Genomic DNA, 55,602 nt, shown 5'->3' with positions numbered 1-55,602 from the left:
GATCGACGGGCTGGAGCACGTACGGAACTTCTTCGGCTGACGGACGAGGCGACGAGGACGCAGTGAAGCTGGATTCGATGTACCAGGAACTGATCCTGGACCACTACAAGCACCCGCACGGGCGTGGCCTGCGCGACGGCGACGCCGAGGTGCACCACGTCAACCCGACCTGCGGTGACGAGATCACGCTGCGCGTGAAGTACGACGGTGAGACGCTGACAGATGTCAGCTACGAGGGCCAGGGCTGCTCCATCAGCCAGGCCAGCGCCTCCGTACTGAACGAGCTGCTCGTGGGCAAGGAACTGGCCGAGGCGCAGAAGATCCAGGCCGTGTTCCTGGAGATGATGCAGTCCAAGGGCAAGATTGAGCCCGACGAGGCCATGGAGGAGGTGCTGGAGGACGCGGTCGCGTTCGTCGGCGTCTCCAAGTACCCGGCGCGTGTGAAGTGCGCTCTGCTGAGCTGGATGGCGTGGAAGGACGCGACGGCCCAGGCTCTGGGCGACGCGGAGAGGAAGACGGCATGACCGAGAACGCGGCGCCCGAGGCGTCGACCAAGCCGGCCACCGAGGAAGAGGTCCGCGAGGCCCTCTACGACGTGGTCGACCCCGAGCTGGGCATCGACGTCGTCAACCTGGGCCTGATCTACGGCATCCACATCGACGACGCGAACATCGCCACCCTCGACATGACCCTGACCTCGGCGGCCTGCCCGCTGACGGACGTCATCGAGGACCAGGCGAAGTCGGCGACGGACGGCATCGTCAACGAACTCCGGATCAACTGGGTCTGGATGCCGCCGTGGGGCCCGGACAAGATCACGGACGACGGTCGTGAGCAGCTCCGCGCGCTCGGCTTCAACGTCTGATTCACCCCCGCTCGCCCAGGAGGGCCCCCGGCACGCGCGTGCCGGGGGCCCTCCTGCTTGCCCGCCGGCTGCCTCCCCGGCCCAGAACCTCTCGACGGCCGTCACGACGTGGCGCGGCATACGGCAGGACCCCCCGGGACCGTCCGTTTCGCCGCCGGGACCGCCTGTCCCGCCGCGCTGCTGATCGCCGGGCCGACCACGCCCGCACAGGCCGTGACGTACGGGCGCAGACGATCGCACTGTCCGCGTCCTACCCCTTCCGGGGCCGTCCGGGCGACCGGGGACCCGGTCGTGGACGTCACCGTCGGCCGGAGCGGGGCCGATGCCTCGCCCTGACGGTCAGCGCCTCGGCGTCGAGCAAGGCCTCGGAGGGCCCGGACGAAGGCCCGGTTGCCGGCGGTACCTGTGACGGGGGCGAGGGCGGCCGCCCCGCGCGACCGCGGTAACCAGCAGCAGCCCGCCGAGCTGACCGAGGAGCAGGGCGCGGCGCAGGGCCCCTAGGGCCCCGCCGAGGATGCCGGGTGGCCGGCGGGCGCAGCGGTATCGCACCCGGCCGGGGGGCGTACGGGCCCCTCGGTTGTGTACGGGCGTACGCATCGATGTGTACCCTCGTACACATGCCCTATGTCCTGCTCGCCGCCGCCATCGCCGCCGAGGTCGCCGGCACCACCGCCATGAAGTACAGCGACGGCTTCACGAAGCTGTGGCCCTCGCTCGGCACCCTGCTGGGATACGCCATCGCCTTCACCCTGCTCGCGCAGACGCTGAAATCCATGTCGGTCGGCACGGCCTACGCGATATGGGCCGGCGTCGGCACCGCCGCGATCGCCGCGATCGGCATGGTGTTCATGGGGGAGGCCGCCACCGCCGCGAAGATCGCCGGGATCACCCTCGTGATCGGCGGTGTGGTCCTGCTGAACCTCGGCGGGGCGCACTGATGCCGCAGAGCGTGCGGCGCTACGACCCCGATCGGCGGCAGCGGATCATCGACGCCGCGATCCGCGTGGTGGGCACCAAGGGCATCGCCGGACTGAGCCACCGCAGCGCGGCCGCGGAGGCCGACGTACCGCTGGGCTCGACGACGTACCACTTCAAAACGCTGGACGACCTGCTGGTGGCGGCGCTGCGGCAGGCCAACGAGGGCTTCGCCCGTGCGGTGGCGGCCGCGCCGGTGCTCGCCGACCCGGACGCCGACCTCGCCGGTGCGCTGGCCCGCCTCCTGGGCGAGTTCCTGGCGGCGGACCGGGGCTGGGTGGAGCTGGAGTACGAGCTCTACCTCGCGGCGCTGCGACGCCCGGCCCTGCGGCCGGTGGCCGCCGAGTGGTGCGAGGCCGCGTGCCGGGCGCTGACTCCGCGGACCGACCCGGTGACGGCGCGGGCGCTGGTCGCCGCGATGGACGGCATCAGCCTGCAGGTCCTGCTGACGGACGCCGAGTACGACGAGCCGTACGCGCGCGAGGTGCTGGCCCGCCTCCTGCGACCCGCCTAGGTCGTGTTGTCAAAGTCCCGCCTGGCCGGCCCCGCCCTTCGGGCGGCCGACGCTGCTTTGACGACACTCCCTAAGAACCGTCCCGAATCCCCGGTGGTTCAGCACGCGGCGTCAGACGCGGTGCATCGCAAGGCGGAGGAGCGTGCTGATACTGGGCGTATCCGGGCGTTCCGACAACGCGGCGAGGTGCCGTGGCTGTCGTCGTGCGGCCGCCGGGGATCACGGGACAGCCCTCAGGGGGTGTCCCCTGCGGAGCGGACCGCTGTCAGGGCCGCCTGCACGCTCGCCTCGATGTCGCGGATCGGATAGATCACCTCGCGCACCGTGCGGTCGCGGTCGACGACCAGGGTCAGCCGCTTGATCCGGCTCACCCCCGCCGCGCGGAACGTCGGCAGGCGCAGGGCGGCCGTCAGTGCCAGGTCGGCGTCCGAGAGGAGCGGGAAGCGCAGCCGTTCCTGCTCCGCGAACTCCCGCTGCTCGTCCGGGCGCTGCGTCGACACCCCGTGCACGGTGGCGCCGGCCGCGGTGAACTCCGCGAGCTGGTCGCGGTACGTGCACGACTCGAACGTACAGCCCTTGGCGCCCGGGATCCCGGCCCAGCCGGGCGGGTAGGACTCGGCCCGCGCGTACGCGCCCGGGAAGAAGTACAGGACCGTGAACGGTGTGTCCGCCACCGGGTCTCCGACCCCGCCGAAACGGTCCGGCAGCAGCAGCGGCGGCACCCGCGTGCCGTGCAGCGAGTGCACCCGTTCCGCCTCGCGCGATGCCTCGTCGGTCGTCGCCGTCATCTCTCCCTCTCCCAGGACCCAGGTGTCGCCCCAGTCCTGGAGGGCCACCAGGACCGGCAGCAGCCCCCGCCCGCGCGGAGTCAGCCGGTACTCGTGCCGCACCGGACGTTCCTGGTACGGCTCGCGCGACAGCACCCCGGCCTCCACGAGCAGCTTCAGCCGCTCCGTGAGCACCTTGCGGGACACCCCCAGCTCGCGCTGGAGCTCGTCGAAGCGGTGCAGGCCGCGCGCGGTGTCGCGCACGATCAGCAGCGTCCACCAGTCGCCCACCACGTCGAGGGCCTGGGCGATGGCGCAGTCCGCGTCGCCGAGGTGTGTGCGCTGGGCCATGGGAACTCCTTTGTCCGTTGACCCAAGGCTGTCATGCTGACATAGTCCGTTCCCAAAAGGAACTCACTGATCGGATGCGGGGGACACGGGTGTGCTGCAGGGGTTCAAGGACATACCGAGGGTCGTGTGGCTGCTGGCTGCGGGGGTGTTCGTCAACGCCGTCGTCGCCTTCACCTTCGTTTTCGTCTTCCTCTACCTGACCGGCCCGCGCGGCCTCGGCGCCGCCGAGGCCGGCCTCGTCAGCGGAATCGGCGGCGTCGGCCTGGTCGCGGGCAACTTCAGCGGAGGCTGGTTCGGGGACCGCTTCGGCCACCGCCGGGTGCTCCTGGCCGCCGCCACCTTGGGTGGACTGGCCCTAGCGGCCTTCCCGCTGCTGCCCACGCCGCTCCTCTTCGTAGCCATGCCGGTGGCCCAGTACGCCTCCGGCGTGATCCGGGCCGCCAATTCCGCGCTGGTCGCGGTCACCGTCCCGGAGGGGTGCCGCCGCCAGGCCTTCGCCCTCGTACGGTGCGCCTCCAACGGCGGATTCACCCTCGGCCCGCCGCTGGGCGCCCTGATCGCGGCCGGGCTCTCGTACGACTGGCTCTTCGTCGCCGACGGCGTCGGAACCCTCTTCTTCGCCTTCTGGACCGCCCGCGTCGTCCCGGCCCGCGGCGCACCCCGCAAGACCTCCGCGGCCCCGGACGGGGGTCGGGGCCGCGGACTCGCCGCCGAACTGCGGGCCCGGCCCGCCCTGCTGGTGCTGCTCGGGGCGATCCTGGTGACCGACGTCGTCTACCGCCAGCAGTACTCCGCCTTCCCCGTCTTCCTCGCCGACCACGGTCTGGACGTGCGAACCTTCGGGCTCGTCATCGCCCTCAACGGCGGCGTCATCCTGCTGCTGGAGCTCCCGGTCGCCGTCGCGCTGCGCGAACGGCCGGCGCTGCCGGTGATCGCCGCCGGGATCGTGCTGGTCGGGGCCGGGTACGGGGCGCTGCTGTTCGGGGCGGGGATCGCGAGCGCCGTGGTGATGATGGTGCTGCTGAGCCTCGGGGAGATCCTGTACAAGACCACCGCCACCGCCTACGTCGCCGACGAGGCGCCCGAGCACGCCGTCGGACGGTTCCAGAGCGTGTACGCGGGCATCTCGGTCAGCGGGGTCGTCATCGGGCCGCCCCTGGGGGGTGCGCTGTACTCGGCCGCGCCCGGCCTGCTGTGGCCGCTGTGCGCCGGGCTCGCGGTGGCGGCGGGCGGGGCGGTGGTGTGGGCTTCGGCGCGGCAGCGGCGACACGCGCCCCGACCGGCACATGAGACCGGTTCGCAACCTCAGGCCGTCGCCGGTTAGGTTTCGGGCATGACTGCTACGCGTACCACCGGCGCCGTCGCCGCCGGACTTGCCACCATCACCGCCGACGGCACCGTCCTCGACACCTGGTTCCCCGCCCCCGAGCTGGTCGCCGAGCCCGGCCCGGCCGGCACCGAGCGCCTCACCGCCGAGCAGGCCGTGGAGCTCCTCGGCGCCGCCGCGGCCAAGGCGATCCGCACGGACGCGGTCCGCGGCGTCGAGGTCGTAGCCGTCCGCACGGTCATCGCCTCCCTGGAGGACAAGCCGCTGGACGCGCACGACGCGTACCTGCGCCTGCACCTGCTCAGCCACCGCCTGGTCAAGCCGCACGGCCAGAACCTCGACGGTGTCTTCGGCCTGCTGGCCAACGTCGCCTGGACCTCGCTGGGCCCGGTCGCCGTCGACCAGGTCGAGACCGTCCGCCTCAATGCCCGTGCCGAGGGCCTGCACCTTCAGGTCACCTCGATCGACAAGTTCCCGCGGATGACGGACTACGTCGCCCCCAAGGGCGTGCGCATCGCCGATGCGGACCGCGTCCGCCTCGGCGCGCACCTCGCCGAGGGGACCACCGTCATGCACGAGGGCTTCGTCAACTTCAACGCCGGCACCCTCGGCACCTCCATGGTCGAGGGCCGCATCTCCGCGGGCGTCGTCGTCGGCGACGGCTCCGACATCGGCGGCGGCGCCTCCACGATGGGCACCCTCTCCGGCGGTGGCAAGCAGATCATCTCGATCGGCGAGCGCACGCTGGTCGGCGCCGAGGCGGGCGTGGGCATCGCCCTCGGCAACGAGTGCGTCGTCGAGGCCGGCCTCTACGTCACCGCCGGCACCCGAGTCACCCTGCCGGACGGCCAGGTCGTCAAGGCCCTGGAGCTCTCCGGCGCCGACAACATCCTCTTCCGCCGCAACTCGGTCACGGGCACCGTCGAGGCCCGGCCGTACAAGGCCAACTGGGGCGGCCTGAACGAGGTCCTCCACAGCCACAACTGACGGCCGTACACGTCTGCGAGCGCCCTCCCGGACCCACCGTCCGGGAGGGCGCTCGATATTGCCGGCCGACGGGCACCGGCGCCGGGGGGCTCATGTCGGGGGGCCGGGCGGTCGGCGCTCAGTCGCAGCGCTCGACGGCGTTCGGCTGCAGCCGCAGTTCCTGGACCTGGTAGCAGTCCGAGTAGACGGTGGCGATGACCGCGCCGCACGTGCACACCAGGTTGGGGCCCCATTCGCCGTCCATCCCGCAGCAGTACCCGCGGCGCATCGCGACGTCCGGGTGTGCCTCCAGGCCGATGCCGTCACCGGGGCCGAGCACGATGGTGCCGCTCGGGCCGGACTCCATGAGCAGCCCGGACGAACCGTCCAGGACATACGGGGGGCCGGACGGCTCGGGGTCGACCGCGAAGGTCCCGGGAGCCATCCGCACGATCGGTTCGTCGGTATGGCCGTTCACGTCCGTCGCGGACGCCTTCGGCCGGTACCACTCGTCGTCCCTGTCCGGGTCCGGCAGGGACCGCTCGGTGATGGGCGCAGTCACCGCGCGGTGGCAGGCCCGGCACTGGAAGACCGTCATCGGGGACTCGTGCGTCGGCAGGTGCTAGTGCAGGGGGATCGTGCTAGTGCAGGGGGATCGTGCGGATCAGGCCGGCGAAGGCCTGCTCCTCCGCCTCGGTCAGCTGCACCGACTCCATCGGGTGCCCGGCGGAGCTGCGCTGCGCCGGGATCATCGGCAGCGCCTCGGAGGCGACGGGCTCCGGCTGCCGGAAGCGGCTGCCCCACAGCATGTGGCCCAGGCCGGCCACCCAGACGAGCGCTGCCACGAGCAGGACGGCGAGGCCGATTTCCTGGGCGAGGGAGATCGAGGGGAACACCAGGATCCTCCAGGGGAGCGGGCGGTGCGGGCGGTCCGGGCGGTGCGAGCCGGGCTGGGCCGGGCCGGGCCGGGACAAGATCGGGCGTGCAGACACTCAACACCACAACCGGTCGATTCGGTGGAGATGTGGCGAGCGTCACGCCAGGGCCGAAAGGCCTCATCTCGCCCGGGACGGCCTCCACACGGCCGGCCGAGGGACAGCTCGAAGCCCTCGGGGCTGGGCGCGAAGGCCCAGCCGCTCGTAGAAGCGGTGGGCCGCCGTGCGCCGCTTGTTGCCGGTGAGCCGGACCAAGCCGCAACCGCGCCCGCGGGCCCGCTTCGCGGTCTGCCGCATCAGCTCCGCCGACCCCTCCGAGCACGGCGGGCAGGTCCCGGCGGGTGGCGGGGCGGAAGAGCATGGCGGGATCGTGGCAGGGGCCCGGCCGGGCCGGCGGCCGGGCCCCTGCTGCTCCTGGCCCCGGTGTTACGGGCGGAAGCGCAGCACCTGCGGGTCGTGGTCGCTGTTCTGGGCGGCGAACTCCGCGTTGATGTGCACGCTGTCGTACGTGAACTTCTTGATCGCCGGGCTGGTCAGGATCTGGTCCAGCACCTGCGCGTTGCCCTGGTAGACGTACGAGTACCGCTCGGCCTTCGGCAGCGACTTGATCGCCGGGTACAGCGCCCCGCCGTCCGCCAGAGCGTCCGTGGTCGCCGAGAACTCGAAGTCGTTGATGTCACCGAGGACGACGACGTTGGCGTTCTTGTCCTCCGCCAGGATCTGCTTCACGAAGCCGTTCACGGCCTGCGCCTGGAGCAGCCGCTTGGTCTCCGAGGAGCGCAGCGGCGGCTGGTGGTGCGAGGTCAGGCCCTCGTCGCCGCCCTTCGAGCCGAAGTGGTTGGCGATCACGAAGACCGTCTTGCCGCGGAAGGTGAACTCGCCGGCGAGCGGCTTGCGGCTGTCGGCCCACGCCGGGTTCGCGGGATCCACGCGGCCGGGGGAGTGGGTCAGGTGGGTCTTGCCGTTCTCCGTGACGACGCCGGTCGCCGTCACCGCGTCGCCCGGGGCGCGCTCGGTGAAGGAGACCCGCGCCGGGTTGAAGAGGAACACCTGGCGGATGTTGCCGCCGGGCTCGCCGCCGTCCTTCTTGTCCTCCGGGTTGACGGTCCGCCACTGGTAGGCCGGGCCGCCCGCCGCCGCGATGGCCGTGGTGAACTTCGTGAGCGTCTGCTCGGCCGAGACGGTGCCGTCGTTCTTGGCGCCGTTGTCGTCCTGGATCTCCTCCAGGGCGAGGACGTCGGGGGAGGCCAGGTTCTCGACGACCGCCTTCGCCAGCGCGTCGAACTTCTCCTGGGGGTCGGTGGGGTCGAGGTTCTCGACGTTGTACGTGGCCACCGCGAGCTCCTGCTCGGCCTGCGGCTTGGTCTTCTCGGGGGCGAGGGTGCCCGCCTTGACGGTGCCGAGGGTGCGGGCCACCAGCGTGTAGCCGCCGAACTGGTTGAAGTCCAGCGGGCCCTCGGTGGTACCGGTCAGCTTGTCGCCGACGTTGGCCACCGGGAAGGGCTGCTGCGCGAGGGGCGCGAGCTGCTGGATCTGGAGGCGGCCGGTGTTCTGGGACTCGTAGGAGCCGTAGACGGTGCCGCCGCGCTTGGCGGCGTTCTCCCAGCCCTTGACCGTGACCCACAGCTCCGCATACGGGTCGGTGGCGCCGACGACGCGCGAGGTGCCGATCTTGACGTTCATGCCCTCGAGTGACTCGTAGTGGTCCAGGGCGTAGCGCGACGGCTCCAGGGCCAGGCCGTTGATGCTGCCGCCGGCGGCCGGGTCGCCGGCCGGGGTGTACTCGGCGGGCACCGTGTACTCGTTGATCGCGGCGGCCTCGGGCAGCGCGTTGCCGGAGGAGACCACGGTGACCGTCGGCTTGGAGATCTGGGTCACCGACTGGTTGCCGGAGTTCACGCCGCCGGGGATGTACTCGCCGACCGTGCCGGAGACCTTGACCGCGTCGCCGACGGCGACGGTCGGCACCGAGTTGCTGAAGACGAAGACGCCCTCGCTGGTCGCGGCGTTGTCGTCGGCGTCGGGGTCCTGGATCCAGAAACCGCGCGAGCCGTAGGCCCGCACGCCCGTCACGATGCCCTCGACATCGGCGACCTGCTTGCCGTTGAGCGGGGATATCCGGGTGGTGCCCTGGATGTCGTGGATGCGTACCGGGTCGGCGGACGCCGCGCCCTCGGCCGCGTCGGCGGAGCCCGCGAGCAGGCCGGTGGCCAGCGCGGAGGCGACGAGGGCCGCGACGGCGGCGGAGCGGGGATGCGAGGAGCGCATGGTCAGGAAACTCCGGTGTGGGAGAGGGGTAAGGAGAGGCTGCGAACAGCGGGATCTGCGGGGGGTTGGTCAGCCCCCGAACGTCTACGCGCGTCAATTTCCTGTGTTGCCAGCAAAGTTGTCAAGCCCTCCAGGGGAGACGGCGGCTGACTGTGGGATGAACCAAAGCCGATGACCCGTCGGGGGCGCCCGATATGCGTCTACGCTGGGTCGCCGTAAGACGGCCATGGCTGTCATCTGCGCCACATCCGCCATGCCCGCACTGCCCCGTCATGTCGGCCATGTCACCGGTTTTCGGGCGTGTATGACGGTCCGGCCGCCCGGCCGGACCGTCACGGTCCGCCCGTCACCACCGCGTCCGCGAGGAGAGCCGCCCCATGTCCGCTGAGTCGCACCCCACACTGCCGCCGGTACGGCTGCACTCCGATGCGGAGCTGGCACGCGGCGCCCTGGGCGCCCCGCTGTTCGCGCGCGCCGTACGTCTGGCCCGCTGGGCCGGCCCCGGAACCCGCGTCGGCGTCGGCGGTGAACTGGCGGCCGAGCAGCTGCCCGACGCCGCCGCCCACCTCGGCCTCGACGCCGGCGACGAGGACGCCCCCGGGCAGGCGAGCCAGGCCTGGCGGGTGGCCGTGGACACCGGGCTGGTGGACGTGACCGAGCCCGAGGAGGACACGGACGGGGACGCCGAGGGCGCCCCCGGGGCCGGAGAGGAGCCGTACGGCACGGCCGCGCCCGGCGAGGACCTGGCACTGGTGACGGGCGGAACGCCCGGCGACGTGCTCGACCTGTGGCGGGCGGCCCTGGAGGCGGTGCTCGCCGACGCGGCGGTGCCCGACCTGGAGGACCTGGTCGACGCGCTGGACGCCGGCGGGGAGATCGACTTCGACCGGTTGGACTGGAACCCGGGCCGCGAGGCGGACGTGCTCGATGGGGTCCTGGCCAACCTCTACCTGCTCACCGTCTCCGGGACCGGCGGCGTCGACCGACCGATTCCGCTTCCGGTGCTGGCCGCTTCACTGGTGGCGCCCGAGACTATGGGTGAGCCCAGCGACGCCGTGCTGGAGCAGGTCTCGGACGCGATGATGCGCCTCGACGACCAGTTCCGGCAGCTGGAGCCGATCGGACTGGTGGAGTTCCGGCCCGTCGACGAGGAGCTCATGGCGCAGGCGGACGAGGACGGCCCGCGCGCCGGGCGCGAGGACGACGACGCGGACGTCTCCCGCTACGGCATGGTCCGCCTGACCCCGCTCGGCCTCTACGGCATCCGCGCCCGGATGCTGGAAGCGGGAGTTGACGCCCCTGCCGTCGGGGAACTGGCCGGCAAGGGCGCCGACGCACTCCTCGACGCAGTCGCCTCCTACCCCGAGCACGCCGCGCAGGCCGAGATCGAGCAGTGGCTGGCGGGCCGCGACCTGCTCGCCGCCGTCGCCGAGCTTCTCGCCGCCGCCCGCGGGGACGACGAGGGCGGCCCGCTGCGACGGCTGCGCTGCCAGCAGGCCCTCGCGCTGGCCGGGCCGGAGGCCGAGCCGGCGGTCCGCTCGGTGCTGCACGAGGCGGAGCTCGGCGGGCTCGCCCGGGTCTGGCTGGCGGAGCACGGGGTGGCCGACGTACCGCCGCCCGCCCCGGAGATGGTGTTCTGGCTGACCGTCGACACGATCGCGGCGCAGCTCGCCGCGGACGGCGAGACCGAGGAGCTGCCCCTCCTGATGGAGACCCTGACCGCGCATCACGCGGGGTTCTTCGACCAGGTGTGGCGCGTCGAGCACCCGTCGACGGCCCAGGTCCTGGAGGCGATGGGCCGGCTGCACCCGGACCGGAAGACGGCCAAGGAGGCCCGCAAGGCCGCATTCAAGGCGCGCTCCCGCAGGCCCTGAGCCGGGCCCGCCCGCCGGGTCGGCGACAATGCGCCGTTCATGGGCCGGAGTTGGCCATTGACGCCCACCGGCAAGGGGCCGGTTCTCTTCGTGGGTAATTCAGCCGCCGTTCATGTGCGGGCGGGAGCGTGTGCGCCGACGACCGCACGACAGGCGCACCACTCCCCACCCCAGGAGACCCGATGCCGATGCCGCTCAGCCGTAGAGACTTCACCGCCCGTACCGTCATCGCCGGCGCGGGAGTCGCGCTCACCGGGACGGTCGGCGCCCTCGCCACCGCTCCGGGCGCGCTCGCGGCCGAGGAGGGCACGGGCCGCGACGAGCACGGGCGGCCCTGTGAGCCCGGCTACGGCCCGCTCGTCCCCGACCCGGCCGGCATCCTCGCCCTCCCCGCCGGCTTCCGCTACCGCGTGATCACGCACAGCGGCGTCACGACGCTGGAGTCCGGTGAGACGACCCCGTCCCACCACGACGGGACCGCGGCCTTCGAGGGCCACCGCGGCGTCACCCTCCTCGTCAACAACCACGAACTCAAGGGCAAGCGGGCGAACTGGGCCCGCCCCGTCCCGCTCACCGAGGGCCTCGTCTACGACCCGGCCGCTGCCGGCGGATGCACGGTCGTCGAGGTCCGGCGCGGCGGCGAGGTCGCCGAATGGGTGGGCATCTCGGGTACGTCGACCAACTGCGCGGGCGGCGCCACCCCCTGGGACACCTGGCTGACCTGCGAGGAGAACTCCGACCTCGCCGGGAAGAACGGCATGACCAAGGACCACGGCTACGTCTTCGAGGTCGACCCGCACGACCGCCGCGCCAACCGCGACCCGCGCCCGGTCAAGGCCTTCGGCCGCTACGACCACGAGGCCGTGGTCATCGACCCGCGGCAGGGCCACGCGTACCTGACCGAGGACGCCTCCGGCCCCAACGGGCTGCTCTACCGCTGGACCCCGCCCCGCGGCTTCCGGCACGGGCGCGGCAGGCTCCGTACGCTCGCCGCCGACGCGGGCGTGCTCCAGGCCGCCAAGTGCATCGACAGCTCGGGCCGGTTCGTCGACGACCTCTCGCGAGCCACGAGGACCGGCACCGTCTACGGCGTCGACTGGGTGGACGTGCCGGACCGCGACGCGCGGACCGTACCGACGCGCAAGCAGTTCGCGGACAACGCGGTGACGCGCGGACGCAAGCTCGAGGGCATGTGGTGGGCCGACGGCGGCGCGTACTTCGTGTCCTCCTACGCCCGTGAGGAGAGCCCGGGCGCGGCGCACGACGGCCAGGTCTGGTTCTTCGACCCCAAGCGGCGCACGATCCGGCTGACCGTCCTCATCGGCGTGAACGCGGACCCGTCGGTGGACGGCGGCTACGACGGCCCCGACAACATCACCGTGTCGCCGTACGGGGGCCTGGTCATCGCGGAGGACGGCTCGGGGTTGCAGCACCTCTTCGGTGCGACCGAATCCGGCCGCACCTACCCGCTGGCGCGCAACGAGCTGAACATCGGGACGCCGGAGGAGCCCGAGTACGCGGAGTTCACAGGCGTCTGCTTCTCGCCGGACGGGCGGACCCTGTACGCGAACATCCAGGACCCGGGGATCATGCTGGCCATCACCGGGCCGTGGCGGCGCGCACACTGACGCCCCGCCCGGCCGGGATCGCGGGCCTCACTGGGCCGGGGAAACCTCCGCGCGGGAGGCCTCGGCCCACTCGGCGAGCAGGAACTCATACGCCTCGGAAGGCCACTCGCCGTCCACCCGGGTCTCCACGAGGTGCCGTATCGCCTCGTTCGCCTCGGCGGCGGACGGGCGGGCGGGCCCCGCGGGCGTGAGTGTCTCGTGCATGCTTCCAAGGCTACGGGCGGGCACTGACAGCCACCCACGGATTACGCGTGGCATCCATCACCCGCGATCCGCTCCGGTGGCCGCCCGTGCCCGCCCACCTGCTCAGAGTGCCTGGGCGGCGGGCTTGACCATGCCGCGCACTGTGCGCGACTTCACAAACTCACCCATGGCCGTCATCTCCCACTCGCCGGAGAACTGACGGATCAGCTTCGCCATCATCACACCCGTCTGCGGCTCGGCACCGGTGAGGTCGAAGCGCACCAGCTCCTCGCCGCTCGCCGCGTCGATCAGACGGCAGTAGGCCTTGGCCACATCGGTGAACTTCTGCCCGGAGAAGGAGTTGACCGTGAAGACCAGGCCGGTGGCGTCGGCGGGAAGCCGGCCGAGGTCGACGACGATCACCTCGTCGTCGCCCGCGCCCTCACCCGTGAGGTTGTCCCCGGAGTGCTTGATGGCGCCGTTCAGGATGGACAGCTTGCCGAAGTAGCAGCTGTCGATGTGGTTGCGCTGCGGGCCGTAGGCGATGACGGACGCGTCGAGGTCGATGTCCCGGCCGGCGAAGGCGGGCTCCCAGCCCAGGCCCATCTTGACCTGGGAGAGCAGCGGGCGGCCGCCCTTGACCAGCGAGACGGTCTGGTTCTTCTGGAGGCTGACCCGGCCCTTGTCCAGGTTGATCTTGCCTGCGGCGGGCGGTGCGGCGGGGGCGGCCGGGGGCGCGGCGGGCGCGGGAGCGGGGGCCGGGGTGACCGGGGCGGGGGCGCCGGCGCCGGCGGTCAGCCAGGGGGAGGGCTGGTGGGTGACCGGCGGGGCGGGCGCAGCGGGGGGCGCCGCGGGCGCCGCGGGGGCGGGCGGGGCGACGGCGGCGGGAGGCGGTTCCTCGTCCACGCTGACCCCGAAATCGGTGGCGATGCCCGCGAGGCCGTTCGCGTACCCCTGGCCGACCGCCCGGACCTTCCACGCGCCGCCGCGCAGATAGATCTCCACGACGACGAGCGCGGTCTCGGTGGCCAGCTGCGGCGGGGTGAACGAGGCGATCACCGTGCCGCCGTCGGCGTCGCGCACGGTGGCGGTGGGCTCGATGCCCTGGAACGTCTGCCCGGCGGCGTCCGGACTGGCCGTGACCACGATCCGCTCGATGCCCGGGGGCACCGCGGAGGTGTCCACGGTGACCGAGTCCGGCGCCGCGCCCCCACCGGAACGGTAGGTGACACCGGGCCCGCTGGGCTGGTTGAAGAAGATGAAGTCGGCGTCGGAGCGCACCTTGCCGTCCGCCGTGAGCAGCAGCGCGGACACGTCGAGCCGCACCGGCGCAGCCACGTCCACCGTCACGCGGACGGCATTGAGCGGCAGGTTGGATCCAGGGGTCATAGCGGTCATGCCCGGAGAACGACCGGAGGTGCTTTGCCGTTCCCTTACCCTCGGGCGATATTTCCGCGCCGGGTGCGGATCGGGCCGCGGCTTGCCGGGTGTCAGGGGCGGAGGTCGAGACGGAAGACCGCTGCCGCACCCCGGGCCGCCACGCCGATGGTGAACCAGTCGTCCATCATGTCCGACCCCAGGACGAACACGACGAGGCCGAAGACGAAGGCGAGCAGGCCGCACACGCCGAGCGCGATGCCGAGCGCCGTGCGGACGGTGCGCGTGAGCCGGCGGCGCAGGACGCGCGTCGGCGGGCACGGCGCCGACGGGTGCGCCGGTGGCGGTCGGCACTCCCGCCGCGCCCCACGAGGCAGCGGCCGCCGTCCTGGGTCAGGACGGCGGCCGCTCGGGTCGCGCGGTGGCGTGGGTGCAGGACCGGATGCGGCGGAGTGCTCCGCTCAGTCGCCCGTCACGCGGCGGGGGAGGTTCAGGGGGTTGGCCTCGCGGAGTTCGGGCGGGAGGAGGGCGTCCGGGACCGACTGGTAGGCCACCGGACGCAGCCAGCGTTCGATCGCCGTGCCGCCCACCGAGGTGGAGTGCGAGGTCGCGGCCGGATACGGGCCGCCGTGGTGCTGGGCCGGGGCCACCGCGACCCCGGTCGGCCAGCCGTTGACCACGATCCGGCCCGCCAGCCCCGTGACCTGTCCGATCAGTTCGGCGGCCGGGCCCGGCGCACCCTCGGTCTCGGCGGCGGACAGCTGGAGGGTGGCGCTCAGGTTCCCGCCGAGCCGCCCGAGGACCGCGCCCGCCTCGCCCTGGCCGGCGTACCGGACGACGACGGTGACCGGGCCGAAGCACTCCTCCAGGAGGAGGTCGTGTCCCTCGCCCGCGAGGAGGTCCTCGGCCCGCACGGTCAGATAGCCCGCACCCACCGTGTGGTCGCCGCCGGACCCCGGAGTGACGGGGGCCTCGACGCCGGGCAGCGCGGCCCGCTGGCGCACCCCGGCGACGAAGTTCTCCCGCATCCGGTGATCGAGCAGCACCCCGGGCTCGGTCTCGCCGAGCGCCTTGGTCAGCTCGCCGGCGAGCCGGTCGCCGTCCGCGCCGTCGGGCACCAGGACGAGGCCGGGCTTCACGCAGAACTGGCCGACGCCGAGGGTGACCGAGGCCGCGAGGCCGGCGCCGATCTCCTCGGCGCGCTCGGCGGCCGCGGCCGGGGTGACCACGACGGGGTTGAGGGAGCCCAGTTCGCCGTGGAAGGGGATGGGCACGGGCCGCGCGGCGGCGGCGTCGAACAGCGCCCGTCCGCCCCGGATGGAACCGGTGAACCCGGCGGCGGCGACCAGCGGGTGGCGGATCAGCTCCAGGCCGGCGTCGAACCCGTGGACCACGGCCACCACTTCGGGCGGGAGCCCGTTCGCGACGGCCGCCCGGCGCAGCAGCGAGGCGCACAGCTCGGAGGTGGCGGGGTGGTCGGGGTGCGCCTTGACCACCACCGGGCAGCCCGCGGCCAGCGCGCTCGCGGTGTCCCCGCCGGGGACGGAGAAAGCGAGCGGGAAGTTGGAGGCGGCATAGACCGCGACCACGCCGAGCGGGACCTTGTAGCGGCGCAGCTCCGGGCGCGGCGGGCTGAGGGAGGGGTCGGCGCGGTCGATCCGGACGTCGAGGTAGGACCCCTCGTCGACGGCGTCGGCGAAGGCGCGCAGCTGGCCGGTGGTGCGGGCCAGTTCGCCGGTGAGCCGGCCCGGGCCGAGCGCGGTCTCGGCGTCGGCGGCCTCGATGACGTGGGGCGCGGCCTCGTCGAGGAGTGCGGCGGCGGTGCGCAGGAAGGCCGCGCGGACGGCGGCGTCCGCGAGCGGGCCGCGGGCGGCATGGGCGGCCCGTACGGCTTCGTCCACCTCGCGGGACGTGGCCTCCACCGCAACCTGCTCGCGCTGCTTCCCGGTGCGGGGGTCCACACTCCAGACTGGTGTCGTTGTCATGGCCCACTGCCTCCTGGATCGTTCAGTATTCTGAACGCGGTTCCGGTGGATGAATGATCACATCTGCTGCGGACTCTATTTCCGGGGTCCTCCGCGTGACAAGAGGCGACCAGAGGGGAAGCAGGCGTATGACGACGACCGAGTCGGGGATCCCTGCCCAGGCGGCGCCGGTCAAATCGGCGGTCCGGACCGTCCTGCTGCTGGAGCACTTCGCGGCCCGGCCGGGGCTGCACAGCCTGGCCGACATCCAAAGCGACCTCTCCCTGCCCAAGTCCAGCCTCTACATGCTGCTGCGCACGCTGGTGAACCTGGGCTGGGTGGAGACGGACGCGACGGGCACGCGGTACGGCATCGGCGTACGGGCCCTGCTGGTCGGCAGTTCGTACATCGACGGGGACGAGGTGGTCGCCGCGGCCCGGCCCACCCTGGACCGGCTCTCCGACGACACGACGGAAACCATCCACCTGGCCCGACTCGACGGGACGAGCGTGGTGTACCTCGCCACCCGGCAGTCCCAGCACTACCTGCGGCCCTTCACCCGGGTCGGGCGGCGGCTGCCCGTGCACTCGACGGCGCTCGGCAAGGCGCTGCTCGCCACCCACTCGGACGCGGAGGTACGGGCGCTGCTGCCGCGGCGGCTGGAGGCGGTCACCGAGCACACCATCACCGACCGGGAGCACCTCATCGAGGAGCTGGAGCTGGTGCGGGAGCAGGGGTACGCGGTGGACCGGGAGGAGAACACCCTCGGGCTGCGCTGCTTCGGGGTGGCCGTGCCGTACCGGACGCCCGCCCGGGACGCGGTGAGCTGCTCGGTGCCGGTGGCCCGGCTGACGCCGGGGCACGAGCAGGTCATCAAGGCCGCGCTGTTCGAGGCGCGCGACCGGCTGTCGGTGGTGACGCGCCGCATGTGACGGTGCGTGGGACGGCGCGCGTGACGCCGTGGGCGGCGGGTGCGTGTGACACCCGGGGCCGGTGGTTCCTCCCCCGCACGGGGGAGGCGGTTCCCCTTTGCGGGGGAGGTGGCGGGCCGTCGTACACGGGACCGTTGGGGCATGACCACACGAGCCGTTCACACGACGCAGGCACCGCAGTCCTCCGCTCCCCCGCCGGGGGCCGGGAGGCACATCCTCACGGCGGTGGCCCTGGCGGCCACGGTGCCGTACCTGGCGCTGAAAGCCGCCTGGCTGTCCGGCAGCCGGATCGGGATACCGGACGGCAGCGTGCTGCTGGAAGCCGGCCTGTTCCTCACGGTGGCCAATGCCGTCACGCTGGCCATGGACGCGTGCGTGATCCTGCTCGTCCTGGTGCTCACCAGACCCTGGGGGCTGAGAACGCCCGCCTGGACACTGGCCGTTCCGGTGTTCACGGCCACGGGCCTGCTGACCCCGATCCTCCTCGGGTTCCCGGGCCAGCTGCTCGTCCGGGCCCTGGGCTTCGGGACCGCCCCGGAGGCGGCGGCCGCGCAGCAGCCCTTCCTGGACTCCTGGGTCTTCATCGTCGTCTACACGGGATTCACCGTCCAAGGACTCGCGCTGGCAGCACTGTTCGTGCCCTACGCGCGCAAGCGCTGGGGCCGGCGGTGGCAGGGCGTGCTGGGAGAGCGGCTGCCGTCGCCCACGGGGGTGGTGGCGGCAGCCGCGGCCTCGGGCGCCCTGGCCGTGGCCGCGATGTTCGCCTACTGGGCCTTCGGCGGCACCACCGGGCTGAGCGGCGGGCGGGCCGAGGCGCACTCGGTGGAGAGCGCCGTGGGCTCCGTGGCCCAGGCGGTGTGCGCGCTCGCCGCTGGAGCGGGAGCGCTGCTCCTGGCCCGCGGCGGGGCACTGCGGGCACGGTGGCCGCTCGGCCTCACCTGGGTCGGCGCCGCAGCGACCCTGGCCTGGGGGTCCTGGGTGCTGATCGCCTCTCTGGGGCCGCAGTTGGACGGCGGTGAAGGGGCGTCCGGCATCGCCCGGTTGATCTACGCTGGCCAGATGGTCACCGGATCGCTCGCCACCGCCGTCCTGATCCGGTTCCTCATATCCCGACGCGAGAGCTGATGCGCGACGGCCTGGGGCGGCTGCTGGGAGCGCGCGCCCGGCTGCGGTGGGTCCACCAGATCCTCGGCGGGGCTCTGCTGATGCCGTACTTCCTCCTGGCGACGGTGGGGGTCGGCACGGCGGCCGGCGGAGCCAACGCCCTGTCCTCCCTCCCCCTGTCCCTCGCCGCCTACGCCGCGGCGCTGCCGCTGGCCGCCGTCACCGGGGTGTACGGGCTGGTCCGGCCGCTGTCGGTGACCGCCGTGCGGGTCATGTGCGGGGTGCCGGGGGAGCGGCTCGCCGAAGGGCCCGCGCGGTCCTGGGCGGCGCGGGGGCGGGCATCGGCCTGGTGGACCCTGCACCTGGGGGTCGGAGCGCTCGTCAGCGGGATGACCCTGGCGGTGCCGCCCATGGCCCTGGTGCTGCTGGTGCTGCCCTTCGTGAGCGGACTGCGCGAAGCCCGGCTGGGTTTCGGGTGGTTCACCACGGGCGCCGAACCGTACACGGCCCCCCTCCTCGGGATCGGCCTGCTGGCCGCACTCGCCCTGTGCGCGGCCGGGGCCGGGGCGCTGCTGGCCCGGCTGGCGCCCCTACTGCTCGGGCCCACGGCGGCGGACCGGCTCGCGGCGGCCGAGGAGCGGGCCGCCGACCTGGCCGTGCGCAACCGGCTGGCCCGCGAGCTGCACGACGCGGTGGGGCACGCGCTCAGCGCCGTCACCCTCCAGGCGGCCGCCGCCCGGCGGATGCTGGAGCGCGACCCCGACTTCGTACGGGAGGCGCTCACCGCGATCGAGGACACCACCCGGCGGACGGTGGGCGAACTGGACGCAGTACTGGGCCTGCTGCGCGAAGGGGACCCGGCCCGGCCGGACGGCGGGACCGCCCCCGCTCCGACGCTCGCCGTCGACCTCGACGGGCTGCTGGCCCGCACCCGGGCCTCGGGCACCACCATCACCGCGGACCAGGACCCCGGGCCCGCGGGGGACTGGGCCCGGCTCCCGGAGATCACCTCACGCGAGGCCTACCGGATCGTCCAGGAAGGCCTCAGCAACGCCCTGCGCCACGGCACGGGCCCGGTGGACCTGCGCATCCGGGTCCGGGCGGGACACGACACCGCACAGCGAGAACTGGAGATCACCATGACCAATCCGCCCGCCCCACCCGGGGGAGGGGAGCCCCGCACCGGCGGGGGCCGCGGGCTGCGCGGCGCCCAGGAGCGGGCCGCACTGCTCGGCGGCGGGGTCGAGGCCGGACCGTACGGGGACCGGTGGCGGCTGAGCGCGGTCCTCCCGCTGGCCGGAGGCGACCGATGACCGGGGCCGCACCGGCGGCCCGGCCGCCGCTGCGCATCGTGCTCTGCGACGACGAGCGGATGGTCCGCACCGCGCTGCGGGTCATCCTGGAGGCCGAGGCCGACCTGGAGGTCGTCGGCGAGGCCGCCACCGGCGCCGAGGCGGTCCCGCTCGTGCGGTCCCTCGCCCCCGACGTGGTGCTGATGGACGTCCGGATGCCCGAGATCGACGGCATCCGGGCCACCGAGCAGATCCTCGCCACCATGGCCGAGCCGCCCCGGATCGTGGTCGTCACCACCTTCGAGAACGACGCCTACGTCTACGACGCGCTGCGCGCCGGAGCCGCCGGCTTCCTCCTCAAGCGCGCCGACCCCGACGAGCTGATCGGTGCGGTCAGACTCGTCGCCCGCGGCGACTCGCTGCTCTTCCCTGCCGCCGTCCGCTCCCTCGCCGCCGCGCACGCGGCGGCCACCGCACCCGCCACCGCCCCCTGGGTCGCCAGGCTGACCGACCGGGAGGCCGACGTACTGAGCCTGATGGCCACCGGGCTGTCCAACCACGAGATGAGCGAACGCCTCGGGGTGGGACCGCAGACGGTCAAGACGCACGTCGCGTCGGTCCTCACCAAGACCGGCTCCCGCGACCGCACCCAGGCGGTCATCGCCGCCTACGAGGGGGGCTTCGTCATGAAGAAAGGCTGAGAACTCGACCACAATCGGGGCAGAGCGGAACGCCTGGAGCCCTCGGGACGTCCTTCCGGGGGATGAACAAGACGATCAGGCGTGCGTCGGTCTTCTGTCTGCTCCTGGTGCTGGCCCTGCTGGTCCGCGTCACCTGGGTGCAGGCGTACCAAGGCCAGGCCCTCGCAGACGACAAGCACAACCGCCGCAATCTCATCGGGCAGTACGAGAACCCGCTGGGCAACATCATCGTGGGCGGGGAGGCGATCACCGGCTCGGAGAAGACCGGCGGCAAGGACTTCGGCTACAAGCGGACCTATGTCGACGGCCCGCTCTACGCGCCGGTCACCGGCTACAGCTCCCAGGCCTACGGCACCAGCATGCTGGAGGGCGTCTACAAGAACGTCCTCAACGGCTCCGACAGCCGGCTGAAGACCGTGATGGACATGCTCACCAACAAGCGGGCCGACCCCGGCAACGTCCTCACCACGATCGACAAGGACGTGCAGAAGGCCGCCTACGACGCGCTCCACGGCAAGCAGGGTGCCGCCGTGGCGTTGGACCCCGTCACCGGCGAGGTCCTCGCCGTCGTGAACAACCCCTCCTTCGACCCGGGCAGCATCGCCGGTGCCACCGACCAGAAGGCCTGGGACCAGCTCTCCGCCGACAAGGGCAAGGCCATGGAGAACGTGGCGCTGCGCAAGCCCCAGGCGCCCGGCTCCACCTTCAAGCTGGTCACCCTGGCCGCGGCCATCGAGAACGGCCTGGTCACCGACATCGACCAGCAGACCGGCATCCCCGACCCCTACACGATTCCCGGCACACGCACCGCACTGCCCAGCGAGGCCGGCTCCGCGGCCTGCAACAACGTCTCCGTGCGCACCGCCCTGCGGCTGTCCTGCAACAACGTGTTCGCCGAGCTGGCCTCCAAGCTCGGCCAGGACAAGATGCGCGCGACAGCCGAGAAGCTCGGCTTCAACACCCAGATCGACACCCCGGTCCGCACCAACCCGCCGAGCAAGTACCCGTCCAAGAAGATGTCGGTCGACCAGGTCGCACAGACGGGCATCGGCCAGTTCGACGTCCAGGCCACCCCGCTCCAGATGGCGATGGTCACCGCCGCGGTCGAGAACGGCGGCAAGCTCGTCGCCCCGCACATGGTCTCCGAGGTCACCGACGCCAACGGCAACGTGCTGGAGAGCTTCAAGGACCCGAAGTCCCAGCAAGTCATGAAGGAGCGGACGGCCTCGATGATCCGCGACGCCATGCGCACGGTCGCCACCGAGGGCGGCGGCAAGCCGGCCCAGGTGTCGGGCGCCGAGGTGGGCGGCAAGACCGGCACCGCCCAGCGCGGCGTCAACAACAGCCTCGCGCCGCTGGCCTGGTTCACCTCGTACGGCAAGGCGAACGGCAAGCAGATCGCCGTGACCGTGGTGATCGAGAACTCCGACACCGACCGCTCCGAGATCGGCGGCGGCAAGCTGGCCGCGCCGATCGCGCAGAAGATGATGCAGGCCTGGCTGAAGAAGTAGACACGCGGGGATCCATGCCCGACGCGCCGGGAACCGCCCGGGTTCCCGGCGCGTTCCCCCGTCCCCGTGGTCAGGACCGCGCACCCCGCCGACCTCGACGCCATGGCCGCCCCCGCGGTGTCCGGGGAATGGGACGGGCGGGCGGATGGTTCGAACCACTGATGGTTGAACAGCAAACCGTCTCGTCATCGACCCCGGAGAGAAGAAGGACCATGCGCGTCGAGATCTGGAGCGACATCGCCTGCCCGTGAACCAAGGGAACACCAGGTTAGCGCGTGACCTCTGACCCGCGAGGATCAAGCTCCAACTGACCCTTGCCACAGCACCGGTTGGCGGACCGGACGAAGCCCCGCCCATGGCGCCACGGGGGCAGCACACAGACGGGGCCTACAGCGACACCCTCACCGCATCCCGAGAGAAGTGGCACCCCGCCTACGAGGGCGGACCGGGGCGAGAGCCTGAGCACGTCAACTCAGACGGGACACGGCCTGTCCCTGCCCTGGGCTTGTCCGGTCGGGAGTGTCGCCGTCCGGTCGGCCGGGCTTTCGGCGTGACCCAACCGGCCGGGTCTGTCCTCCCACCCCTACCGCCTCGCACCGCCGCGATCACGGAAGGGATGGGAAACCATGCGGGTCAGGTTCCCTCGATTCGTTCGACAAGGGCCACGTCCTCAAACCGCCGGGCGAAGCCCTGATGCCCCGTACGGCCCGTGTGCGCCATGCAGGCGACCTCCACAGCGGAAGGGTCATCCGAGGGCCCTGTGAGCCAGTCACAGCCCTTTGTGCGGCACGTTGCGGATGCTGCGACCTTCTCGCCCTGGTCCCGGCTGATCCGGTGCGTGGCGTACCGAAGAACTGCGCGGGTCACCGCCGAGCCTTCCGGCGCTTCTCACCCTTGGGGTCCTCACAGTCGACGTGCCGGTAAACGACCACATCCGGGCCGGATGCGCGGGGGATGGAGCCTCGGCGGCAACGGTCCAGGCTCTTTACCGGCCTCAGGCACGAGGGACACGTCTCGCCCGCTGGGGCAAATGTCTCGTACTCCCAAAGTCTTGCGTCAGTCTCGGTCGTTGCCGCCATGTCCCGCCGTCCCCTCGGTGCAGTCGTGGTGATGACGACGCTAAAAGTCGACCCCTCCGGAACTCCACAAACTTGCATGAGCTTGCACGCCGGTTCGTTGCAGGCGGTCTTGACTGCCCGCGCAGCAACTGGAGGATGGGCCATGCAAGTTCAGGCAAACCGCAACGGAGAGAGGCTGTCATGACGCTACGGTTCATCGGGATTGACCCGAACACCGACCTCGAACACTGCCCTACCGTCTGGGCCGATGTAGAAGCGCAAGAACTGGTGTTGCAGGGTTGGAAGGGAAGCCCTGAACTCCGCGCGGCCTGTGAGGCGAGCAGCCCGGCCAAGGGAACGATCCCGGACAGCGAAGAAGTCATCAGGATTCCGGCACGCATGGTGCCGATGATCAGGGAAGCGTGCGATGCCGTCGAGCGTTCCGCCGTTCAGTGAGCTACTGGCCAACACCCGTGAATCCGCCGTCCATTTGGAACTGCGAGATGACTACGGCACCAATCCCCGGCTAGAAGCATGGCAGCGCGGGGAACGCGTTGACTGGAACGACCGCGAATCCTGGTGGCACCCGTTCCACCAGACCATTGCAGATGCCGTAGCAAGAGGCGTGACCATTCGTCGTGCCCGTGTGGTCTCGGAGCCGGTCAGCGAGTACATCCGCTGGGAACATTACGCGACACGGGCCAACGTCGCTGCTGGCGAGGACGTGCGCTGGCTGTCACGTAGCCAGGCAACGGGTTTCCTGGTGCCCGCCAATGATTTCTGGCTCTTCGACGGCAACCTACTTCGGGTGCATCACTTCGCGGGGGACGGCAGTCACGTCACGGATGAACTCAACACGGATGCCGAGACGTTGAAGCTGTGCGCTTCGGCATTTGAGACCATCTGGCAGCGAGCCACCCCGCACAGCGAATACAAGATCTGAGTAACCGGGCAGCCAACTCATGTCATCCCCTTCGTCTAGCGCCCAAGAAGCCAGAGAAGCCGTAGCCGGTCGGTTGCGGGAAATGAGGCTTGACGCAGGAATCACGGGCCGTGAGTTGGCTGTCCGGTGCGGCTGGAGCGAGTCCAAGTCATCGCGAATTGAGCACGCCAAGACACCACCCAGCGACGCAGACATAAGAGCCTGGTGCACAGCATGCGGAGTGCCCAGGAATGCCGATGACTTGATTGCCGCCAACCGGCAAGCGGATTCCATGTACGTCCAGTGGAAGCGGCTACAGCGAACAGGGCTCAGGCGACTTCAGGAGTCGGGCGTACCGCTCTACGAGCAGACACAGCAATTCCACGTCTATTGCTCCAACGTGGTGCCCGGCTTCTTCCAAACCCCAAGTTACGCAACTGCCTTGCTGACCTCCATCGCACAGTTTCGCGGGACACCAGACGACGTGTCGGACGCTGTGAAAGCACGTATGGACCGGTCACACGTAATCCGTGAAGGTGACCACCGGTTCGCCGTGCTGGTTGAAGAGGCAGTTTTGCGGTACCGGATCGGCAGCGCTGAAGTAATGGCCGCTCAGCTAGGTCATCTGCTGTCCGTGATGGCGCTGCCTTCAATCTCGCTGGGAATCATTCCGTTCACGGCGCCCCGGCAAGCATGGCCGTTGGAAACCTTCACAATTTTTGATGGCCAGCGTGTCCACGTGGAAACCCTGTCGGCAGCTATCAAGGAAACTCAACCGAGTGACGTAGCGTTGTACCTCAAGGCATTTGGGAATCTGAAAGACGTTGCCGCCTACGGGGCTGAGGCTCGGTCCCTCATCACAGCAGCCATTGACGCCGTGGGATGAGACACAGAAAGCCCCGCACCGGCCACCAGGAAAGCAGCGAGTGCGGGGCATGTCGGTAGGTCAATCCCAAATGTCGTCGTCGCCGTCGTAAGGCTGAGGGGCAGTAATCGCAGTACGGGCAGACGGACTCAGCCCTAGCTCACGGATATAGCGGGCAAGCTGTGACCGGTACTGACCGGCAATCGTGGCAGCGCCGTTCTTCACAGTTCCTCGCTCAGCGGTGACCATGAGTCCCCGCTCAGAAAGCTCACGCTCGCACTGGTCGATACGCGCGACACAGACGCAGAGATCCTTGACTGTGGAATGGTCCACTTCGCCAATGCCCGCTGAGACTTCGAGAATCGGAACGATGCGCCGCCATTCCTCGGAAGCCATTTCGCGGCAACGGGCATTCTCGGCTTCCACGCTGGCAGACTTCGACGACTTGAAGACGGCCGACCAATCCGGCTCCATCAGGACAGCGCGCGGGATCACCACGCCTTCCCGAATAGCCTTCTTGCCGGGGTTTCCTTCGCGCATCACCTGTAGGGCGGGCTTCGGGCGGTATCGGTCAGCCACGTGGCGACTCCTAAAAGTATGGATAGGGGTTCAGGGGTTGGAATGGGCTTCCAAAAACGCACACAGCGCCGGGGCTAGCGCTTTGCCTCCCTGCCGGTCGACTTCAGGGCCGGGAGGGGGTCACCCCCCAGGGGGTAGGGATGCGGCGGAGATCAGAACGGCGGAACGTCATTCGGCTTTGGCTGGGCCTTCTCGGCAGCCCATCCGCCCGGCTGGTTCTTAGCCGTTTCCTTGTTGTGGCATGCAGTGCACAACGGCCTCAAGTGCTTTGGCGCATCAGGCGCTACCTCACCTCTTGCCAGCAATTGCTTACGGCTCAACGGCCAATGGTCCGCGACGTTCGCATGTCGACTGCACATCACACACCACGGATTCGCGTACAGGTAAGCCCTTCGCTTTCGCTGCCACCCAACGTCATAACCGCGCTTGCTCGCTGATCCTCGCTGCTGTTCTCTCTGCCTCTTATGTTCAGCGCACGGACCACCATCCGTGAGTTCGCTGCAACCCGGCTGAGTGCATGGCTTCTTGGGCTTTCTGGGCATGGTTGGTCCAAGGGTCTGAGTGCCAACACGGGGCCGGGGCGTAGCGGCGGCAAAGGGGGCGGCAGTCGTAGGGCCGGGGCATAGACGCTGGTGAGAGGGGGTGGGGCAGAACGCCGGCATTTTGGGCTGATTCTCAGAAGGGAAGGTTGCTTGCCCAACGAGGAGAGAACCAGCGGCCCACCATGCGGCCGTCATCCAATCGCTGTCTGTAGGTGGCCACGCCAGCACACGGCCCGCAGGCCAGCCGCTCAAATTCCGGGGCCTTCGCAACGTAGGCCGGTGACTGCTGGCACTCGGCGCACAATGCGTCTGCGCCATGCTCGCTGAATAGCCGCTGCGTGGCTTCCCATTGTTCCGTCACGCGGTTCCCCTTTCGGCAAAGATAAAAGCCCCGGTCCCCGCACTGGTAGGGACCGGGGCTAGATCATGTGCGCGTTAGCGCTTAGGCGGCAGCATTGGTGATACGGACATGAGCCGCAGCGACCGGCATGGCGAACGCCACGCGCATGGTGCCGCGAACGCCAACCCGGTCAGACGAGAAGTAAGCCGAGTGGTCGACGTCAAGGCGAGTGTCCTCGCGGGTCACAACAAGGAAGTCATCCTTACTGATGCCGTAAACCACATCCGCCGGAACGTACGGCGAAATGACAACTGGGCGGCCAAGAATGGTCCGGCGCCCCTCAGCCGTAAGGTCAGGGTTTAGAAGACCCTTGTTGCTGCCACTGGCATCCTTAAGCTTCGCAACTTCAAGCGCCGTCGCAGCACCAGTCACCCACGCAGTAATGCGACCCCCGGCAGCCTCAGACTTCGAAATGGCCTCTTCGAACGGGTCAAGGTTGGCATACGCGACCGGAGCGGAAACCGTAGAAATGCCGGACAACGAGGCGAAGCCAGGCGGGTTTGGCGCAGAGAGGGCGTTGAATAGGGCATTGTCCACAGCGTTAGCAATCTGCCGGGCAATGCTCTTACCAATCTGGTCAGCCGCCGAAGGGTTGGAGTCGTCGGCAAGCTCACGAGAAACGATAGTGAGACCAGCAAACTTGGCCGGGATGACCACCAGTTCGTTGAAAGCCGCGTCTGACGGGGTAATCTCCGCGCCCTCAGCAACAGCGCCAACGCTCACGTCAGTCGCGAGAATCGGGACGTGGTACTTGTTCGTGTTAGTGCGGACGGCCGTGCCGGTCAGGTAAGCGACAGAAAGAGCCTCAACCGGCTTAGTGACTAGCTCGCCGTACTCCGGCGGTAGAACCGACTGAGTACCGGCATTAGTGGTGAACATAGACATGCGTGAAAACCTTTGCGTTTGAGCGAAAGCGCGAGTGCCGCGCAATTAGTTGCCCGCTGTGCCTGACAGCGAATGGAGCGGGCACCAGGCCCAAACGTGAGAAATCCGCCGCCCACCTGGGGCACTAGCGGATTCTCAAAAGCACCTACGGAAGTCGGTAGGTGATATTCAGTTGTAGGAGGATGAGCACCAGCGCTAGCGCTCATCCATTCCTCTTGTATCTAGCGGCGCGTGAACTTGAGCGCTTCTAGCATCGTTGGCGGAGCGTCAGGAATAGAGCCGCGACGCCCCCCGCCAACGTCACCCCATGGGGCGGACCCATTTCGCAGGCCGGGACGCTTTGCTAGTAGCGCTTTAACGGCAGCGTCTACAGCGTCAGACATGACGTTTCCTTCCGGGTCGGTCAGGTCATCAATGCTGGCCCCACCAATGTCGAAAATGTCTGAGGCAACGCTCAGTTCCTTAGCGGCCAGCGATTCGACCTGAGCGCGCAGGAGGGCATTCACGCGCTTCTCAGTGGCTTCTAGCTTCGCCTCCGCCTCACGCAGCTTCGTGCGGTACTTCGCTGCTTCCCGATTCGCGTTAGTCGGCTCAGTGGCTTCGCCCTGTCCATCCGGAGGCGAGTCGGGTAGTGCGGAATTCTGATCTGCCACAGGTTCAGCCACGGTCGTTACCTCCGTTCAGGATGGTTAGCAGGATGTGATTCGGGTTGGAGCGCCGCACATACGCGACAGCCTCATTGGCCGTCATCGTGTCGCCGTAAAGCTGCGCTAGCTCGGCAGCGTCCAGCCAAAGAACCTCGGCGACCATGCCGGGCGGAAACTCTGTGCGGACGTTTTCACGATGCAGCTGCGCGACCAATTGCGCTGACGCAAAAAGGTGGTCTGAAAAACTTTCGAAAAACTTCATTTTGGATGCCCTAACGTTGCTCCCCGCCGCTCAACCGGTCCGGGGCATCGGACAGCCCGGGAACGGCGGGGAAGTTTAGTGGGGGAAATGCCCCGGCCACCCTGTTGAAGAATGACCGGGGCCCCTTTTCCGAAAGGCCGGGGGCCATGCCAAGCCCCCGTTACCGCTGACGTCTAATCAGCGGAGTCAGATAACACCTACGCCACGCATCAGTGCGTAGACGGCGAAGGCGACAAATGCGATTAGGAGAAGCTCGGCAAAACTCATGCTTGCCCCCTTGCATAGGCACGGCACATAAGCGCATGGGTAGCGCGGACAGCACTGGCGGGGGGACGGCCCAACCGGCTTCGTCGCGGCTTCATTTCCTGCGCGTCTAGAAAGGCGTGTGCGGCCCTTGCGCTGGCTTCCCGACCCCGAGCCTCAGTGGCGCGACGTTCGGGGCTCACAGCGGCGTATGCGGCCTCCTTAAGCGGGGCTATGGCGTCTGCCAGTCCTTCGCGCCCCACCCGCCGGTGTGCGTTGTCCATAAGCTTGTGACAGCTTCGGCACATCGCCACGTAATTGCGGCTGTCCTCAGACCAGACTCGGTGGACCCGCCCGGTCCCGTGGCGTTCGTTCGGGTCATTCCACAGATACGCCCACTGGTCAGCAGTCAAGAGGCACCAGGCGCACGGGTGATATTTAGCGGGCAGCCTCATTGCGTCTAGTCGACGGTGCATGGCGTGGTAAGCAGATTCGGCAGACATGGCGAGTCTTTCTCGTGGCAGATATGAGAAAAGGCCCCAACCCGACGGGGAGTCACACTTACCGATCTGCCACGTTCGGTAAGGGCGCTCAACCCATCAGGTTGGGGCCTGCGTACGGATTAACCCCCGCACGGGCGTTTTTGGGGCGGGCGGTTGTCAGTGGCAGACCCGCGAGAGAGAACACTAAAAGTTCCTTCGAAAGTAACTAGTGAGTCGATCGCTTCGCGCGGGCCTCGGAGTCCAAAAAAATCATCAAAACAGCTGGCGTGTGATGCGGGTCACATGAAATGACTTGCACGGGGCAGCGAAAAGGGGGGAACTTGGGGCGGGTGTAGCAATGTAGATTTGAGGTCGAGTTGCGTAATGGACTAGGAAACTCTTATCGATTATGAGTTTGGGGTCTGTTTCTACACTTCTACACTAGAGAGTTGTTTAGGCAGGTCAGGAGGGTGGGGCTGATTGCTTGTCAGGTAGAGAGGTGTAGTTTCGCTCTCCCCGCTGCCCCGATCGCACCCGGAGCTCTGGTGCCTCATCTGAGCGCCCCTGAGTGGTCCGCCGGTCTCCGGTGCCAGCGAGCGCGCGTGAAGCCCTCAGGGGGCCACTCAGGGCATGGGAAAGCCCCCACTGGTCAGTAACCAACGGGGGCTCAGAACCTCAGCGGCGGAAGCTAGTTCGCTGTCGTTCCTTGGGTGCGCCGCTCTTCCCATCCATCCCATGCGGATTCTTCCGCCGGGTTCACGCTGTCGTCTCGCCAGTGCGGTTCCAGTCGGTCAAGAATCGGTGTCCGATCTCCCCGGAACTTCGGTGGAGTCAGCGTGATGCCTCGCAATGCCGCCTTGAGTAGTGCGCGCTGTCCGCCGATTCCGGCGTCTTGCCAAAGTTCAGCTAGTGATTGTGGGTCCATCAGAGGGGAAAGGTCGGCCTCCCGTGAAAGGTCTGCCAGTTCGGCTTTCAGTTCTGCGATTTGCGCTGCCACCTGTTCGCGTAGGCGGTCGTACTTCTCTTCGTCCATCCGGCCGAACACGAAGAACTCTTTCTCCAGCTTCATTTCCCTACCGACGGCCGACTCAAGGGCCGCGTTGACGTGAGCCTTACGTGCATCCTTCTCCGGGTCGGAGTACGCCAGCCAGTCCTTCGCAATGGCGTGGATGGTTGGTGATTCGGGGGAAAGGTTGAGCACGTGGTTAAGCCACATGATTTCAACGGCAGCGTCAACGCGCTTGCGGTCGGTAGAAACCCCCTTGCAGGATGATTCCCCTTCGACCTGCCGCGCGTAGCACCTGTAGTTGACTCCGCCGTTCGCCATGGGGCCAGTGCAGAGACCACAGCGCAGCGTCCCGGAAAGAAGGGCGACGATTTCACGCTTTCCGCGCGTTCGGTCACCAATGCTGGTGCCCTTCTGTGCGCGCTCAGCGAGGATGGCATTGATCTTCACGTGTTCGGCGAACGTGATGACCCCCTCCCCGCACGAGATGGGATTCCCCGCCCTGTCCAGCAGGGGAGTTCCGCCCCGGTGATACTTGCCCACGTCCTTACCGTTCTTGTCCAGCATCTTTTCCCGGTTGGCCACCAGTCCCGCCCACGTGACGGAGTGCGCAAGGCTGACGATTCCCGGACCGGTCCACTTCTTGCCGTGACGCGTCAGGATTCCTTCGCTGTTCAGCGTGTTAGCAATCCATCCGGGCGTCTTGCGGTCTAGCAGGTACGCAGCGATACGGCGCGCTGTGGGGTACTCCCGGGGGTTGTGGCCCAGCCTCCCCGTGCCTTGAGGCGAATGCAGGCCATACGGCGTCACTCCACCAGTCCAGCGGCCATCGGACTTGTTGCCGTCAATGCCAATCTTCGTGAACTCGCTGATGTCGCTTGCTTGTTCCCGCGCCTGCTCGCTGAGGATGGCCAGCACCATTCGGCTACGCGTGGAATCGATGTTTTCTGCCACGACGTAAATACGTGCCTGACGCTCTTCGAACTTGTCGAGCAGGAGGCCCACTTGACCCATGCCCCGGCGGGAAAGGCGGCTGGTCTTGAAGACGTACAGAGTCTTGGAGAGACCAGCGTCAGCGATTGCGGCTGTTGCCTTGTCGAACTCCTCGCGCCGGACGTAAGCCTTGCTGGCACTTTTTTGCTCGAACCAAACGTGCCGGATTCGCTTACCCTCTTGGCCAGCGTGCCAGCACATGCGGCGAACCTGTTCCCGCAGTGCGCTAAGGGTGTCCTTCTTCTTACTGCGGCGGACGTACATTTCTGCCAAGTCGGCAGGGTGGCCGGTCACCAGGTCCCAGAGTCCTAGCCTCTGGAGTTCTTCGTCTTCGAAGCCCAGCGCACGCAGGCTGGGGAGGTCTTCGCGTTCCATCGGGGTCCATTCACCGTGGGTGGTCCGTCTCGAAGGCCTGGGAGCGAGTCGATTGCTCAGATTCGCTGTTTCCGCAGGTCAGAGGCGGTCTGGTTCCCGTGGTCCATGGGTGCCCCTGGTGCTACATCGGAAAGGCCCGCTTCACCAAGGGGCTGGCCGAGTTCGCGCACCGCGACGAGGTGGAGGTCGTCTTCCGGTCCTTCGAGCTCGACCCGAACAGCCCCAAGGGTGTGACCGCCCCCGTCGTGGAGATGCTCGCCAAGAAGTACGGCCGTACCCTCGACGAGGCGCGCGGCATGGAGGAGCACGTCGCCGCCAGTGCCCACGCCGAGGGGCTGGCGTACCGGACCGACGGGCGCGACCACGGCAACACCTTCGACATCCACCGGCTGCTGCACCTGGCCGACGCCCGCGGCCGGCAGGAGGAGCTGCTCGACCTCGCCTTCCGGGCCAACTTCGGCGAGGAGCGCTCCGTCTTCGACCCCGAGGTGCTGATCGCGCTCGCGGTCGAGGCCGGCCTGGACGAGACGGAGGCCCGCGCCGTCCTCGCCGACGGCTCCGCCCATGCCGACGAGGTCCGTGCCGACGAGCGCGAGGCCGCCGAGCTGGGTGTGAACGCCGTGCCGTTCTTCGTCCTCGACCGCCGCTACGGGATCTCCGGCGGACAGCCGGCCGAGGTGTTCACCCGTGCCCTGGAGCAGGCCTGGGCCGGGCGCGAGGTGGCGGAGCCGGCGGCCGCGGCCGGCGCGTGCGAGCCCGACGGGGCCTGCGCCGCCCCCCACGTATAAGTATTACTTGGGGTGTACCGGCGAAAATCGAGTGTGGACTTTGGGTGGTTCCTGGCGCAGAGTTGACGGCATGGATCTTTCGATCACCGAAGCGACCCGTGCCGAGTTCGCCCACTCCACCACCTATCTCAACTCCGCCAACTGCGGCGTCGTACCGCGTTCCGCCGTCGCCGCGGTGAGGGAACTGGCCGAGGCGGCGGGGGCCGGGATCCCCGCCGGATTCGGCAACTTCGACCGCGTGAACCGCTCCCGCGCCTCCTTCGCCCGCCTGGTCGGGGTGGACGCCGACCGGGTGGCCGTCGGGGCGGCCGTGTCCACCCATGTCGGCCTCGTCGCGGCTTCGCTGCCCTCCGGCGCAGAAGTGCTCTGCCCGGAGGGGGAGTTCGCTTCCGTGATCAACCCGTTCGTGGTGCGGGACGACCTCAAGGTGCGCTTCGCACCCCTGGAGTCCCTCGCCGAGGCCGTCGGCCCGGACACCGCCCTGGTCTCGCTGAGCGCCGTGCAGTCCGCGGACGGGCGCAAGGCCGACCTGCCGGCGGTGCGCGCGGCGACGGCGGCGCACGGCGCCCGGATGCTCGTGGACGCGTCCCAGGCGGCGGGCTGGCTCCCCTTCGACGCCTCGCCGTACGACTACACGGTCGCCGTCGGCTTCAAGTGGCTGCTCAGCGTCCGCGGGGCCTCGTTCATGACCGTGTCGCGGGAGGCCCAGGAGACCCTCACCCCACTGCACGCCGGCTGGGTCGCGGCCGAGTCCATGTGGGACGCCGTCTACGGCCCCATGCCGAAACTGGCCGATTCCGCGCGGCGGTTCGACGAGTCCCCGGCCTTCCTCGCCTACCACGCGGCCGAGGTCTCGCTGGCCCTGATCGAGCGGATCGGCATCGATGCCGTGCACGCCCACGACACCGCCCTGGCCGCCCGCTACCGCGCCGGACTCGCGAGCCTCGGCCACGAGCCCGTGCCCGGCGATTCCGCCATCGTCTCCGTGCCGGGCCTGGCGGACCGGCAGCCCGCCCTGCAGGCGGCCGGCATCCTCACGTCGGCCCGTGCGGGCCTCCTGCGGGCCTCGTTCCACCTGTACAACACGGAGGCGGAAGTGGACCGGCTGCTGGATGTCCTCTCCGCCTCCTGACGCGGCGGGGGCCGCGCGTACAGTGCCGCCATGAGCGATGTGAGCGATGTGCTGCACGTGAAGGGGCGGGTGCTGGTCGGGCCCGACGAGGTCCGCGACGAACTCTGGGTCGTCGGCGGCCGCGTCTCCTACGAGCGCCCGCCCGGCGCCCGCGAGGTCACCACGGTGACCGGCTGGGTCCTGCCCGGGCTCGTCGACGCGCACTGCCACGTGGGGCTGGACGCCCACGGCCCGGTCGACGCCGGGACGGCCGAGCGCCAGGCCCTCACCGACCGCGACGCGGGCACCCTCCTGATCCGCGACGCCGGATCGCCCTCCGACACCCGCTGGATCGACGACCGCGAGGACCTGCCGAAGATCATCCGGGCGGGCCGGCACATCGCGCGCACCCGCCGCTACATCCGCAACTACGCGCACGAGATCGAGCCGGCCGACCTCGTCGAGTACGTCGGCCGCGAGGCGCGGCGCGGTGACGGCTGGGTGAAGCTCGTCGGCGACTGGATCGACCGCGACGCCGGCGACCTGACGGCCTGCTGGCCGCGCGCCGAGGTCGAGGCGGCCATCGCCGAGGCGCACCGGCTGGGCGCCCGGGTCACCGCGCACTGCTTCGCCGAGGACTCGCTGCGCGACCTCGTCGAGGCGGGCATCGACTGCATCGAACACGCCACCGGCCTCACCGAGGACACCATCCCGCTGTTCGCGCAGCGCGGGGTCGCGATCGTCCCCACCCTCGTCAACATCGCGACCTTCCCGAAGCTGGCGGCGGGCGGCGACGCGAAGTTCCCCCGCTGGTCGGCGCACATGCGACGGCTCCACGAGCGGCGCTACGACACCGTCCGGGCCGCCTACGACGCGGGCATCCAGGTCTACGTCGGCACCGACGCGGGCGGTTCCCTGCCGCACGGCCTGGTCGCGGCGGAGGTCGCCGAGCTGGTGACGGCCGGGATACCGGCACTGGACGCCCTCTCCGCCACCGCCTGGGCGGCGCGCGAATGGCTCGGCCGGCCGGGGCTCACCGAGGGCGCGCCGGCGGACCTGGTGGTCTACGACGCCGACCCGCGGGCCGATGTACGGGTCCTGGCGCAGCCGCGGCGCGTTGTCGTCGACGGAAGGGTCAGGGCCTGAGCGCGCGCGGTGAGCCGGGCCGCAAATCGAATCCCCGCACGGAAACCACCCTTTGGGGTGAAGTGACGTCAGGTAGCTGCCCCGTCACCCACATTGAGTAAGGATTCCCAGGGTCGAAGCCGTCTGCCCGTGCGATGTCCCCCATTGGCCGGGCGACGGCACCCAACTCCCCGGGGGTTCCACCACCTTGAACAGCAACACCTTCCGCATGCCCGCGGCCGTTCTGCTCGCCACGGGAACGGTCGCCCTGCTCACGGCGCCGCCCGCCTCCGCCACGGGAGGCACCCCCGTAGGCGGAGAGGGCAAGTCCGGCGCCGTCGTCCTGCGCACCGGGCTGGACGTGGGCCTGCTGAACAAGACCGTGCACATCCCGATGAAGGCGACCCTCAACGAGGTCAGCGCCCCCGCGACCGCCGAGAAGACGGCGCTGACCGTCACCCTGGACGGGGTCGAGGGGAACCAGCCGGTCAGCGTCCTGCGCGCGGACGTCGCCACCTCCAAGGCCACCGCGGACAAGACCGGGGCGGAGGCCGAGGCCAACCTGGCCAAGGCCCGCGTGCACGTCCCCGGGCTGCCGCTGCTCTCGCTGATCGAGGTGGAGAAGGTCACCTCCAAGGCCGTCTGCGAAGCCGGCAAGAAGCCCGTGGCCAGCGCTGACGTCCTCGGCACGGTGACCGCGCTCGGCAAGAAGGTCACCCTGTCCGCGGGCGGCCCCACCAAGGTCGAGGTCCCGGGCGTGGGCACGGTCAGCCTGGAGCTGTCCGGCACGCAGACCACCTCCACCACGGCCGCCGCGGCAGCGCTCCGCCTGAAGGTGGCCGTGAACCCGCTGAACCTCAACGTGGCCCAGGTGGACGGCGAGATCGTGCTGGCCGAGGCGCACTGCGAGTCCCCGACGGGCCCGGCACCGACGGCGAAGGCGCCCGAGCAGCCCGACATCAAGACCCAGACCGGGACGGGTACCGGCACCACCGCCGGTCCCGCCACCGGCTCGGGCACCACCGCCAACCTGGCCGAGACCGGCGGCGGTTCGCTCACGCCCTTCATCACGGGCGGTGCGCTGACGCTGCTCGCGCTCGGCGGCGGCGCGCTCTTCCTGACCCGGCGGGGCAAGGCCCAGTAGGACCGCCGGGCGACCCGGCCCTGGCTCCCGCCCCGACCCCGGCCCCGGCCCCGGCCCCAGCCCCGGCCCCGCCCCAGCCCCGGTCCCGCCCCCGGTCCCGTCGCGGCCCCGGACCCGTCGTGCGGCCCGGGTCCCGGCGCCGACCGGTCCCGGCGCCGGCCGGGGTTCCGCCGGCGCCACCGCCGCCCGGCGAGCACATCGGAGGGGAGTGCTCAACGGGTGGCGTGGGTCAGCCCCTGCTCGCCCGCGCCGCGTGACATCACGGCGTCGGTGACCTGCCGGTCGATCCGCGCGTACTCGTCGCGTTTGCCGGCCGGGAGCGCGCCGTCCGAGGCCGCGCAGGAGGCGCAGACGACACGGAACGGCGGTCCCATGTCCGAGTACTGCGTGAGGTACTCGGCCTTCACCACCTCCCAGCGGCCCGGACGGTCCGCCGCCGGGGCGAAGGTGAAGCGGGGGACCGAGGACTGGTTGCCGCGCAGCTTGTCGGCCGGCACGAAGCTGGCGACCTGGTCGCCCATGCCGAAGACCACCCAGGTGCCGTTGATCTTCTCGTAGGGCTGCGGGACGTGGTTGTGCGTGCCGATGATCAGGTCGATGTCGGGGAGGCCGTCGGCCGAGCGGGACGCGGTCAGTGCCTGCGCCAGCTCCTGTTGCTGCTCGTCGGGCGCCGTCTGCCACTCGGTGCCCCAGTGGACGCTGAGCACCACGACCCCCGCGCCGCCGGCCCGGGCCGCGCGGGCGTCGGCGATGATCCGGTCCTTGTCGATCAGGTTCACGGCCCACGGCTTGTCCGGGGGGAGCGGGATGCCGTTCGTGCCGTACGTGTACGAAAGCTGCGCGACCTTCGCGCCGCCCGCCGACAGCAGGGCCGGCGCCTTGGCCTCCTCCGCGCTGCGGGCCGAGCCGACGTGCGGGAGGCCGACCCGGTCCAGGTGCTCCAGGGTGCGGGCCAGGCCCTCGTAGCCGTCGTCCAGCGTGTGGTTCGAGGCGGTGGAACACCCGTCGTAGCCGGCGTCCTTGAGGGCGTCCGCCAGCTGGTGCGGGGCCTTGAAGGCGGGGTAGCCGGTGTAGGGGCCGCCGGGGCGCCCGTACGGTATCTCGTGGTGGCATATCGCCAGGTCGGCGGCGGAGACCAGGGGCTTGACCCCCGCGAGCATCTTCCGGAAGTCGTACTCCCCGGCCTGGCCGGCGTCGTCCCCGGCCCGCTGGATGATCGACGGGTACGGGATGATGTCCCCGGTCGCCACCAGCGTGAACGGCTGCCCCGCAGGGGCGGCGGGAGCCGCCGGCGGGGACGGCGTCCCCCGGCCCGGCTCGCCCCCCAGCCGCTGCCGTGCGGCGGGCGCGTCATCTCCGTCGAGCAGCTGCGGTACGGCGTACAGCGCGCCGCCCGCGACCGCCAGCCCGGCCAGCGCCGCGACTGCCGCGGTGGATGCCTTCATTGCCGACCCCCCGTTGGTTCCTCAATCGATGCGGGGATCCTCGAACGGCCCCGCCCCCGCAGCCATCGTAGGTGGGCCGTTCGAGTGAACCCCACGCCGGAGCCGCCGGAAACGCGCAGGTCAGCCAGGCGGCTGCGGGCCCCGCCCCAGGTCGGCGGCCAGTGCGGCGCGAGGTCGGCGGGCGGTCAGGGCGAGGTCGGGGCGAGTCGGGGCGAGGTCAGCGCGAGGTCAGCGCGAGGGCGCGGTCCAAGGCCTGCAGCAGTCGGCCCGTCGTCGCCCGGTCGCGCACCGCCAGGCGGAGCCAGGTCCGGTCCAGCCCGGGGAAGGTGTCCCCGCGCCGGACGGCGAAGCCGAGGGCCCGAAGCCGGGTGCGGACCTCCGCGCCGTCCGCCACCTGGATCAGGACGAACGGCCCCTCCGCCACCCCCACGACCCTCACCTCGTCGAACTCCGCGAGCCCGGCCAGCAGGTGCGCCCGGTCCACCGCGATCCGCCGGGCCGCCTCCTCGGCCTCGGCCAGCGCCGCCGGAGCCACACAGGCCTCGGCCGCCACCAGGGCCGGTGTCGACACCGGCCACAGCGGCTGCGCCGCCGCCAGCTTGGCGATCACCCCGGGCTCGGCCAGCACGTAGCCGATCCGCAGCCCCGCCAGGCCCCACGTCTTCGTCAGGCTCCGCAGCACCACCAGCCCCGGCAGGTCCGTCCGGCCCGCGAGGGCCTCCCGTTCGCCCGGGACGGCGTCCATGAACGCCTCGTCCACCACCAGGATCCGGCCCGGCCGGGCCAGCCGCGCCAGGACCGCCGCCGGGTGCAGGACGGACGTCGGGTTGGTCGGATTGCCGATGACCACCAGGTCCGCGTCCTGCGGCACGGCTGCCGGATCCAGCCGGAACCCGTCCTCGGCCCGCAGTACCACCCGCTCGACCCGGTGGCCGGCGTCCCGCAGGGCCGCCTCCGGCTCGGTGAACTGCGGATGCACCACGACCGGCCGTACGGCGCCCAGGGCCCGCGCCACCAGTACGAAGGCCTCCGCCGCCCCCGCCGTCAGCAGCACCCGCTCGACCGGCAGCCCGTGCCGGGCCGCCACTGCCGCGCGGGCCGTGCGCCCGTCGGGGTAGGCGGCGAGGTCCCCGAGGGAGGCGGCGATCCGCTGCCTGAGCCACTCCGGGGGCGTGTGCGCCCGTACGTTGACCGCGAGGTCCTCCAGGTCGGAGCCCGCGTCCACCACCTCGGCGTCCCCGTGGTGGCGCAGGTCGTGCGCCTGCGCCGTGGCGACCGCGCAGGTCGCCGAGAGCGAGCGCCGCTTGGGCACGAGGAGTTCCCCGCCCGCCACGAGGGCGGCGGCCTCCGCCACCGAGGGGGTCCCGGTCGCGGCCCGCGCCGCCTCCGAGGGATGCGGTACGGCGACGTCGGCCAGCCGGTCCGCGGGATAGCCGAGGACAGGTACGCCGAAACGTTCCGCCGCACCGGCGATCCCCGCCTCGCCCACCTTCGAGTCCAGCGTGGCCAGCGCCGTCACCGCCTCCGCGGCCAGCCCGGCACCCCGCAACGTCTCCTCGACCAGGGCGCAGACCTCCTCCACGGAGACCCCCGCGCGCCCGCCGACCCCGACCACCAGCCGCGTCGTGTACTCGCCCACCGGGGGGCCTCCCTCCGTAGTCACGGTCACCGGCACATCACCGGACACCGGTCAGTCGTCAACACCGCGACGCCCGGCACCCGCGCGCGGACGTGCGCGCGGGGCGAGGAGTCTGTATTCAGGGGCGCATGGCCGTGATCGTGGCGCTGGGCGCGTTCCTGATGACCCTGCTGGGCGGTTGGACGGCGCAACGCGTCACCGACCGCCGCCACCTCGTGCTGGGCCTGGCCGGGGGGCTGATGCTCGGCGTCGTCGGCCTGGACCTGCTCCCCGAAGCCCTGCACGCGGCGGGTGACGAGGTGTTCGGCGTCCCGCTCGCCCTGCTGCTCTTCGTGGGCGGCTTCCTGGTCGCCCACGTCGTCGAGCGGCTCCTGGCCGTGCGCCAGGCCGCGCACGGCGCCGAGAACGGCGCTCGCGTCCCGGAGGTCGGGCTCACCGCGGCTGCCGCGATGGTCGGCCACAGTCTCGCCGACGGGGTGGCGCTGGGCGCGGCCTTCCAGGTCGGCGGCGGGATGGGCGCGGCCGTGGCGCTGGCCGTCATCACCCACGACTTCGCCGACGGGTTCAACACGTACACGCTCACCAGCCTCTACGGCAACGACCGCCGGAAGGCCCTGATGATGCTGTTCGCGGACGCGGTGGCCCCCGTGGCCGGTGCCGCGTCCACTCTGCTGTTCACCCTTCCGGAGGAACCTCTCGGCGCCTACCTGGGCTTCTTCGGCGGCCTCCTGCTCTACCTCGCGGCCGCCGAGATCCTGCCCGAGGCGCACCACAAGCACCCCGCCCTGTCCACGCTGATGTGCACGGTGGGCGGGGTGGCCGGGATCTGGCTCGTGGTGGGCATCGCGGAGTGAGCCGGCAGGGTTCACGGCCGCGCTGCCGCGGCGTCCCGTACGGCCCCCGTCCGCGCGGCCGCGGCCTGCGCGAAGCGGCGGGCGACGGACGGCTCCGCCGCCCAGTGGGTGTGCAGGTAGCTGGCGTGCACGCCCTGCCGGACGAAGCCCTCGACCCGGCGCTCCGGGTGCGTGAACCCCCATGCGGGAGCCGCTCCGGCGCCCGGCTCGATCACCGTCCGGTGGAACTCGTGCCCGCGCAGCCGGGTCCCGGCCGCCGCGAGCGAGCTGTCGGACACCGCCACCGCCTCGCGGTAGCCGAGGGTCAGCCGCTCAGACATCCGCGCGTCCGCGTCGAGCACCCCGCACATGGGCTTGCCGTCCAGCGACCGCGCCAGGTACAGCAGCCCGGCGCACTCGGCCGCCACCGGGCCGCCGGCCGCCGCGAAGGCCGAGACGGCCGCCCGCAGCGGTTCGTTGGCGGACAGCTCGGGCGCGTACACCTCGGGGAACCCGCCGCCGATCACCAGACCGCCGGCCCCTTCGGGCAGCGCCTCGTCCCGGAGCGGGTCGAAGGTGACGACCTCCGCCCCGGCGGCCGTGAGCAGCTCCGCGTGCTCGGCGTACGAGAAGGTGAACGCGGGCCCGCCGGCGACGGCGACGACCGGCCGCCGGTACGGCGCGGCGCCGTCGCCGGGGCCGCCGCACCCGGATCCCCCCGCCTCGAACGCCGGCGGGGCCGGATGCGGCGACCACGGCTCGCAGGACAGCGGCGGTGCCGTCCGCGCCAGTGCCATCAGCGCGTCCAGGTCACAACCCGCCCTGACCTGCTCGGCCAGCGCCGCCACGGCGGCCAGCGCGTCGGCGTGCCGCTCGGCCACCGGCACCAGCCCCAGGTGGCGCGAGGGCGTGGCCACCTGCGGAGCCCGCCTCAGGACGCCGAGCACCGGCATCCCCGCTTCCTCCAGGGCCTCCCGCAGCATCACCTCGTGCCGGTCCGAGCCGACCTTGTTCAGGATCACGCCGCCCAGCCGGACCTGCGGGTCGAAGGACGCGAAGCCGTGCACCAGCGCCGCCACCGACCGCGACTGCGAGGACGCGTCGACCACCAGCACCACCGGCGCCCGCAGCAACTTCGCCACCTGCGCCGTCGACGCCAGCTCGCCCCGGCCCGCGGCCCCGTCGTAGAGCCCCATCACGCCCTCGACCAGGGCGAGGTCGCACCCGGCCGCCCCGTGCGCGAACAGCGGAGCGACCAGCTCCGGCCCGCACATGAAGGCGTCGAGGTTGCGCCCCGGCCGGCCGGTGGCCAGCGCGTGGTAGCCGGGGTCGATGTAGTCGGGCCCGGCCTTGTGCGGGGACACGGCGAGGCCGCGCTCCGCGAAGGCCGCCATCAGGCCCGTGGCCACGGTGGTCTTGCCGCTGCCGGACGACGGCGCGGCGACGACCAGCCGGGGCATGTCGAACGCAGTCACCACTCGATGCCCCTCTGGCCCTTCTGGCCGGCGTCCATCGGGTGCTTCACCTTGGTCATCTCGGTGACCAGGTCCGCGAACTCCACCAGCTTCTCCGGCGCGTTGCGGCCGGTGATCACCACGTGCTGCGTGCCGGGGCGGCTGCGCAGCACCTCGATGACCTCGTCGACGTCGATCCAGCCCCAGTGCATCGGGTACGCGAACTCGTCGAGCACGTACAGCTTGTGCGTCTCGGCGGCCAAGTCCCGCTTGACCTGCTCCCAGCCCTCCTTGGCCGCCTGCTCGTTGTCGAGCTGGGCGTCCCGCTGGACCCAGGACCAGCCCTCGCCCATCTTGTGCCAGACGACGCTGCCGCCCTCGCCGGAGGCACCGAGCACCTTGAGCGCGTTCTCCTCGCCGACCTTCCACTTCGCCGACTTGACGAACTGGAACACCCCGATCGGCCAGCCCTGGTTCCATGCGCGCAGCGCCAGCCCGAAGGCCGCCGTGGACTTGCCCTTGCCGGGGCCGGTGTGGACGAAGACGAGCGGGCGGTTGCGGCGCTGGCGCGTGGTGAGTCCGTCGTCCGGAACGACGGACGGCTGTCCCTGAGGCATTAGGCGGCCCTCCTGGTGGTGTGGGAAGCGGGAGTTGTCACTGCGGTACGTACGTCCTTCACGAGCCCGGCCAGTGAGTCGGCCCGCAGCCCGTCGAGGGTGACGGCCGCCCCGCCGAGGTCGGCGGCCAGCGCTCCGGCGAGCCCCAGCCGGACCGGCCCCGACTCGCAGTCGACGACCACCGACGCGATTCCTTCGGCGGCCAGCAGCCGGGCACTGCGCGCCGTCAGCTCGCGCGGGTCGCCGCCGACGGCCCCGGCCGAGGTGGCCCGCCCGTCGGTGACCACGACCAGCAGCGGCCGACGGCTCGGATCGCGCAGCCGCTCGATCCGCAGCACCTCGTGGGCCTTCAGCAGCCCGGCCCCCAGCGGGGTGCGGCCGCCGGTGGGCAGCTTCTCCAGCCGGGCGGCCGCCGCGTCCACCGAGGAAGTGGGCGGCAGCGCCAGCTCGGCGGCTGCGCCGCGGAAGGTGACCAGGCCGACCTTGTCCCGGCGCTGGTAGGCGTCCAGGAGCAGCGACAGCACGGCGCCCTTGACCGCGCTCATCCGCTGCCGGGCGGCCATGGAGCCGGAGGCGTCGACCACGAAGAGGACGAGGTTGCCCTCGCGGCCCTCCCGGACGGCCTGGCGCAGGTCGTCCTTGCGGATCACCAGGCCGCGCCCGGCGCGGCCGCGCGCCTTCTGGTGCGGGGCGGCCGCGTGGACGGTGGCCGCCAGGTGCAGCTTCGTCAGCTGGCCGCGGGGGCGCTGGGCGCCGGTGGTCCGGCCGTGGGCGGTCCGGGCGCGCGAACGCCGCCCGGCGGCCCCCTCACCCAGTCCGGGGACGCTCAGCATCTTGGTCCGGAACGGCTCGGCCGCCCGTACGGCGGCCTGCTCGGGCCCGCTGGCCTCCTGGGCGGAAGGCTGCCGGGGCGCCTCGGGGGAGTCCGCGGGGGCCTCGGCGGGCTCCCCCGGGGACTGCGCGTCCTGGGGGCCGCTGCCCTGCGGGGGCACTCCGCCGCCACCGTCGGGGCCGCCGTCGCCGTCCGGGCCCTGCGGGTTCTGGGGGCCGCCGTCCGGGTCGGGCTCCGGGTCGGTGCCGGGCTCCGGCTCCGGCTCCGGGTCGTTCTCCGGCTCCTCGTCGGGGAACTGGTCGAGGATCTCGTCCAGCTTTCCCTCGTCCAGGCCCGGCGCGTCGAAGGGGTTGCGGCGCCGGCGGTGGGGGAGCGCCAGCAGCGCGGCCTGCCGCACGTCCTCCTTCAGCACCACCGTGCGCCCCGCCCAGGCGGCCAGCGCGGTCGCGGTCCGCGCCATCACGATGTCGGCCCGCATGCCGTCGACCTCGAAGCCGGCGCAGGCCGCGGCGATCCGGAGCAGTGCGGTGTCCCCGAGGCGGACCTGCGGCAGCAGCGCCCGTGCGGCCACGACCCGGGCGCGGACCTCGCTCTCGTCCCCCGACCAGCGGGCGGCGAAGCCCGCGGGGTCGTCCTCGTAGGCGAGCCGGCGGCGGACCACCTCCACCCGCTGGGCGGGCTCGCGGGAGGCGGCGACCTCCACGGTCAGCCCGAAGCGGTCGAGGAGCTGCGGGCGCAGCTCGCCCTCCTCCGGGTTCATGGTGCCGACGAGCAGGAACCGGGCCGCGTGCCGCACGGAGACGCCCTCGCGCTCCACGTACGAGGCGCCCATCGCGGCGGCGTCGAGGAGTACGTCCACCAAGTGGTCATGGAGCAGGTTGACTTCGTCGACGTAGAGGATCCCGCGGTGGGCGTCGGCAAGCAGGCCCGGCTCGAAGGCCTTCACGCCCTCGGCGAGGGCCCGTTCGATGTCGAGGGCGCCGACGAGGCGGTCCTCGGAGGCGCCGACGGGCAGCTCCACCATGCGGGCCGGCCGGGCGCCGCCCGGGCCGGGCTCGTGCGGACCGTCGGGGCAGGCCGGGTCCGGCGCGGCGGGCGCGCACGAGAACCGGCAGCCGGGTACGACATCGACCTGCGGCAGCAGCGCCGACAGCGCGCGCACGGCGGTGGACTTGGCGGTCCCCTTCTCGCCGCGCACGAGCACACCGCCGACCGCCGGGCTCACGGCGTTCAGCAGGAGCGCCAGCCGCAGGTCGTCCTGTCCGACAACGGCGGAGAACGGGAAGTTGGCGCTGCTCATGAAACGGTCACTCCTTCGAGTGGCTTGCGATGGACGTCGGTGCCGTCGTATCGACGGTTCGCCAGGCTTGGTACCTGCTCCCCGCACCGGCGGGGATGGCCCGCTCCTGCACGAGCACCTGGGCGAGCTGCTCCTGTGGTCCCCGCGACGGCGGGGGTGGCACGCCTTCCGCCGCTCCGGCGCTCGGTGCGCGCAACAGGTTCCCGGCCCGTCACGGCGCGCCCGGCGGGAGGAACGGGAGCCCGGCCGGGGCCCCGGACTCGATCAGCTTCAGCAGCGCATCCGTGTCCGCGTGCTGCTCGATCAGGTCGCCCAGCAGGTCGAGCTGTTCCTCGCGCAGCGTGGCGAACGAGGTGTCCGGGGCCGGCACGAAGCGCCGCCCGGCGGCCGCCGCCACCTCCCGCAGGAACGCCCGGCGGAAACCGTCCGACTCCAGCGAGCCGTGCCAGTGCGTGCCCCACACGGAGCCCACCCGGCAGCCGTCCAGGAACGGCTCCCCGCCCAGGACCTCGGCCACCCCGTGGTGGATCTCGTACCCGTCCACCGGCTCGCCGAGCGCCGTCCCGGACGGCCGGGCCAAGGTCTTCTCGGGCGCGAAGCGCACCCGTACCGGCAGCAGCCCGAGGCCCTCCACCGAGCCCGCCCGCGATTCGACGTCGTCCTCGATGTGTTCGCCCAGCGCCTGGAAACCGCCGCAGATGCCCAGCACCGGCCGTCCTTCGGCGGCCCGCCGCGCCAGGGCGGCCGCGAGCCCGCGTTCGCGCAGCCACGCCAGTGCCTTCACCGTGCCGCGGGTGCCCGGTACGACGACCAGGTCCGCGTCGGCCAGCTCCTCGGCGCGGTCCACGAAGCGCACCACGACGCCGGGCTCGGCCGCGAGCGCGTCGACGTCCGTGAAGTTCGACATCAGCGGCACCGCGCACACCGCGACCCGCAGCACGTCCTCGCCCACGGGCGGCGCCACCACGGACTCCCGTACGGCGCCCCGCAGGGAGACCCGCAGGCCGTCCTCCTCGTCGATGCCCAGCCCGTGCTGGAACGGCAGCACCCCGTACGTCGCCCGGCCGGTCAGCCCGCGCAGCATCTCCATGCCGGGCTCCAGCAGGGACACGTCGCCGCGGAACTTGTTCACCATGTACCCGGCGATCAGCTCCTGGTCCTGCGGGGAGAGCAGCGCCGTCGTGCCGAAGAAGGACGCGAAGACCCCGCCGCGGTCGATGTCGCCGACCACGACCACCGGGAAGCGCGCGGCCCGTGCGATGCCCATGTTCACGATGTCGGTCCGGCGCAGGTTGATCTCGGCCGGACTCCCCGCCCCCTCGCAGATCACGGCGTCATAGGTGCCCCGAAGCTGCTCCAGGCAGTCCGTGACGACGCCGAGCAGCTGCTCCTGGCGCCCGCCCCGCAGCGCCTCGCCGGGGGACGACCCCCGGGACCCCCCGAAGAACCCGCGCGCGCTCATCTCGCCCACCGGCTTGCCCAGCAGCACCACCTGGCTGCTGCGGTCGCTGCCGGGCTTGAGCAGCACCGGGTTCATCAGCGCGGTCGGCTCCACGCGGGCCGCCTGGGCCTGCATCGCCTGGGCGCGGCCGATTTCGGCACCCTCCCGGGTGACGAAGGAGTTCAGCGACATGTTCTGCGCCTTGAAGGGCGCCACCTTCACGCCCTGGCGGGCCAGCCAGCGGCAGATGCCCGCTGTGACCACGCTCTTGCCCGCGTCCGACGTCGTACCCGCCACCAGCAGTCCGCCGCAGCGCTTCACGCCGCTCATGCGCGTCCCCTCCGTACTCGTTCGCCCAGCGTCCGGACGGCCACGCAGGCGCCCAGGGCCAGCCACGTCACCTGCCGTGACAGCCGTACCGCCCGTTCGATGTCCGCGACCTCCACCGGCCGTCCGGCCCCGCCGTTCAGCACGGCCCGGTGCTCGACCCGGCCGCCGTAGGCCAGGGTCCCGCCCAGTCTGACGCCCAGCGCCCCGGCGAAGGAGGCCTCGACGGGCCCCGCGTTCGGGCTCGGGTGCGCGGCGGCGTCAGCGCGCCACGCCCGTACGGCTCCGCGCCGGTCGGGGCCGGCCACCACGGCGGCCAGGGCCGTCAGCCGGGCCCCCGGCCAGCCGGCGAGGTCGTCGAGCCGGGCCGAGGCCCAGCCGTAGCGCAGGTGGCGGGGCGACTTGTGGCCGACCATCGCGTCCAGGGTGTTGACGGCGCGGAACGCCAGCAGTCCGGGGACCCCGGCGACGGCGCCCCACACCAGGGCCCCGACCACCGCGTCGGAGGTGTTCTCGGCGACGGACTCCACGACGGCGCGGGCCATCTGCTGCCCGTCCAGGGAGTGCGGGTCGCGCCCGCACAGGTGCGGCAGCCGCTCGCGGGCCACCTCGACGTCCCCGGCGGCGAGCGCGCCGCCGATGGCCCGGGCCTCCCGGCCCAGCGAGGTGCCGCCCACGACGGCCCACGTGGCGGCGGCGGTCAGGGCGATACGGGCGGCCGCGGGCCGGGAGCGCAACGAGCGGGCGCCCAGTGCGCCGACGGCGGCCGCGCCCCCGGCGCACAGCAGGGTGTGCAGGACGCCCCGGCCGCGGTCGTCACGCCACAGGGAACGCTCGACGGCGGCGGCGGCTCGTCCGAAGGCGGCCACGGGGTGCCCTCGGCGGGGATCACCGAGGATCCGGTCGCCGATCAGGCCCGCCGTGGCGCCGTACGCGAAAACGCGATCGGCACGCATGGTGGCAGGTATGTCCTCACTCAGGGTCCGCGCCCTGGTTCGACGTGTCCGGCGGCGAGAGTTCCTGGCTCCCGGGGCGCACGCGAGGCGTGCGTTCCCCGGTGACAGTGGCGGGACCGCGCCGGAATCGCACCGGACTTCCTCTCCATGCCGCCGTATTGGCTCGGGCAGTCCACCACGCGCCCGGAAGGCCCGTCAACTCGCCGTTGACCAGCGGCGCGGCAGGGCCGGGAGATGCGGAAGCTCCCTCCGGGACGAACCCGGAGGGAGCTTGCACGAGCTTTCACGCCCTACCCGCGCTGTCGCGGCGGATACGGGCGAGGATCAGGCGACGATCAGGTAGATCCCGTACGTCACGGCCGCCGCGACGAGCGCGAAGCAGAGGTACGCGCCGCTGCGGGCCAGGGTGGCGCTGCCGCCCTGCTCGGTCGCGGCCTCGTGCTTGGACAGGCCCACCAGACCCAGGGTGAAGAGGGCCACGAGGGCGACGGTGGCGAAGAGGCTGACCCCGAAGACGGAGCCGAGCGCTTCCCAGTCGATCTTCATACTGCCGATTCCTCTTGTGTCTGTGTCTCGGTCAGACCGTGGCGGCCGGAGCCGCCGGGGTCGTCGCGGCCGGGATGGTGGCCTTGAGGTCTGCGTCCGTGACCGCGGCGGTGGTACCGGCCGCGGCGACGGTCGGGGGGACGGTGACGGCCGCGATGGCCGTGGTGACGACACCCGGTGCCTCGGCCTCCGCCCGCTCGGCGTCGTTGACGTCGTTGACGTTGTGGTGGTCGACGACCTGGCGGCGCGAGATGAGCCAGATGGCGAGGCAGGAGCCGACCAGGAAGACGGTGACGGCGGCGATGCCGATGTCACCGGCGCGCATGACCAGCTCGGCACCGGCCGAGACCAGCGCGGCGGCCGGCAGGGTCAGGCCCCAGGCGACGAACATGCGGGTCGCGGTGGACCAGCGGACCACACCGCCCTTGCGGCCCAGGCCCGCACCCATGACCGCACCGGAGCACGAGTGGGTGGTGGAGAGCGAGAAGCCCAGGTTCGAGGAGGCGAGGATGACGGACGCGGCCGAGGTCTGGGCGGCGAAGCCCTGCTGCGGCTGCAGGTCGGTCAGGCCCTTGCCCATGGTGCGGATGATGCGCCAGCCGCCCAGGTAGGTGCCCATGGCGATGGCCAGACCGGCGGAGACGATGACCCAGACCGGCGGGTTCGCGTCGGGCGCGATCGCGCCGCCGGCGATGAGGGCCAGGGTGATGATGCCCATCGTCTTCTGCGCGTCGTTGGTGCCGTGCGCGAGGGAGACAAGGCCGGCCGAGGCGATCTGGCCGGCGCGGTAGCCCTTGGCGGCGGTCTTGCCGCCGACCTTGTCACCCAGCTTGTAGGTGACCTTCGCGGCCAGGTACGCGGCGATGCCGGCCACCAGCGGAGCGGCGATCGCGGGGATGAGCACCTTGGTGACGACGACGCTGCCGTTGACCGCGCCGATGCCGGCGGAGGCGACCGCGGCGCCGATCAGGCCGCCCATCAGGGCGTGGGAGGAGCTGGAGGGGAGTCCGACCAACCAGGTGACGAGGTTCCAGAGGATGGCGCCGACCAGCGCGGCGAAGATCACCTCTGGCTGGATGCCTTCCTCGTTGACCAGGCCCTTGGAGATCGTCTTGGCGACCTCCACGGACATGAAGGCGCCGACGAGGTTGAGGACGGCGGACATGGCCACCGCGGTCTTGGGCTTGAGGGCGCCGGTCGAGATGGTGGTGGCCATCGCGTTGGCCGTGTCGTGAAAACCGTTCGTGAAGTCGAACACGAGAGCGGTGATGATCACGATCCCGAGGAGAAGCGTTATGTGCTCCATTTACCCAGGCTTCTGTTTGGCGTCAGTGGCTCAGCGAACGTAGGCAACCTGGATGAACGGAAGGTGAACTGGCTCCGGCGGAGCGGTGTACGGGCACGGGGCGCGATCGGGACATTCGTCCTGATTCTTGCGCAGATTTCAGCATTAATGCACGTCAAAGCCGGGTGAATGAACCCCTCCGCACGTCTCCGTATGTGCACCCGGCCGCCCCTCCCGCCCCCTGAAAGAGACCCAGATCACGCTCCCCGAGTAGACCCGGAATGACACGCTCCGGTGGCCCGCCCGACTCTGCGCGACGACACTGGAACGGTGCGTACCGTTACAGCGGCGGCAGCTGCCGTCACCACGACCCTCATCGGCGCGGGGGTGGCCGCCGTGGCGGCCGGCCGGTACGCCGCCGACGCCGCCCTGCGACCCCGCCCCGGCGCGCCGCTCCCCGGCGGGGCCCGGCTCAGCGTCCACTCCGCAGGGGACGGCCGGATCGCGCTGACCCGCTCCCTCACCTCCCTGCGCCCCGGGACGTACGGGCTGGTCGCGCCCGGGGTGCACGCCGTCGTCGGGCCAGTGCTCCCGGACGCCGAGCACGACCCGGACACCGTCGTGCGCAGGCTCCTCTCCGTCACCCACGGCAGGCTCGACACCGGGACCCGGGTCGCCCTCACCCCCCAGGTGCACCTGGGCAACCCGCGCACCGCCCTCGGCCTCGACCACGCCGACGTGGACGTCCCCGGCGAGCTCGGCGCGCTCCCGGCGTGGTTCGTGCCCGCCGCCCGGGACACCTGGGTGATCACCGTCCACGGACTCGGCGCCGGCCGCGAGCACCCGATGGTGGTCATGCCCTTCCTGCACCGCCACCGGCTGCCCGTCCTCGCCCTCGGCTACCGCGGCGACCTCGGCGCCCCCGCACCCCTCGACGGCCTCGGCCACCTCGGCGAATCCGAGTGGCGGGACCTGGACGCCGCCATCCGCTACGCCCTGCGCTACGGCGCCCGGCGCGTGATCCTGCACGGCTGGTCCACCGGCGCCACCATGGCCCTGCGGGCCGTCGAGCGCTCGGCGCTCGCCGACCGGATCGCCGGCCTGGTGCTGGACTCGCCCGTGCTCGACTGGCGCACCACCCTGCGCGCACTCGCCGCGGCGCGCGGCGCCCCGGCCCCCGTGCTGCCGCTGGCGGTCCGGGCCGCCGAGGGCCGCGCGGGGCTGCGCGCCGACCGCCTGCCGCCGGGCGCCGACCCCGGAGCGCTGCGGGTCCCCGTACTGATCTTCCACGGGCCGGACGACGCGCTCGCCCCCTGGGAGCCCTCCCGCAGGCTCGCCGCCACCCGTCCCGATCTGATCACCCTGCACACGGTGCGGGGGGCCGGGCACGGGGCGATGTGGAACGCCGATCCCGCCCACTACGAGGAAGTCCTGCGCCGCTTCCTCACCCCTCTGATGTGAAGGCCGTGTGACGGACCGGGCCCTGCGGGCGGGTTGTCCCGGTCTGCCCCCGGGCGGGTGGTGGAAGGAGCCGATTCCGTTTGGGCTTTCGGCCAGTGACGGGCGAGACTGCTTCCGTGACGTCCCGAAAGCCTGATGAGCAGTTGGCTCGCGACTCCAGACTCCGACTCGTCTCCCCGCGCTCCGTCGCCGCGGCGCGCAAGGCGGTGACCGACCGCCGGACCCGTCCCGCCCCGAGGCCCCCGGCGGGCACCCCGGCCACCGCCGACCTCGCGAACCGCGCCCGGGCCTCGCTGGCGGACGCCGTGCGCCTGACCCGCTGGGCCGAGCGCAACCTCGGCGCGGCGGACGGCGGCCGGCCCGCTCCCACGGGCGCCCTGCCCGCCGCCGACGTCGAACGGGCCGCCGACGAGCTGGGCCTGACGCACGGCCAGATCCGCGTCGGCTGGGACCGCGCCCGCCTCGCCGGCCTGGTCGAGGTGCACGGCGGCCACGCCCGCCCCGGCTGGCGGCTGCGCGCCTGGGACCGCGACGACACCGCCGTCCTGCGCGGCTGGGTCGCCCTCTTCGACGCCTGGTCGCTGGTCCACCCGGCCCCCGCCGACATCGCCCCAGCGGCCGTCGCCGAGGTCGTCGAGGCCATGCCCCAGCTCCTCTCCCTGCTGCAGCTGTCCGCAGGTCCCGTGACCGTCCCCGACCTGCTGGACCTGCTCGGGCAGCGCGTCACCGAACTGCGCGACGAACGCTGCGAGATCCCCTACGAGGCGGAGCCCGCGGCGGCGCGGACGCCCGCGCCCACCGCCTCCGCGGAAGCCCGCCCGGTCCCGCTCGCCCGGCTGCTGCGCTGGGCGCTCGGCGGCCTCGCCGCCGTGGACGCCGTCACCCTCGGACCCGCCCGGGCCACCCTCACCCCGCTCGGCAGCTGGGCCGTCTGGGTCAAGCTGGAGCAGATCTGCGTCGCGGCGCAGAGCCCAGCCGGCAACATCGAGCAGTCCGCCGCCGCCATGCTGCACGGATGCGCCCGGCTCACCCCCGGACCGGCCCGCGCCGAGTATCGGGCCTGGCTGGCCGCGCGGCCCGTCGGCCACGCCGTGGCCGAACTCATCCAGGCCGCCCGCGGCGAGGACGCCCTGCTGCGCGGCCTCGCCTTCGAGGCGCTGCGCGTGGTCGGTGCCCCCGCGGAGCCCGAGGTGCGCGCCACCGTGCGCGAGCCCGCGCTGCGCCCGTACGCGCTGCTCTGGCTCGCCGAGCACGACGGCGTCGACCCCGACGAGGCCCAGGACGTGCTCACCGCCGAGGAGTCGACCTGGCTCTGGGTCGACACCGCCGCCGCCATCGCCGACCACGGTGAGGCCGAGCTGCTGGCCCGCCACCTGGACTCGGCCGTCCGCACCACCGTCCCCAGGCTGCTGGACGAGGTCCGCGCGGTCGGCCATCCGCGCACCGTGCAGGTGCTGGTCGCGCTGGCCGCGGCCCACCCCGACCCGGCCCTGGCCAAAGCGTTCCGGCGGGCCGCCTTCCAGGTGCACACCGGCGGCGCATGACACGGCGCTACGCGCGTCCGCGCCGCCGGTTTCAGACCTGCGGCGCGTACGTTCCGAAGCTCCAGATGTTGCCCTCGCCGTCCCGGGCCATGTAGTCACGGGAGCCGTAGTCCTGATCGGTGGGTCGCATGAGGATCTCCACGCCGTGCTCGACGGCCCGCCCGTGGTGGGCGTCCACGTCGTCGACCACGACGTAGACCCCCGAAGGCCCGGCGCCCTCCATGGCCTTGTCGAAGGCCCCGCCCGTGCCCTTGCTGCCCAGCATCACCACACCGTTTCCGTACGCCAGCTCCGCGTGCACCACCGAGCCGTCGTCCCCCTCGTACACCGCGACCTGGCTGAAGCCGAAGGCCTCGGTCAGCAGCTTGATCGCCGCCTTCGCGTCGCGGTAGACCAGCGTGGGACAGATGGACGGAACGCCTGCCATGACGATCACTCCCTCTCGTGACGGTGACCCGCGTCACACAGCATGGCAGGCGCCGCCGACGGTCAGCGGAAGGTGTTGCACCGGGCCATGTCGCCGGTCCGGTAGCCCTGGTGGAACCACTGCCGGCGCTGCTCGGCCGAGCCGTGCGTCCAGGACTCCGGCGTCACCCGGCCCTGGAACTTCTCCTGGATGCGGTCGTCGCCGACCGCGGCCGCCGCGTCCAGCCCGTCCTGGATGTCCTCGTCGGTCAGGTTCGTGATCAGGGGCCGCCCGGTCGACTCGTCCGGGGTCCGCGTCGCGTTGTGCGCCCACACCCCCGCGTAGCAGTCGGCCTGCAGCTCGACCTTGACCGCGTTGCTGTTCGCGCCCTGCTGCCCGTCCTGGGCCCGCTGCAGGGTGCCCAGCTGGTTCTGGATGTGGTGCCCGTACTCGTGGGCGACGACGTACGCCTGGGCGAAGGGGCCGCCGCTCGCCCCGAACTTCGTCCGCAGCTCGTTGAAGAAGCCCAGGTCCAGGTAGACCTGCCGGTCGGCGGGGCAGTAGAAGGGGCCGACGGCCGCGGTGGCGGCCCCGCAGGCCGTGTTCACCCGCCCGGTGAAGAAGACCGTCGACGCCGGACCGTACCGGCCCTTGCGCCGCGCGAACTCCTGCCGCCAGTAGTCCTGGGTGCTGTTCACCACCGCGACCAGCCGGCAGTCCTCGCGCGCGTTCGCGTCCCGGCCCGTCCTGCACGCCTGCTGCACCTCGTTTACGGAGGACGCGGCCGGAGCGGGCTCCTCGTCCCCCGAGGACAGCCCGAGCTGCTCCGGCCCCACACCGAAGAGCAGGCCCATGACCAGCGCGATGAGGCCGACGAGGCCGCCGCCGACGGTGGCCCTGCCGCCCGGGATGCGACGGCCGCGCACGTCCTTGACCTCGGACGTGTCCAGATCGGCGTTGTCGTCGAACTGCATCCCGCACCGCCCTCCATCCGGCCGGCCGTGAAGCCGCTGCGGCCGCGTGACCGCCCTTGCGGTGAGTATCGGCTCATTCGCCACGACCCGCGCCCCGGCCCTTCCCGGGGGCGGCCGGGCCGCACGGGGACACGGAGGCGCGGACCGCGGCGTCCGCGGCGGCCCGGCCGCCGCCCGGAAACCAGTTGCACACCCCCGGTAGAATGACTCCCATGGCGAATCTCCTCGCGGATTAGCGGCGTCGAAGCCTCGCGTCCCGCCCCCTTCCGCCGTCCCCACCCGCCCTGGAGTATTTCCGTGATCACCGCCACCGGCGTCGAGCTGCGCGCCGGCGCCCGCGTCCTCATCGAGTCCGCCTCTTTCCGCATCGCCAAGGGCGACCGCATCGGCCTCGTCGGCCGCAACGGCGCCGGCAAGACCACCCTCACCAAGTGCCTCGCGGGGGAGGGCCAGCCCGCGGGCGGCTCCATCACCCGTTCGGGCGAGGTGGGCTACCTGCCGCAGGACCCGCGCACCGGCGACCTCGACGTCCTGGCGCGCGACCGGATCCTCTCCGCCCGCGGCCTGGACGTCCTCATCAAGAAGATGCGGATGAACGAGGAGCGCATCGCCACCGGCTCCGGCGCCACCCGCGAGAAGGCGCTCAAGCAGTACGAGCGCCAGGAGACCGAGTTCCTCACCAAGGGCGGGTACGCCGCCGAGTCCGAGGCCGCGACGATCTCGGCCGCGCTCAGCCTGCCCGAGCGGGTCCTCGGCCAGCCGCTGCACACCCTCTCCGGTGGTCAGCGCCGCCGTGTCGAGCTGGCCCGGATCCTCTTCTCGGACGCCGACACCCTGCTCCTCGACGAGCCCACCAACCACCTCGACGCCGACTCGATCGTCTGGCTGCGGGACTACCTCAAGAACTACCGCGGCGGCTTCGTCGTGATCTCCCACGACGTCGACCTCGTCGAGACCGTGGTGAACAAGGTGTTCTACCTGGACGCCAACCGCGCCCAGATCGACGTCTACAACATGGGCTGGAAGCTCTACCAGCAGCAGCGCGAGGCCGACGAGAAGCGCCGCAAGCGCGAGCGCCAGAACGCCGAGAAGAAGGCCGCGGCCCTGAACTCGCAGGCCGACAAGATGCGCGCCAAGGCCACCAAGACGGTCGCCGCGCAGAACATGGCCAAGCGGGCCGAGCGGCTGCTGTCCGGCCTGGAGGCCGTCCGCGTCTCCGACAAGGTCGCCAAGCTGCGCTTCCCGGACCCTGCGCCCTGCGGCAAGACCCCGCTGACCGCCGAGGGCCTGTCGAAGTCGTACGGCTCCCTGGAGATCTTCACCGACGTCGACCTGGCCATCGACAAGGGCTCCCGCGTCGTCATCCTCGGCCTCAACGGCGCCGGCAAGACGACCCTGCTCCGCCTGCTGTCGGGCACCGAGAAGCCCGACACCGGCACGGTCGTGCCCGGCCACGGCCTCAAGCTCGGCTACTACGCCCAGGAGCACGAGACCCTGGACCCGGAGCGCACGGTCCTGGAGAACATGCGCTCCTCCGCGCCCGACCTGGACCTGGTCGCCGTGCGCAAGACGCTCGGCTCCTTCCTCTTCTCCGGCGACGACGTCGACAAGCCCGCGGGCGTGCTCTCCGGTGGTGAGAAGACCCGGCTGGCCCTGGCCACGCTGGTCGTCTCCTCGGCGAACGTGCTGCTCCTCGACGAGCCCACGAACAACCTCGACCCGGCCAGCCGCGAGGAGATCCTGGGCGCGCTGCGCACCTACAAGGGCGCCGTCATCCTCGTCACGCACGACGAGGGCGCCGTCGAGGCCCTCGAACCGGAGCGGATCATCCTGCTGCCGGACGGTGTCGAGGACCTGTGGGGACCGGACTACCGGGACCTGGTGGCCCTCGCCTGACGGCCCGCCCAGGCCGTGCCGGGGCGGGCCGGGATGCCGTCCCGGCACTGATCCAGTTCCTTCTGGATCATTCGGCTCAGGGGTGATCCATCATCTGAGTGAGGCGGTCTCGTACCGTTGCGCGTCGTACGACGGCCCTGGCCGCACCCGCGAAGGTGCGCGACCGGGGCCGTCGGTTTTCCGCGGACCGGCCCCTGACCTGGGCATTCCTGGGCCGGGCGGCGAAGTGTGACGGAAGTCATGCGGCGGAAGAGGAGATTCCGTTCTGCTCGGGTGTCCACGGCTCGGGAAAGGCCGTCGTGCCGACCTTGCTGAATGGGTGGCCAGGAAGCCGGGGAGGGGTGATCATGAGAAGTCCAGAGCGCACTTCCCACGAGGAGGCACGGGTGGCCGAGACTCTGAAGAAGGGCAGCCGGGTGACCGGCGCCGCGCGCGACAAGCTCGCGGCAGACCTGAAGAAGAAGTACGACTCCGGTGCGAGTATCCGGGCGCTGGCCGAAGAGACCGGCCGGTCCTACGGATTCGTCCACCGGATGCTCAGTGAGTCCGGGGTTTCGCTGCGCGGCCGCGGTGGCGCGACGCGTGGCAAGAAGGCGGCTACGGCCTGACCCCGGGTCCATCGGTTCCAACGCTCCAACGGCTCCAAGGCTCACATGATCCGACGTTCCCTCCGGTGACCCCCGGTCGGCCTCCCGGTCGACTGGGTGGTTACTGTGCAGTCACTTAGGCCGAGCTTGCGGCCGACTGCACACCGGAGGCATACAGATGGCTCTGCTCGACAAGGACGGCGTACGACTCACCGTCGACGACACGGTCGCCACGGTGACACTGACCAATCCGGCCAAGCGAAATGCCCAATCCCCCGCGCTCTGGCGGGCTTTGGCCGAGGCGGGAAGGTCGTTGCCGGGCACCGTCCGGGTCGTCGTGCTGCGCGGCGAGGGCAAGTCCTTCTCCGCCGGGCTCGACCGGCAGGCGTTCACCCCCGAAGGCTTCGAGGGCGAGCCGTCCTTCCTCGATCTGGCGCGCGGTTCGGACGAACTCCTCGACGCCACGATCTCCGAGTACCAGGAGGCGTTCACCTGGTGGAGGCGTAGCGACATCGTCTCCGTCGCCGCCGTGCAGGGGCACGCGATCGGCGCCGGCTTCCAGCTCGCACTCGCGTGCGACCTGCGCGTTGTCGCCGACGACGTGCAGTTCGCCATGCGCGAGACGAGCCTGGGACTGGTCCCCGACCTGGCCGGCACCCAGCCGCTGGCCTCCCTGGTCGGCTACGCCCGCGCGCTGGAGATCTGCGCGACGGGCCGCTTCGTGCACGCGGAGGAGGCGGAGCGGGTCGGCCTCGCCAACCTGGTCGTTCCGGCGGACGAGCTCGACGCCGCCGTCCAGGACCTGACCACCGCCCTGCTGGCCCCGCCGCGGGACGCCGTGATCGAGATGAAGACCCTGCTGCGCTCCGCGCTGACCCGCCCCTACGACGACCAGCGCGCCGCCGAGCGCGCGGCCCAGGCCCGTCGCCTGCGGGACCTGGCGGGCCTCTCGGACTGATCCCCCGCCCCACCGCGGAGGCGAGAAGGCGCCCCGGGACCACGCCGAGCGGCGTAGCCCCGCGCGCCCAAGGAGAGCGGCTCGTGGACCTGGATCCTGGACGACCCGACGGGTTCCGGTCCGGGGTTCGGGCTTGCGAC

At 71.4% G+C, this 55,602-nt stretch carries 52 protein-coding genes and 1 riboswitch (1 of these 53 only partly in view); of the genes, 27 read left to right on the top strand and 25 right to left on the bottom strand.

The genetic code is table 11. The features are described from left to right. The 5 genes from AB0F82_RS26035 to AB0F82_RS26015 all read left to right on the top strand — a co-directional run. Positions 1–40 carry the 3' end of a cysteine desulfurase gene (locus tag AB0F82_RS26035; RefSeq protein ID WP_356811998.1) on the top strand. 1,217 nt of this gene lie to the left of the window's left edge, so 40 of the gene's 1,257 nt are visible here — the last part of the coding sequence; its start codon lies off the left edge, out of view; its stop codon occupies positions 38–40. Positions 41–62: 22 nt separating this feature from the next. After that, the gene (gene sufU / locus AB0F82_RS26030; protein WP_030027090.1) at positions 63–524 is read left to right on the top strand and encodes a Fe-S cluster assembly sulfur transfer protein SufU; all 462 of its coding nucleotides are present in this window, start codon (positions 63–65) and stop codon (positions 522–524) included. Next, the gene (locus AB0F82_RS26025; RefSeq protein ID WP_362631725.1) at positions 521–865 is read left to right on the top strand and encodes a metal-sulfur cluster assembly factor; all 345 of its coding nucleotides are present in this window, start codon (positions 521–523) and stop codon (positions 863–865) included. The genes sufU and AB0F82_RS26025 overlap by 4 nt, the downstream gene beginning before the upstream one ends. Before the next feature lie 617 nt (positions 866–1,482). Further along, positions 1,483–1,803, top strand: a complete 321-nt coding sequence (locus AB0F82_RS26020; protein WP_362631723.1) for a DMT family transporter — start codon at positions 1,483–1,485, stop codon at positions 1,801–1,803. Next, on the top strand, positions 1,803–2,354 hold the full coding sequence (locus AB0F82_RS26015; protein ID WP_362631721.1) for a TetR/AcrR family transcriptional regulator: 552 nt from the start codon (positions 1,803–1,805) through the stop codon (positions 2,352–2,354). Before AB0F82_RS26020 ends, AB0F82_RS26015 begins: the two co-directional genes overlap by 1 nt. Positions 2,355–2,587: 233 nt before the next feature. Here the strand turns inward: AB0F82_RS26015 and AB0F82_RS26010 are convergent, their stop codons facing one another. Then, a complete protein-coding gene (locus AB0F82_RS26010; protein WP_362631719.1) occupies positions 2,588–3,472 on the bottom strand; it encodes a winged helix-turn-helix transcriptional regulator in 885 nt (294 codons plus the stop codon). A 94-nt stretch (positions 3,473–3,566) separates the two neighbouring features. Here AB0F82_RS26010 and AB0F82_RS26005 point away from each other — a divergent pair, with 94 nt between their 5' ends. Together AB0F82_RS26005 and dapD are read left to right on the top strand one after the other, a co-directional pair. After that, on the top strand, positions 3,567–4,796 hold the full coding sequence (locus AB0F82_RS26005; protein WP_362631787.1) for an MFS transporter: 1,230 nt from the start codon (positions 3,567–3,569) through the stop codon (positions 4,794–4,796). 9 nt (positions 4,797–4,805) lie between these two features. Continuing rightward, positions 4,806–5,786 (top strand): 2,3,4,5-tetrahydropyridine-2,6-dicarboxylate N-succinyltransferase, encoded by a 981-nt coding sequence (gene dapD, locus AB0F82_RS26000; RefSeq protein ID WP_356812001.1) that lies wholly within the window; start codon positions 4,806–4,808, stop codon positions 5,784–5,786. Positions 5,787–5,904: 118 nt separating this feature from the next. Here the strand turns inward: dapD and AB0F82_RS25995 are convergent, their stop codons facing one another. From AB0F82_RS25995 to AB0F82_RS25985, 3 genes are all read right to left on the bottom strand, one after another. Continuing rightward, a complete protein-coding gene (locus AB0F82_RS25995) occupies positions 5,905–6,363 on the bottom strand; it encodes a hypothetical protein (protein ID WP_362631717.1) in 459 nt (152 codons plus the stop codon). Positions 6,364–6,406: 43 nt separating this feature from the next. Further along, positions 6,407–6,661 (bottom strand): hypothetical protein, encoded by a 255-nt coding sequence (locus tag AB0F82_RS25990; RefSeq protein ID WP_356812003.1) that lies wholly within the window; start codon positions 6,659–6,661, stop codon positions 6,407–6,409. A 465-nt stretch (positions 6,662–7,126) separates the two neighbouring features. Next, positions 7,127–8,968, bottom strand: coding sequence for an endonuclease/exonuclease/phosphatase family protein (locus tag AB0F82_RS25985; RefSeq protein WP_356812004.1), 1,842 nt, complete (start codon positions 8,966–8,968; stop codon positions 7,127–7,129). A gap of 377 nt (positions 8,969–9,345) precedes the next feature. Between AB0F82_RS25985 and AB0F82_RS25980 the strand changes: the two genes are divergently transcribed. Continuing rightward, positions 9,346–10,842 (top strand): hypothetical protein, encoded by a 1,497-nt coding sequence (locus AB0F82_RS25980; protein WP_362631714.1) that lies wholly within the window; start codon positions 9,346–9,348, stop codon positions 10,840–10,842. A gap of 188 nt (positions 10,843–11,030) precedes the next feature. Beyond that, positions 11,031–12,470 carry an alkaline phosphatase PhoX gene (locus AB0F82_RS25975; RefSeq protein WP_362631786.1) on the top strand — a complete coding sequence of 480 codons (1,440 nt, stop codon included), beginning with the start codon at positions 11,031–11,033 and terminating at the stop codon, positions 12,468–12,470. Positions 12,471–12,497: 27 nt separating this feature from the next. On the opposite strand, the gene AB0F82_RS25970 is transcribed toward AB0F82_RS25975, so the two are convergent. From AB0F82_RS25970 to AB0F82_RS25955, 4 genes are all read right to left on the bottom strand, one after another. Beyond that, on the bottom strand, positions 12,498–12,674 hold the full coding sequence (locus AB0F82_RS25970; RefSeq protein WP_356812006.1) for a hypothetical protein: 177 nt from the start codon (positions 12,672–12,674) through the stop codon (positions 12,498–12,500). A 102-nt stretch (positions 12,675–12,776) separates the two neighbouring features. After that, entirely contained in the window at positions 12,777–14,051 is a 1,275-nt protein-coding gene (locus AB0F82_RS25965; RefSeq protein WP_362631712.1) for a TerD family protein, read from the bottom strand. Between the two features lie 92 nt (positions 14,052–14,143). Continuing rightward, on the bottom strand, positions 14,144–14,278 hold the full coding sequence (locus AB0F82_RS25960; RefSeq protein WP_362631710.1) for a hypothetical protein: 135 nt from the start codon (positions 14,276–14,278) through the stop codon (positions 14,144–14,146). Between the two features lie 213 nt (positions 14,279–14,491). Then, positions 14,492–16,015, bottom strand: coding sequence for an aldehyde dehydrogenase (NADP(+)) (locus AB0F82_RS25955; RefSeq protein ID WP_362631708.1), 1,524 nt, complete (start codon positions 16,013–16,015; stop codon positions 14,492–14,494). Between the two features lie 128 nt (positions 16,016–16,143). Between AB0F82_RS25955 and AB0F82_RS25950 the strand changes: the two genes are divergently transcribed. From AB0F82_RS25950 to AB0F82_RS25930, 5 genes are all read left to right on the top strand, one after another. Further along, positions 16,144–16,926, top strand: coding sequence for an IclR family transcriptional regulator (locus AB0F82_RS25950; protein ID WP_356814761.1), 783 nt, complete (start codon positions 16,144–16,146; stop codon positions 16,924–16,926). A gap of 141 nt (positions 16,927–17,067) precedes the next feature. Next, positions 17,068–18,051 carry a hypothetical protein gene (locus AB0F82_RS25945; RefSeq protein ID WP_362631706.1) on the top strand — a complete coding sequence of 328 codons (984 nt, stop codon included), beginning with the start codon at positions 17,068–17,070 and terminating at the stop codon, positions 18,049–18,051. Further along, positions 18,051–19,343, top strand: coding sequence for a sensor histidine kinase (locus AB0F82_RS25940; protein ID WP_362631704.1), 1,293 nt, complete (start codon positions 18,051–18,053; stop codon positions 19,341–19,343). Before AB0F82_RS25945 ends, AB0F82_RS25940 begins: the two co-directional genes overlap by 1 nt. Continuing rightward, complete coding sequence (locus tag AB0F82_RS25935) at positions 19,340–20,023, top strand: response regulator transcription factor (protein ID WP_362631702.1); 684 nt, start codon at positions 19,340–19,342, stop codon at positions 20,021–20,023. The genes AB0F82_RS25940 and AB0F82_RS25935 overlap by 4 nt, the downstream gene beginning before the upstream one ends. Positions 20,024–20,085: 62 nt before the next feature. Further along, on the top strand, positions 20,086–21,534 hold the full coding sequence (locus AB0F82_RS25930) for a peptidoglycan D,D-transpeptidase FtsI family protein (RefSeq protein WP_362631700.1): 1,449 nt from the start codon (positions 20,086–20,088) through the stop codon (positions 21,532–21,534). A gap of 633 nt (positions 21,535–22,167) precedes the next feature. Here AB0F82_RS25930 and AB0F82_RS38740 read toward each other — a convergent pair. Beyond that, the gene (locus AB0F82_RS38740; protein ID WP_436842155.1) at positions 22,168–22,401 is read right to left on the bottom strand and encodes a DUF7848 domain-containing protein; all 234 of its coding nucleotides are present in this window, start codon (positions 22,399–22,401) and stop codon (positions 22,168–22,170) included. A gap of 392 nt (positions 22,402–22,793) precedes the next feature. On the opposite strand from AB0F82_RS38740, the gene AB0F82_RS25925 reads away from it, so the two are divergent. The 3 genes from AB0F82_RS25925 to AB0F82_RS25915 are packed head-to-tail and all read left to right on the top strand — an operon-like array spanning position 22,794 to position 24,400. Continuing rightward, the gene (locus AB0F82_RS25925) at positions 22,794–23,048 is read left to right on the top strand and encodes a hypothetical protein (RefSeq protein WP_362631698.1); all 255 of its coding nucleotides are present in this window, start codon (positions 22,794–22,796) and stop codon (positions 23,046–23,048) included. After that, on the top strand, positions 23,020–23,535 hold the full coding sequence (locus tag AB0F82_RS25920; RefSeq protein ID WP_362631696.1) for a DUF6879 family protein: 516 nt from the start codon (positions 23,020–23,022) through the stop codon (positions 23,533–23,535). The genes AB0F82_RS25925 and AB0F82_RS25920 overlap by 29 nt, the downstream gene beginning before the upstream one ends. A 19-nt stretch (positions 23,536–23,554) precedes the next feature. Next, on the top strand, positions 23,555–24,400 hold the full coding sequence (locus tag AB0F82_RS25915; RefSeq protein ID WP_362631694.1) for a helix-turn-helix domain-containing protein: 846 nt from the start codon (positions 23,555–23,557) through the stop codon (positions 24,398–24,400). A gap of 60 nt (positions 24,401–24,460) precedes the next feature. Here AB0F82_RS25915 and AB0F82_RS25910 read toward each other — a convergent pair whose 3' ends face one another. The 5 genes from AB0F82_RS25910 to AB0F82_RS25890 all read right to left on the bottom strand — a co-directional run bounded on the left by AB0F82_RS25910 (position 24,461) and on the right by AB0F82_RS25890 (position 30,793). Then, entirely contained in the window at positions 24,461–24,958 is a 498-nt protein-coding gene (locus tag AB0F82_RS25910) for a phage terminase small subunit P27 family (RefSeq protein WP_362631692.1), read from the bottom strand. A gap of 984 nt (positions 24,959–25,942) precedes the next feature. Continuing rightward, entirely contained in the window at positions 25,943–26,785 is an 843-nt protein-coding gene (locus AB0F82_RS25905; RefSeq protein WP_362631690.1) for a phage major capsid protein, read from the bottom strand. A gap of 221 nt (positions 26,786–27,006) precedes the next feature. Next, entirely contained in the window at positions 27,007–27,450 is a 444-nt protein-coding gene (locus tag AB0F82_RS25900; RefSeq protein WP_362631688.1) for a hypothetical protein, read from the bottom strand. Continuing rightward, on the bottom strand, positions 27,443–27,694 hold the full coding sequence (locus AB0F82_RS25895; protein WP_362631686.1) for a hypothetical protein: 252 nt from the start codon (positions 27,692–27,694) through the stop codon (positions 27,443–27,445). Before AB0F82_RS25895 ends, AB0F82_RS25900 begins: the two co-directional genes overlap by 8 nt. Positions 27,695–29,107: 1,413 nt before the next feature. Continuing rightward, entirely contained in the window at positions 29,108–30,793 is a 1,686-nt protein-coding gene (locus AB0F82_RS25890; RefSeq protein WP_362631684.1) for a recombinase family protein, read from the bottom strand. A gap of 98 nt (positions 30,794–30,891) precedes the next feature. On the opposite strand from AB0F82_RS25890, the gene AB0F82_RS25885 reads away from it, so the two are divergent. The 4 genes from AB0F82_RS25885 to AB0F82_RS25870 all read left to right on the top strand — a co-directional run bounded on the left by AB0F82_RS25885 (position 30,892) and on the right by AB0F82_RS25870 (position 34,961). Continuing rightward, positions 30,892–31,581, top strand: a complete 690-nt coding sequence (locus tag AB0F82_RS25885) for a DsbA family oxidoreductase (protein WP_362631682.1) — start codon at positions 30,892–30,894, stop codon at positions 31,579–31,581. A gap of 70 nt (positions 31,582–31,651) precedes the next feature. Then, entirely contained in the window at positions 31,652–32,713 is a 1,062-nt protein-coding gene (locus tag AB0F82_RS25880) for an aminotransferase class V-fold PLP-dependent enzyme (protein WP_362631680.1), read from the top strand. A gap of 30 nt (positions 32,714–32,743) precedes the next feature. Further along, a complete protein-coding gene (locus AB0F82_RS25875; protein ID WP_030662876.1) occupies positions 32,744–33,838 on the top strand; it encodes an amidohydrolase family protein in 1,095 nt (364 codons plus the stop codon). Between the two features lie 187 nt (positions 33,839–34,025). Then, positions 34,026–34,961 (top strand): SCO1860 family LAETG-anchored protein, encoded by a 936-nt coding sequence (locus AB0F82_RS25870; RefSeq protein WP_356814754.1) that lies wholly within the window; start codon positions 34,026–34,028, stop codon positions 34,959–34,961. Between the two features lie 212 nt (positions 34,962–35,173). Here AB0F82_RS25870 and AB0F82_RS25865 read toward each other — a convergent pair whose 3' ends face one another. Next, positions 35,174–36,406, bottom strand: a complete 1,233-nt coding sequence (locus tag AB0F82_RS25865) for a CapA family protein (protein WP_362631677.1) — start codon at positions 36,404–36,406, stop codon at positions 35,174–35,176. 217 nt (positions 36,407–36,623) lie between these two features. Further along, entirely contained in the window at positions 36,624–38,045 is a 1,422-nt protein-coding gene (gene cobC / locus AB0F82_RS25860) for an Rv2231c family pyridoxal phosphate-dependent protein CobC (protein ID WP_362631675.1), read from the bottom strand. A gap of 128 nt (positions 38,046–38,173) precedes the next feature. Here cobC and AB0F82_RS25855 point away from each other — a divergent pair, with 128 nt between their 5' ends. Continuing rightward, complete coding sequence (locus AB0F82_RS25855) at positions 38,174–38,899, top strand: ZIP family metal transporter (RefSeq protein ID WP_362631673.1); 726 nt, start codon at positions 38,174–38,176, stop codon at positions 38,897–38,899. An 11-nt stretch (positions 38,900–38,910) separates the two neighbouring features. On the opposite strand, the gene AB0F82_RS25850 is transcribed toward AB0F82_RS25855, so the two are convergent. The 7 genes from AB0F82_RS25850 to AB0F82_RS25820 form a co-directional block, all read right to left on the bottom strand. Then, the gene (locus tag AB0F82_RS25850; RefSeq protein ID WP_362631784.1) at positions 38,911–40,338 is read right to left on the bottom strand and encodes a cobyrinate a,c-diamide synthase; all 1,428 of its coding nucleotides are present in this window, start codon (positions 40,336–40,338) and stop codon (positions 38,911–38,913) included. 11 nt (positions 40,339–40,349) lie between these two features. Next, the gene (cobO, locus tag AB0F82_RS25845; RefSeq protein ID WP_356814750.1) at positions 40,350–40,949 is read right to left on the bottom strand and encodes a cob(I)yrinic acid a,c-diamide adenosyltransferase; all 600 of its coding nucleotides are present in this window, start codon (positions 40,947–40,949) and stop codon (positions 40,350–40,352) included. Continuing rightward, the gene (locus AB0F82_RS25840) at positions 40,949–43,081 is read right to left on the bottom strand and encodes a putative cobaltochelatase (protein ID WP_362631670.1); all 2,133 of its coding nucleotides are present in this window, start codon (positions 43,079–43,081) and stop codon (positions 40,949–40,951) included. Before AB0F82_RS25840 ends, cobO begins: the two co-directional genes overlap by 1 nt. Positions 43,082–43,292: 211 nt before the next feature. Beyond that, complete coding sequence (locus AB0F82_RS25835) at positions 43,293–44,852, bottom strand: cobyric acid synthase (RefSeq protein WP_362631668.1); 1,560 nt, start codon at positions 44,850–44,852, stop codon at positions 43,293–43,295. After that, positions 44,849–45,805 carry a cobalamin biosynthesis protein gene (locus tag AB0F82_RS25830; protein ID WP_356814747.1) on the bottom strand — a complete coding sequence of 319 codons (957 nt, stop codon included), beginning with the start codon at positions 45,803–45,805 and terminating at the stop codon, positions 44,849–44,851. The genes AB0F82_RS25835 and AB0F82_RS25830 overlap by 4 nt, the downstream gene beginning before the upstream one ends. A gap of 58 nt (positions 45,806–45,863) precedes the next feature. Next, a riboswitch (cobalamin riboswitch) is annotated at positions 45,864–45,949 on the bottom strand. 180 nt (positions 45,950–46,129) lie between these two features. Next, positions 46,130–46,351, bottom strand: coding sequence for a hypothetical protein (locus tag AB0F82_RS25825; protein ID WP_030766819.1), 222 nt, complete (start codon positions 46,349–46,351; stop codon positions 46,130–46,132). A gap of 31 nt (positions 46,352–46,382) precedes the next feature. Continuing rightward, a complete protein-coding gene (locus AB0F82_RS25820) occupies positions 46,383–47,657 on the bottom strand; it encodes an inorganic phosphate transporter (RefSeq protein WP_356814746.1) in 1,275 nt (424 codons plus the stop codon). A gap of 309 nt (positions 47,658–47,966) precedes the next feature. Here AB0F82_RS25820 and AB0F82_RS25815 point away from each other — a divergent pair, with 309 nt between their 5' ends. Both AB0F82_RS25815 and AB0F82_RS25810 read left to right on the top strand, forming a co-directional pair. After that, entirely contained in the window at positions 47,967–49,097 is a 1,131-nt protein-coding gene (locus tag AB0F82_RS25815) for an alpha/beta hydrolase family protein (protein ID WP_362631665.1), read from the top strand. Between the two features lie 116 nt (positions 49,098–49,213). Beyond that, the gene (locus tag AB0F82_RS25810) at positions 49,214–50,641 is read left to right on the top strand and encodes a hypothetical protein (protein WP_436842154.1); all 1,428 of its coding nucleotides are present in this window, start codon (positions 49,214–49,216) and stop codon (positions 50,639–50,641) included. 31 nt (positions 50,642–50,672) lie between these two features. Here the strand turns inward: AB0F82_RS25810 and AB0F82_RS25805 are convergent, their stop codons facing one another. Together AB0F82_RS25805 and ypfJ are read right to left on the bottom strand one after the other, a co-directional pair. After that, entirely contained in the window at positions 50,673–51,068 is a 396-nt protein-coding gene (locus AB0F82_RS25805) for a VOC family protein (protein ID WP_362631663.1), read from the bottom strand. Positions 51,069–51,130: 62 nt separating this feature from the next. Continuing rightward, a complete protein-coding gene (ypfJ, locus tag AB0F82_RS25800) occupies positions 51,131–52,021 on the bottom strand; it encodes a KPN_02809 family neutral zinc metallopeptidase (RefSeq protein WP_362631661.1) in 891 nt (296 codons plus the stop codon). Positions 52,022–52,318: 297 nt separating this feature from the next. Between ypfJ and AB0F82_RS25795 the strand changes: the two genes are divergently transcribed. From AB0F82_RS25795 to AB0F82_RS25785, 3 genes are all read left to right on the top strand, one after another. Next, positions 52,319–53,917, top strand: coding sequence for an ABC-F family ATP-binding cassette domain-containing protein (locus AB0F82_RS25795; RefSeq protein ID WP_030829587.1), 1,599 nt, complete (start codon positions 52,319–52,321; stop codon positions 53,915–53,917). Positions 53,918–54,303: 386 nt separating this feature from the next. Next, positions 54,304–54,525 (top strand): helix-turn-helix domain-containing protein, encoded by a 222-nt coding sequence (locus tag AB0F82_RS25790; RefSeq protein ID WP_030010789.1) that lies wholly within the window; start codon positions 54,304–54,306, stop codon positions 54,523–54,525. Positions 54,526–54,682: 157 nt separating this feature from the next. Beyond that, complete coding sequence (locus AB0F82_RS25785; protein ID WP_362631658.1) at positions 54,683–55,462, top strand: enoyl-CoA hydratase/isomerase family protein; 780 nt, start codon at positions 54,683–54,685, stop codon at positions 55,460–55,462. Positions 55,463–55,602 lie beyond the last annotated feature (140 nt).

This window comes from Streptomyces virginiae, assembly GCF_040638905.1.
GTDB classification, from domain to species: Bacteria; Actinomycetota; Actinomycetes; order Streptomycetales; family Streptomycetaceae; genus Streptomyces; species Streptomyces virginiae_B.
This window is presented reverse-complemented; position numbering and strand designations above follow the sequence as displayed.

Excerpts from the sequence above, each read along its gene's own strand:
- AB0F82_RS26025 (WP_362631725.1), top strand. The coding sequence starts at position 521 with ATGACCGAGAACGCGGCGCCCGAGGCGTCGACCAAGCCGGCCACCGAG.
- AB0F82_RS26020 (WP_362631723.1), top strand. The coding sequence starts at position 1,483 with ATGCCCTATGTCCTGCTCGCCGCCGCCATCGCCGCCGAGGTCGCCGGC.
- AB0F82_RS26015 (WP_362631721.1), top strand. The coding sequence starts at position 1,803 with ATGCCGCAGAGCGTGCGGCGCTACGACCCCGATCGGCGGCAGCGGATC.
- AB0F82_RS26010 (WP_362631719.1), bottom strand. The coding sequence starts at position 3,472 with ATGGCCCAGCGCACACACCTCGGCGACGCGGACTGCGCCATCGCCCAG.
- dapD (WP_356812001.1), top strand. The coding sequence starts at position 4,806 with ATGACTGCTACGCGTACCACCGGCGCCGTCGCCGCCGGACTTGCCACC.
- AB0F82_RS25995 (WP_362631717.1), bottom strand. The coding sequence starts at position 6,363 with ATGACGGTCTTCCAGTGCCGGGCCTGCCACCGCGCGGTGACTGCGCCC.
- AB0F82_RS25985 (WP_356812004.1), bottom strand. The coding sequence starts at position 8,968 with ATGCGCTCCTCGCATCCCCGCTCCGCCGCCGTCGCGGCCCTCGTCGCC.
- AB0F82_RS25980 (WP_362631714.1), top strand. The coding sequence starts at position 9,346 with ATGTCCGCTGAGTCGCACCCCACACTGCCGCCGGTACGGCTGCACTCC.
- AB0F82_RS25975 (WP_362631786.1), top strand. The coding sequence starts at position 11,031 with ATGCCGCTCAGCCGTAGAGACTTCACCGCCCGTACCGTCATCGCCGGC.
- AB0F82_RS25970 (WP_356812006.1), bottom strand. The coding sequence starts at position 12,674 with ATGCACGAGACACTCACGCCCGCGGGGCCCGCCCGCCCGTCCGCCGCC.
- AB0F82_RS25965 (WP_362631712.1), bottom strand. The coding sequence starts at position 14,051 with ATGACCGCTATGACCCCTGGATCCAACCTGCCGCTCAATGCCGTCCGC.
- AB0F82_RS25955 (WP_362631708.1), bottom strand. The coding sequence starts at position 16,015 with ATGACAACGACACCAGTCTGGAGTGTGGACCCCCGCACCGGGAAGCAG.
- AB0F82_RS25950 (WP_356814761.1), top strand. The coding sequence starts at position 16,144 with ATGACGACGACCGAGTCGGGGATCCCTGCCCAGGCGGCGCCGGTCAAA.
- AB0F82_RS25945 (WP_362631706.1), top strand. The coding sequence starts at position 17,068 with ATGACCACACGAGCCGTTCACACGACGCAGGCACCGCAGTCCTCCGCT.
- AB0F82_RS25940 (WP_362631704.1), top strand. The coding sequence starts at position 18,051 with ATGCGCGACGGCCTGGGGCGGCTGCTGGGAGCGCGCGCCCGGCTGCGG.
- AB0F82_RS25935 (WP_362631702.1), top strand. The coding sequence starts at position 19,340 with ATGACCGGGGCCGCACCGGCGGCCCGGCCGCCGCTGCGCATCGTGCTC.
- AB0F82_RS25930 (WP_362631700.1), top strand. The coding sequence starts at position 20,086 with ATGAACAAGACGATCAGGCGTGCGTCGGTCTTCTGTCTGCTCCTGGTG.
- AB0F82_RS25925 (WP_362631698.1), top strand. The coding sequence starts at position 22,794 with ATGACGCTACGGTTCATCGGGATTGACCCGAACACCGACCTCGAACAC.
- AB0F82_RS25920 (WP_362631696.1), top strand. The coding sequence starts at position 23,020 with ATGCCGTCGAGCGTTCCGCCGTTCAGTGAGCTACTGGCCAACACCCGT.
- AB0F82_RS25915 (WP_362631694.1), top strand. The coding sequence starts at position 23,555 with ATGTCATCCCCTTCGTCTAGCGCCCAAGAAGCCAGAGAAGCCGTAGCC.
- AB0F82_RS25905 (WP_362631690.1), bottom strand. The coding sequence starts at position 26,785 with ATGTCTATGTTCACCACTAATGCCGGTACTCAGTCGGTTCTACCGCCG.
- AB0F82_RS25895 (WP_362631686.1), bottom strand. The coding sequence starts at position 27,694 with ATGAAGTTTTTCGAAAGTTTTTCAGACCACCTTTTTGCGTCAGCGCAA.
- AB0F82_RS25890 (WP_362631684.1), bottom strand. The coding sequence starts at position 30,793 with ATGGAACGCGAAGACCTCCCCAGCCTGCGTGCGCTGGGCTTCGAAGAC.
- AB0F82_RS25880 (WP_362631680.1), top strand. The coding sequence starts at position 31,652 with ATGGATCTTTCGATCACCGAAGCGACCCGTGCCGAGTTCGCCCACTCC.
- AB0F82_RS25875 (WP_030662876.1), top strand. The coding sequence starts at position 32,744 with ATGAGCGATGTGAGCGATGTGCTGCACGTGAAGGGGCGGGTGCTGGTC.
- AB0F82_RS25865 (WP_362631677.1), bottom strand. The coding sequence starts at position 36,406 with ATGAAGGCATCCACCGCGGCAGTCGCGGCGCTGGCCGGGCTGGCGGTC.
- AB0F82_RS25855 (WP_362631673.1), top strand. The coding sequence starts at position 38,174 with ATGGCCGTGATCGTGGCGCTGGGCGCGTTCCTGATGACCCTGCTGGGC.
- AB0F82_RS25850 (WP_362631784.1), bottom strand. The coding sequence starts at position 40,338 with ATGCCCCGGCTGGTCGTCGCCGCGCCGTCGTCCGGCAGCGGCAAGACC.
- cobO (WP_356814750.1), bottom strand. The coding sequence starts at position 40,949 with ATGCCTCAGGGACAGCCGTCCGTCGTTCCGGACGACGGACTCACCACG.
- AB0F82_RS25840 (WP_362631670.1), bottom strand. The coding sequence starts at position 43,081 with ATGAGCAGCGCCAACTTCCCGTTCTCCGCCGTTGTCGGACAGGACGAC.
- AB0F82_RS25835 (WP_362631668.1), bottom strand. The coding sequence starts at position 44,852 with ATGAGCGGCGTGAAGCGCTGCGGCGGACTGCTGGTGGCGGGTACGACG.
- AB0F82_RS25830 (WP_356814747.1), bottom strand. The coding sequence starts at position 45,805 with ATGCGTGCCGATCGCGTTTTCGCGTACGGCGCCACGGCGGGCCTGATC.
- AB0F82_RS25825 (WP_030766819.1), bottom strand. The coding sequence starts at position 46,351 with ATGAAGATCGACTGGGAAGCGCTCGGCTCCGTCTTCGGGGTCAGCCTC.
- AB0F82_RS25820 (WP_356814746.1), bottom strand. The coding sequence starts at position 47,657 with ATGGAGCACATAACGCTTCTCCTCGGGATCGTGATCATCACCGCTCTC.
- AB0F82_RS25805 (WP_362631663.1), bottom strand. The coding sequence starts at position 51,068 with ATGGCAGGCGTTCCGTCCATCTGTCCCACGCTGGTCTACCGCGACGCG.
- ypfJ (WP_362631661.1), bottom strand. The coding sequence starts at position 52,021 with ATGCAGTTCGACGACAACGCCGATCTGGACACGTCCGAGGTCAAGGAC.
- AB0F82_RS25785 (WP_362631658.1), top strand. The coding sequence starts at position 54,683 with ATGGCTCTGCTCGACAAGGACGGCGTACGACTCACCGTCGACGACACG.